The sequence below is a fragment of the Streptomyces sp. Sge12 genome (assembly GCF_002080455.1).
GTDB lineage: Bacteria > Actinomycetota > Actinomycetes > Streptomycetales > Streptomycetaceae > Streptomyces.
This window is the reverse complement of sequence record NZ_CP020555.1, coordinates 4,575,499-4,633,169: the sequence shown is the minus strand read 5'-3', so window position 1 is coordinate 4,633,169 and position 57,671 is coordinate 4,575,499. Positions and strand designations below refer to the sequence as shown.

General features: G+C 73.4%; 45 protein-coding genes and 1 tRNA gene (2 of these 46 only partly in view). 26 read left to right on the top strand and 20 right to left on the bottom strand.

All coding sequences use genetic code 11. The features are described from left to right. From B6R96_RS20765 to B6R96_RS20725, 9 genes are all read left to right on the top strand, one after another. On the top strand, positions 1 to 750 hold the 3' portion of the coding sequence (locus B6R96_RS20765; protein WP_081523199.1) for a beta-ketoacyl-[acyl-carrier-protein] synthase family protein. Its footprint begins 507 nt before the window's first position; 750 of the gene's 1,257 nt are visible here — the last part of the coding sequence; the start codon falls outside the window, past its left edge; the stop codon is at positions 748 to 750. A 26-nt stretch (positions 751 to 776) separates the two neighbouring features. After that, positions 777 to 1,766, top strand: a complete 990-nt coding sequence (locus tag B6R96_RS20760) for a beta-ketoacyl synthase N-terminal-like domain-containing protein (RefSeq protein ID WP_081523198.1) — start codon at positions 777 to 779, stop codon at positions 1,764 to 1,766. 9 nt (positions 1,767 to 1,775) lie between these two features. Beyond that, positions 1,776 to 2,606: an SDR family oxidoreductase gene (locus B6R96_RS20755; protein ID WP_081523197.1), complete on the top strand. Its 831-nt coding sequence runs from the start codon at positions 1,776 to 1,778 to the stop codon at positions 2,604 to 2,606. Positions 2,607 to 2,644: 38 nt separating this feature from the next. Beyond that, positions 2,645 to 2,914, top strand: a complete 270-nt coding sequence (locus tag B6R96_RS20750; protein ID WP_030386298.1) for an acyl carrier protein — start codon at positions 2,645 to 2,647, stop codon at positions 2,912 to 2,914. Next, positions 2,914 to 3,660, top strand: coding sequence for a 3-oxoacyl-ACP reductase FabG (fabG, locus tag B6R96_RS20745; protein WP_081523196.1), 747 nt, complete (start codon positions 2,914 to 2,916; stop codon positions 3,658 to 3,660). The genes B6R96_RS20750 and fabG overlap by 1 nt, the downstream gene beginning before the upstream one ends. A 12-nt stretch (positions 3,661 to 3,672) precedes the next feature. Beyond that, on the top strand, positions 3,673 to 4,929 hold the full coding sequence (locus tag B6R96_RS20740; protein WP_081523195.1) for a beta-ketoacyl-[acyl-carrier-protein] synthase family protein: 1,257 nt from the start codon (positions 3,673 to 3,675) through the stop codon (positions 4,927 to 4,929). Next, the gene (locus tag B6R96_RS20735; RefSeq protein WP_081523194.1) at positions 4,926 to 5,981 is read left to right on the top strand and encodes a beta-ketoacyl synthase N-terminal-like domain-containing protein; all 1,056 of its coding nucleotides are present in this window, start codon (positions 4,926 to 4,928) and stop codon (positions 5,979 to 5,981) included. Before B6R96_RS20740 ends, B6R96_RS20735 begins: the two co-directional genes overlap by 4 nt. 123 nt (positions 5,982 to 6,104) lie before the next feature. Further along, positions 6,105 to 12,374, top strand: coding sequence for a type I polyketide synthase (locus B6R96_RS20730; protein ID WP_107475554.1), 6,270 nt, complete (start codon positions 6,105 to 6,107; stop codon positions 12,372 to 12,374). 2 nt (positions 12,375 to 12,376) lie between these two features. Continuing rightward, positions 12,377 to 14,143, top strand: a complete 1,767-nt coding sequence (locus B6R96_RS20725) for a beta-ketoacyl [acyl carrier protein] synthase domain-containing protein (protein ID WP_261341248.1) — start codon at positions 12,377 to 12,379, stop codon at positions 14,141 to 14,143. 107 nt (positions 14,144 to 14,250) lie between these two features. On the opposite strand, the gene B6R96_RS20720 is transcribed toward B6R96_RS20725, so the two are convergent. Then, the gene (locus B6R96_RS20720; protein WP_159396352.1) at positions 14,251 to 14,502 is read right to left on the bottom strand and encodes an acyl carrier protein; all 252 of its coding nucleotides are present in this window, start codon (positions 14,500 to 14,502) and stop codon (positions 14,251 to 14,253) included. A gap of 190 nt (positions 14,503 to 14,692) precedes the next feature. On the opposite strand from B6R96_RS20720, the gene B6R96_RS20715 reads away from it, so the two are divergent. Next, a complete protein-coding gene (locus tag B6R96_RS20715) occupies positions 14,693 to 15,403 on the top strand; it encodes a lysophospholipid acyltransferase family protein (protein WP_081523192.1) in 711 nt (236 codons plus the stop codon). Between the two features lie 96 nt (positions 15,404 to 15,499). On the opposite strand, the gene B6R96_RS20710 is transcribed toward B6R96_RS20715, so the two are convergent. The 3 genes from B6R96_RS20710 to B6R96_RS20700 all read right to left on the bottom strand — a co-directional run bounded on the left by B6R96_RS20710 (position 15,500) and on the right by B6R96_RS20700 (position 18,092). After that, positions 15,500 to 16,258 (bottom strand): thioesterase II family protein, encoded by a 759-nt coding sequence (locus tag B6R96_RS20710; protein ID WP_159396351.1) that lies wholly within the window; start codon positions 16,256 to 16,258, stop codon positions 15,500 to 15,502. A 14-nt stretch (positions 16,259 to 16,272) separates the two neighbouring features. Continuing rightward, on the bottom strand, positions 16,273 to 17,211 hold the full coding sequence (locus tag B6R96_RS20705) for a beta-ketoacyl-ACP synthase III (protein WP_053701792.1): 939 nt from the start codon (positions 17,209 to 17,211) through the stop codon (positions 16,273 to 16,275). Positions 17,212 to 17,291: 80 nt separating this feature from the next. After that, entirely contained in the window at positions 17,292 to 18,092 is an 801-nt protein-coding gene (locus tag B6R96_RS20700) for an AfsR/SARP family transcriptional regulator (protein ID WP_063782652.1), read from the bottom strand. A 1,464-nt stretch (positions 18,093 to 19,556) separates the two neighbouring features. Between B6R96_RS20700 and cseB the strand changes: the two genes are divergently transcribed. The 4 genes from cseB to B6R96_RS20680 all read left to right on the top strand — a co-directional run bounded on the left by cseB (position 19,557) and on the right by B6R96_RS20680 (position 25,176). Beyond that, entirely contained in the window at positions 19,557 to 20,285 is a 729-nt protein-coding gene (cseB, locus tag B6R96_RS20695; protein WP_030386308.1) for a two-component system response regulator CseB, read from the top strand. Positions 20,286 to 20,290: 5 nt separating this feature from the next. After that, complete coding sequence (locus B6R96_RS20690; protein WP_335755544.1) at positions 20,291 to 21,619, top strand: sensor histidine kinase; 1,329 nt, start codon at positions 20,291 to 20,293, stop codon at positions 21,617 to 21,619. Positions 21,620 to 21,772: 153 nt separating this feature from the next. Then, on the top strand, positions 21,773 to 22,546 hold the full coding sequence (locus B6R96_RS20685; RefSeq protein ID WP_081525175.1) for an ABC transporter ATP-binding protein: 774 nt from the start codon (positions 21,773 to 21,775) through the stop codon (positions 22,544 to 22,546). Between the two features lie 56 nt (positions 22,547 to 22,602). Further along, positions 22,603 to 25,176, top strand: a complete 2,574-nt coding sequence (locus B6R96_RS20680) for an ABC transporter permease (RefSeq protein WP_081523189.1) — start codon at positions 22,603 to 22,605, stop codon at positions 25,174 to 25,176. A gap of 12 nt (positions 25,177 to 25,188) precedes the next feature. Here B6R96_RS20680 and B6R96_RS20675 read toward each other — a convergent pair whose 3' ends face one another. Continuing rightward, complete coding sequence (locus B6R96_RS20675) at positions 25,189 to 26,160, bottom strand: helix-turn-helix transcriptional regulator (protein WP_081523188.1); 972 nt, start codon at positions 26,158 to 26,160, stop codon at positions 25,189 to 25,191. Between the two features lie 97 nt (positions 26,161 to 26,257). Here B6R96_RS20675 and B6R96_RS20670 point away from each other — a divergent pair, with 97 nt between their 5' ends. The 3 genes from B6R96_RS20670 (at position 26,258) to B6R96_RS20660 (ending at position 28,297) form a co-directional block, all read left to right on the top strand. Next, positions 26,258 to 26,653 carry a RidA family protein gene (locus B6R96_RS20670; protein ID WP_081523187.1) on the top strand — a complete coding sequence of 132 codons (396 nt, stop codon included), beginning with the start codon at positions 26,258 to 26,260 and terminating at the stop codon, positions 26,651 to 26,653. 499 nt (positions 26,654 to 27,152) lie between these two features. After that, positions 27,153 to 27,225: transfer RNA gene (locus B6R96_RS20665), tRNA-Arg, on the top strand. Positions 27,226 to 27,457: 232 nt separating this feature from the next. Beyond that, positions 27,458 to 28,297 carry a nitroreductase/quinone reductase family protein gene (locus tag B6R96_RS20660; RefSeq protein WP_237291469.1) on the top strand — a complete coding sequence of 280 codons (840 nt, stop codon included), beginning with the start codon at positions 27,458 to 27,460 and terminating at the stop codon, positions 28,295 to 28,297. On the opposite strand, the gene B6R96_RS20655 is transcribed toward B6R96_RS20660, so the two are convergent. From B6R96_RS20655 to B6R96_RS20640, 4 genes are all read right to left on the bottom strand, one after another. Continuing rightward, positions 28,200 to 29,549, bottom strand: coding sequence for an ATP-binding protein (locus B6R96_RS20655; protein WP_081523185.1), 1,350 nt, complete (start codon positions 29,547 to 29,549; stop codon positions 28,200 to 28,202). The two genes, B6R96_RS20660 and B6R96_RS20655, sit on opposite strands and share 98 nt — an antisense overlap. 146 nt (positions 29,550 to 29,695) lie before the next feature. After that, complete coding sequence (locus tag B6R96_RS20650; RefSeq protein ID WP_221510144.1) at positions 29,696 to 29,899, bottom strand: hypothetical protein; 204 nt, start codon at positions 29,897 to 29,899, stop codon at positions 29,696 to 29,698. A 112-nt stretch (positions 29,900 to 30,011) separates the two neighbouring features. Further along, the gene (locus B6R96_RS20645; protein ID WP_443069933.1) at positions 30,012 to 31,988 is read right to left on the bottom strand and encodes an MFS transporter; all 1,977 of its coding nucleotides are present in this window, start codon (positions 31,986 to 31,988) and stop codon (positions 30,012 to 30,014) included. Between the two features lie 104 nt (positions 31,989 to 32,092). Continuing rightward, on the bottom strand, positions 32,093 to 34,702 hold the full coding sequence (locus tag B6R96_RS20640) for a D-alanyl-D-alanine carboxypeptidase (RefSeq protein ID WP_237291468.1): 2,610 nt from the start codon (positions 34,700 to 34,702) through the stop codon (positions 32,093 to 32,095). Between the two features lie 186 nt (positions 34,703 to 34,888). Here B6R96_RS20640 and B6R96_RS20635 point away from each other — a divergent pair, with 186 nt between their 5' ends. The 3 genes from B6R96_RS20635 to B6R96_RS20625 all read left to right on the top strand — a co-directional run bounded on the left by B6R96_RS20635 (position 34,889) and on the right by B6R96_RS20625 (position 37,209). Beyond that, complete coding sequence (locus B6R96_RS20635) at positions 34,889 to 35,623, top strand: GOLPH3/VPS74 family protein (protein ID WP_030390041.1); 735 nt, start codon at positions 34,889 to 34,891, stop codon at positions 35,621 to 35,623. A gap of 271 nt (positions 35,624 to 35,894) precedes the next feature. Continuing rightward, positions 35,895 to 36,779, top strand: a complete 885-nt coding sequence (locus B6R96_RS20630; RefSeq protein WP_081523183.1) for a helix-turn-helix domain-containing protein — start codon at positions 35,895 to 35,897, stop codon at positions 36,777 to 36,779. 220 nt (positions 36,780 to 36,999) lie between these two features. Continuing rightward, the gene (locus B6R96_RS20625) at positions 37,000 to 37,209 is read left to right on the top strand and encodes a DUF397 domain-containing protein (RefSeq protein WP_030390043.1); all 210 of its coding nucleotides are present in this window, start codon (positions 37,000 to 37,002) and stop codon (positions 37,207 to 37,209) included. A gap of 244 nt (positions 37,210 to 37,453) precedes the next feature. Here the strand turns inward: B6R96_RS20625 and B6R96_RS20620 are convergent, their stop codons facing one another. The 4 genes from B6R96_RS20620 to B6R96_RS20605 form a co-directional block, all read right to left on the bottom strand. After that, positions 37,454 to 38,311 (bottom strand): hypothetical protein, encoded by an 858-nt coding sequence (locus tag B6R96_RS20620; protein WP_081523182.1) that lies wholly within the window; start codon positions 38,309 to 38,311, stop codon positions 37,454 to 37,456. Between the two features lie 114 nt (positions 38,312 to 38,425). Then, positions 38,426 to 38,941, bottom strand: a complete 516-nt coding sequence (locus tag B6R96_RS20615) for a hypothetical protein (protein WP_081525174.1) — start codon at positions 38,939 to 38,941, stop codon at positions 38,426 to 38,428. After that, positions 38,938 to 39,174 (bottom strand): amphi-Trp domain-containing protein, encoded by a 237-nt coding sequence (locus B6R96_RS20610; protein ID WP_030390047.1) that lies wholly within the window; start codon positions 39,172 to 39,174, stop codon positions 38,938 to 38,940. The genes B6R96_RS20615 and B6R96_RS20610 overlap by 4 nt, the downstream gene beginning before the upstream one ends. Continuing rightward, entirely contained in the window at positions 39,171 to 40,640 is a 1,470-nt protein-coding gene (locus tag B6R96_RS20605) for a diacylglycerol/lipid kinase family protein (RefSeq protein WP_081523181.1), read from the bottom strand. The genes B6R96_RS20610 and B6R96_RS20605 overlap by 4 nt, the downstream gene beginning before the upstream one ends. A gap of 452 nt (positions 40,641 to 41,092) precedes the next feature. Here B6R96_RS20605 and B6R96_RS20600 point away from each other — a divergent pair, with 452 nt between their 5' ends. Continuing rightward, positions 41,093 to 41,875, top strand: a complete 783-nt coding sequence (locus B6R96_RS20600; RefSeq protein ID WP_081523180.1) for an SDR family oxidoreductase — start codon at positions 41,093 to 41,095, stop codon at positions 41,873 to 41,875. A 40-nt stretch (positions 41,876 to 41,915) separates the two neighbouring features. Then, the gene (locus B6R96_RS20595; RefSeq protein WP_053176833.1) at positions 41,916 to 44,492 is read left to right on the top strand and encodes a bifunctional FO biosynthesis protein CofGH; all 2,577 of its coding nucleotides are present in this window, start codon (positions 41,916 to 41,918) and stop codon (positions 44,490 to 44,492) included. Between the two features lie 69 nt (positions 44,493 to 44,561). Here B6R96_RS20595 and B6R96_RS20590 read toward each other — a convergent pair whose 3' ends face one another. After that, the gene (locus B6R96_RS20590) at positions 44,562 to 45,644 is read right to left on the bottom strand and encodes a tyrosine-protein phosphatase (RefSeq protein ID WP_081523179.1); all 1,083 of its coding nucleotides are present in this window, start codon (positions 45,642 to 45,644) and stop codon (positions 44,562 to 44,564) included. 1,079 nt (positions 45,645 to 46,723) lie between these two features. Between B6R96_RS20590 and B6R96_RS20585 the strand changes: the two genes are divergently transcribed. From B6R96_RS20585 to B6R96_RS20575, 3 genes are all read left to right on the top strand, one after another. Continuing rightward, on the top strand, positions 46,724 to 47,854 hold the full coding sequence (locus B6R96_RS20585; protein WP_237291681.1) for an ADP-ribosylglycohydrolase family protein: 1,131 nt from the start codon (positions 46,724 to 46,726) through the stop codon (positions 47,852 to 47,854). 89 nt (positions 47,855 to 47,943) lie between these two features. Then, on the top strand, positions 47,944 to 48,804 hold the full coding sequence (locus B6R96_RS20580; RefSeq protein ID WP_081523177.1) for a TIGR03619 family F420-dependent LLM class oxidoreductase: 861 nt from the start codon (positions 47,944 to 47,946) through the stop codon (positions 48,802 to 48,804). 63 nt (positions 48,805 to 48,867) lie between these two features. Then, a complete protein-coding gene (locus B6R96_RS20575) occupies positions 48,868 to 49,437 on the top strand; it encodes a hypothetical protein (protein WP_203351638.1) in 570 nt (189 codons plus the stop codon). A 75-nt stretch (positions 49,438 to 49,512) separates the two neighbouring features. On the opposite strand, the gene B6R96_RS38195 is transcribed toward B6R96_RS20575, so the two are convergent. Beyond that, the gene (locus B6R96_RS38195; protein ID WP_159396350.1) at positions 49,513 to 53,505 is read right to left on the bottom strand and encodes a hypothetical protein; all 3,993 of its coding nucleotides are present in this window, start codon (positions 53,503 to 53,505) and stop codon (positions 49,513 to 49,515) included. Between the two features lie 308 nt (positions 53,506 to 53,813). On the opposite strand from B6R96_RS38195, the gene B6R96_RS20565 reads away from it, so the two are divergent. Further along, positions 53,814 to 54,056 (top strand): hypothetical protein, encoded by a 243-nt coding sequence (locus tag B6R96_RS20565; RefSeq protein WP_051779820.1) that lies wholly within the window; start codon positions 53,814 to 53,816, stop codon positions 54,054 to 54,056. A gap of 57 nt (positions 54,057 to 54,113) precedes the next feature. Here B6R96_RS20565 and B6R96_RS20560 read toward each other — a convergent pair whose 3' ends face one another. The 5 genes from B6R96_RS20560 to B6R96_RS20540 form a co-directional block, all read right to left on the bottom strand. Further along, positions 54,114 to 54,644: a hypothetical protein gene (locus B6R96_RS20560; RefSeq protein WP_081523175.1), complete on the bottom strand. Its 531-nt coding sequence runs from the start codon at positions 54,642 to 54,644 to the stop codon at positions 54,114 to 54,116. A gap of 373 nt (positions 54,645 to 55,017) precedes the next feature. Further along, complete coding sequence (locus tag B6R96_RS37305; RefSeq protein WP_081523174.1) at positions 55,018 to 55,287, bottom strand: hypothetical protein; 270 nt, start codon at positions 55,285 to 55,287, stop codon at positions 55,018 to 55,020. 121 nt (positions 55,288 to 55,408) lie between these two features. Next, complete coding sequence (locus B6R96_RS20550) at positions 55,409 to 56,203, bottom strand: bestrophin-like domain (RefSeq protein ID WP_081523173.1); 795 nt, start codon at positions 56,201 to 56,203, stop codon at positions 55,409 to 55,411. Positions 56,204 to 56,276: 73 nt separating this feature from the next. Further along, complete coding sequence (locus B6R96_RS20545) at positions 56,277 to 56,564, bottom strand: hypothetical protein (protein WP_053701777.1); 288 nt, start codon at positions 56,562 to 56,564, stop codon at positions 56,277 to 56,279. A 148-nt stretch (positions 56,565 to 56,712) separates the two neighbouring features. Further along, positions 56,713 to 57,671: the 3' portion of an APC family permease gene (locus tag B6R96_RS20540; RefSeq protein WP_081523172.1), read on the bottom strand. 601 nt of this gene lie beyond the right edge of the window; the window shows 959 of its 1,560 coding nt (coding positions 602-1,560); the start codon falls outside the window, past its right edge; the stop codon is at positions 56,713 to 56,715.

Here is a 57,671-nt window from a genome sequence, read left to right as displayed (position 1 = left end):
AACATCAGCGTCAGCAACGCCTGCGCCGCCAGCGGGTACGCGCTGTCCGTCGCCGTGGACCTGATCCGCCGCGGCGAGGCGGACACCGTCCTGCTGGGCGGCGCCGAGGGCATCTCCTGGGTACCGCTCGCGAGCTTCAGCCGCCTCGGCGCCGCCGACCCCGAGACCTGCCGTCCCTTCGACGCCGAACGCCGGGGAACCGTCTTCGGCGAGGGAGCCGCCGTGCTGGTCCTCCAGTCGGCGCGGGCCGCGGCCGGCCGCCGTACGTACGGCAGGGTGCTCGGCACCGCCTGGAGCTGCGACGCCCACCACCCCACCGCACCCGATCCGGGCGGCGAGCAGCTGGTACGGGTCGCCCGCGCGGCCCTGGACGAGGCGGCGCGCGGACCCGGCGACATCGGCTGCGTCATCCCGCACGGCACCGGCACCCGGCAGAACGACGTGATCGAGCACCAGGTGCTGCACGAGGTCCTCGGCGAACACGCCGCGCGGACCCCGCTGTTCAGCCTGAAGGCCTTCATCGGGCACACCGCCGGGGCCGCCGCCGCCTTCGCCGCCGTGTCCGCCGCCCTGATGGCCCGGCACGGGGAGATCCCGGCGAACGTCCCGCTGGCCCACCCGGACCCCGGGTGCCCGGTCCTCCTGCCGCAGGACGGACCGACCGCACTGGAGCGGCCGAACGTGCTGGTCAACGCGTACGCGTTCGGCGGGAGCAACTTCACGATGGTGTTCGGGGGCGAGGCACGGTGACGGCGAGCGCGGCGAGGACGACGAGCGTGCCGGTGCCGGTGCCGCCGCCGCTGCCGCTGCCGGTCGCGGTGGCCGAGGCCGTCGTGCACGGCGCGGGCCTGGTGCTGCCGCCGGACGGGACCGACCCCGGGGCACCCTGGTTCGACCACCGCGCACGGCTGGGCCGGGGTCACAAGTACCTGCCGCCCGCCTGCCAGTACCTGCTCGCGGCCGCCCGCACCGCGCTGGCCGGCTCCGGTGCGGAGGCGGACCGGCACGCCCCCGAGCTCCGCGGCGCCGTCGTCGGGACCAACAGCGCCGTGGCGGCCCTGCACGCCGACATCGAGGAGACGGTCCGCCGGGAGGGGGCCGGCGCGCTGAGCCCCATGGGCGTGCCGTACTTCTCGGTGAACCTCGTCGCCGCCCGCCTGTCGACCGAGCACCTGCTCAAGGGCTTCAACCTGACGGTGACCTCACCGCGGGTGGCCGGGATCGAGGCCCTGCACCTGGCCGCCCTCGAACTGGCCGCGGGCCGCGGCGCCGTGGCCCTGGCCGGGGCCGCCGAGGCCCCCGACCCGCGGGCCGGTGACGCCGCGCCGGAGGCGGGTGCCGCGCTGCTCGTGCTGCGCCCGGGCGGCGGCCCCGTACCGGCCGACGGGGCGGTGCTGCGGACCGTACTGCGCTTCGTCCCGCCGCCCGCGCTGGCCGCGGCGCAGGGCCGCGCGCTCGCGGAGGACTCCGTACGGCAGGCGCTGGACGCCCTCTGCGCGTCCGGTCCCGGCCCCCACGAGGTCGAGTTGCTGGCCGACCCCTCCCCCGTCGGCGATGCCGTCGCCCGTGCCCTGCGCGCCTGGTGCGCCGGGCGCGCGCCGGTCTCGACGGAGCACTCCGGGGCGCGTGCCGGGGCGCTCGCCCCGGTGGGCCGGCTGGCGGCGCGCCCCCTCCCGGCGGCCGGCGGCACCCGGCTGGTCGTCGCCGCATCCCGCGCGGGCACCGTGGCGCTGGCCTCGGTCCACACCCACCGACACACCAACTGAGAGGTACACATGCTGACTTCCGTCAAGGGCTCCTGGTGCCTGATCCTGGGCGCCTCCAGCGGCATGGGCCGGGCCACCGCCCTGGCCATGGCCAAAGAGGGCGCGAACGTCTTCGGCGTCCACTTCGGCACGGCGGCCCAGCAGGAGGAGGCCGACGAGCTGGTGGAGGAGCTGCGCGCCACGGGGGTGCAGGTGTCCTTCCACAACGCCAACGCCGCGAGCAAGCAGACCCGCGCCGAGCTGGTACCCCTGCTGAAGGAGCTGGCCGGGCCCGACGGCGTACGGGTGCTGCTGCACTCCCTCGCCTTCGGCAGCCTGCTGCCCTTCCTCCCGCAGGAGGGCCAGGAGGGCCAGGAGGGTCAGCCGGGTCAGCCCGGTCGGGACGACGTGATCACCCCGCGCCAGATGGACATGACCGTCGACGTCATGGGCCACAGCCTCGTGTACTGGGTGCGCGACCTGTGGGTGGCCGGGCTGCTGCCGCGCGGCGCCAAGGTGTTCGCGCTCACCAGCCGCGGCGACGGCCGGGTGATGCCGAGCTACGGCGCGGTCTCCGCCGCCAAGTCCGCCCTGGCCTCGCACGTGCGCCAACTGGCCGTCGAACTGGCCCCCTCCGGAGTCTCGGTGAACGCCCTGCGCGCCGGCCTGACCCTCACCCCGGCGCTGCTGCGCATCCCGGGCAGCGACGGACTGGCCCGGCACGCCTCGGAGTCGAACCCGCACGGCCGCCTCACCGTCCCCGAGGACGTCGCCGAGGCCGTCGTCATGCTCTCGGCCACCGATTCGTCGTGGATGACCGGCAACGTCATCGACGTCGACGGCGGCGAAGGCCTCGTCTGATCCCCGCACCGCCCACCCGACACCAGGAGAGAACGATCATGCCCGAGCAGACCAGCACCACCGCCGCCGACCTGGACATCGAGGACCTCCGCAGCACCATCGCGGAGATCCTGGACGTCGACGCCTCCGAGGTGACCGACACCGCCGACTTCAAGGAGGACCTCGACGTCGACTCCCTGCTGGCGCTGGAGATCCTCGTCACCCTGGAGCGCAAGTACCACGTGAAGATGGAGGAGTCGAACCTCCAGCTGATGCGCTCCCTGAAGGTCGTGCACGACCTGCTGGCAGAGAAGCTCGGTACCGCCTGATGCCGCAGGACAGCCGTCCGGTCGCGGTGGTCAGCGGCGGATCGCGCGGCATCGGCCGGGCCGTCGTGGAGCGGTTCCTCACCGACGGCTACGACGTCGGCTACTGCTACCGTTCCCGCCCCGCCGACGCCGACGCGATCGAGCGCCTCGCCGCCGAGCACGGCGGCCGGGTCTTCGGCGCGTCCGTGGACGTGACGGACCCGGACGCCGTACGCGGCTTCCTGGAGGGCACGCAGGAGCGGCTCGGGGCGATCGACGCGATCGTCACCAGCGCGGGCATCGTCCAGGACGGCCCGCTGGTGACGATGGGCCAGGAGGCCTGGACCAGCGTCATCGACACCAACCTGACCGGCACCTACAACGTGTGCCGGGCCGCGGTCTTCGCCCTCATGAAGCAGGGCCGCGGCAGCATCGTCACCCTGTCGTCCGTGGCGGGGGTGTGCGGCAGCGCCACACAGGCCAACTACGCGGCCTCCAAGGCCGGGATCATCGGCTTCACCCGGTCGCTGGCGAAGGAAGTGGCCCGGTTCGGCATCCGCGCCAATGTCGTGGCGCCCGGTCTGATCGCGACGGACATGACCGACGGGATGAAGGCCAAGGCCCGTGAGGCCGTCCTCGCCCAGATCCCGCTCGGCCGGATCGGCACCGCGGCGGAGGTGGCCGACACCGTGGCGTTCCTGGCGTCGGACCGCGCCTCCTACATCACGGGACAAGTGATCCGGATCGATGGCGGCATCGGCAACTGAGGGAGCGCGTTGATGGCAGCAACAGCAGCGGCGCACGCGGGGTCCACGGCGGTCGTCGTGACCGGCCTCGGTGTGCTCACCCCGATCGGTACGACCGTGGAGGGCTTCTGGGACGCGGCGGTACGCGGGGTCGTCGGCACGGCGCCGCTGACCCGTCCCGACGCGGCCGACTTCCCGGCCCGGCTGGCCGGCGAGGTCACCGGCTTCGACGCGCCGCGCGCCCGCGGTGACCGCAGCCTGCGGCTCGCCTCGGCCGCGGTGGAGGCCGCGGCCGCCGACGCCGGGATCCTCCGGTGGAGCGGGGACCCGTACCGGGCGGGGATCTGCCTGGGCACCCTGCTGGGCAGCCGCGCCGGGATGGAGCCGGCCGTCACCGGCTTCCACCGCGGTACGGACTTCCCCGCGGGGCGGCGCTCGGCGGCGGACCTCGTGGACGCGGTGGCCCGCGAACGGGGCTTCCTCGGCCCGGGCACGGCGGTCGCCACGGCCTGCGCCTCGGGCAACAGTGCGCTGGCCCACGCCGCGGACACCATCCGGGCGGGCCGCGCGGACGTGATGATCGCCGGCGGGGTGGACGAGCTGTCCAGCGGCATCATGATGATGTTCGCCAGCCTGCGCTCGCTGGCCCCCGACTGCCTGCGGCCGTTCGACCGGGGCCGCGCCGGGCTGGTGGTCTCCGAGGGCGCCGCGGCACTGGTCCTGGAGTCGTACGAGCACGCCCGCCGCCGCGGCGCGCACATCCACGCCGTACTCGCCGGCTGGGCCTCGGCGTCCGACGCCCACCACATGACGGCCCCGCACCCGCAGGGCAGCGGCGCCCGCCGCTCGATGCTGCGGGCACTGGGGATGGCCGGCATCTCGCCCGACCGGGTCGACCACGTCAGCGCGCACGGCACCGGCACCCCCTCCAACGACCGGGTCGAGGCGCAGGCGCTGCGGGAGGTCTTCGGCCCGCGGACCCCCGCGGTGACCTCGCTGAAGGGGGCCCTCGGGCACACCCAGGGCGCGGCGAGCGCGATCGAGGCCGTGGCGTGCGTGCTGGCGCTGCGCGACGGGGTGATCCCGCCGACGGCCAACCTGGTCGACCTCGACCCGGAGTGCGATGTGGACGTCGTACGGGGGCGGGCGCGGGAGACCCCGGTGCGGGTGGCGGTCAACAACGCCTTCGGTTTCGGGGGCAACACCGCCTGCACCGTCTTCACCCGCCCGGGCACCGCCGCGGGCGCCCGCCCCGGCACCGTCACGAGCACAGCAGGGAGCGCCCTATGAGCCCCACCGCCGCCGTCACCGGCATCGCCCTGGCCACCGCGCTCGGCCCGGACCTCGACACCACCTGGGAGGCGCTCGAGGCCGGCCGGAGCTGCTTCACGCCGACGGCCGCCACCGACGGCCTGTACCCGGGCGAGGTCAAGGCCCCGGCCGGCGCGCTGGCCGACGACCTGCCCGACGTACCGGCCTTCGGCCGCCGCCGGCTGCGGGCGCTGAGCCGCGAGTCCCTGCTCGTCTCCCGGCTCGGCGCGCTCGCCTGGCAGGACGCCGGGTTCGGGGCCGACACCGCACCGGACCCGCAGGAGACGGCCGTGGTCCTGGGCACCGCCGCCGCCGGCCTGTCCGGCTACCTCCGGGTGCTGCGCGACGGTCTGACCCTCGGACCCGAACTCGTCAGCCCGTACGCCGGTCCGCAGGGCAGCCTGAACGCCGCGGCCTCGGACCTGTCCATCGCCGCGGGCGCGCAGGGCAGCATCGTCACGGTCACCGCCGGACGCTGCTCGGGGGCGCACGCGCTGACCGTCGCGGCCGACTACGTGGCCACCGGGCAGGCGCAGGCCGTGCTCGTGGCGGCGGTGGACGTCCTGGATCCGCTGCGGCTCGCCGCGGGCGACGGCGGTACGCCGCCCGGTGAGGCCGCGGTGGTGTTCGTCGTCGAGGACGCCGGCCGGGCCCGCGCCCGCGGCGCCCGGGTGCACGCGGAGTTCGCGGGACCGACCGTCCTGCGCGGCGCGGTCGACGGCGGGAGCGCCGCCGGTCCCGCGATCGGCGCGGCGCTGGCCGTGGCCGGCGTGGCGGCCGGGGAGCTGTCCCTCGTCTGCTCCTCCGCCACTTCCGACACCGCCGACATCGCGGACGGCACGGACGGCACGGACGTGCCCGTCCTCGGCCCCTTCGGCGCCCTCGGGGACTGCGCGGGCGCCACCACCCTGCTCCAGGTCGCACTGACCGCACGAGCCCTGGCCGGACGGGGGCCCGGCGCCGGACCCGCGCTGGTCCTGACGACCGACGGGAACGGGCAGGCCGCGGCCGTCGTCGTGCGCGTCCCGTAGCGGCCCTGCACCGGCCGAAAGCCGGAACCCGGACCCAGAACCCGGCCCGGAACTCCAGACCCAGAACTCATGAACGCACCAGGGAGCACCGGACCTCCGGCCCCTGCCGTACGGAGGTAGGAAGTGAATCACGACCCGGCTGAGCTGATCGCCATCGTGGGGATGGCAGGGCGATTCCCTGACGCTCCCGACACGGACCGGTTCTGGGACCTGCTCATGGACCGCGGCGACGCGATCCGCCCCGTTCCCGCGGCCCGTTGGAGCACCGATCAGCCCCTGGACCCGGAGAAGGAGATCCAGGGCCACGGCGGATTCCTGGAAGGCATCGACGAGTTCGACGCCGCGTTCTTCGGGGTCTCCCCGCGCGAGGCCGAAGTCCTCGACCCGCAGCAGCGGCTGATGCTGGAGACCAGCTGGCTGGCCCTGGAGGACGCGGGCATACCCACCGCGAGCCTGGGCGGCACCCGCACCGGCGTCTACTTCGGCGGACTGTGGCAGGACTACGAGCGGCTGCGCGAGGACCGCGGCGCCCGCCCGACCCAGCACTCCATCTCCGGCAACGCGCTCGACATGCTGTCCGCGCGGATCTCCTACTTCCTCGGCCTCACGGGTCCCAGCCTCACCCTGGAGACCGGCTGCTCCTCCTCCCTGGTCGCCCTGCACCTGGCCTGCCAGGCGATCCGCTCCGGCGATGTGGACGGCGCCCTGGTCGGCGCGGCCAACCTGATGCTGACCCCGGACGTGACCATCGGGCTCACCCACTTCGGCGGTCTCTCCCCCAAGGGCCGGTGCAGCGCCTTCGGTGCCGGGGCCGACGGGTTCGTCCGCGGCGAGGGCGTCGCCGCGGTCTACCTCAAGTCGCTGGCGCAGGCCCGCCGGGACGGCGACCGGGTGCACGCGGTGATCGTGCGAACCGCCTCGAACAACGACGGCGGCGGCACCAGCCTGGTGACGCCCAGTGCGGCGGGCCAGGAGGACCTGCTGCGCCGCGTCTACGCGGACTCCGGCATCCCGCTCGACCGGGTCGCGTACGTGGAGGCGCACGGCACCGGCACCCGGGCCGGCGACCCCGTCGAGGCGACGGCCCTCGGCAGGGTGCTGGGCCGGGCCCCCGAGCGCTCGGGCCGGCCGCTCGGCATCGGTTCGGTGAAGACGAACATCGGGCACTTGGAGCCGGTGGCCGCCCTCGCCGGACTCTTCAAGGCGGTGCTCTCGCTGAAGCACGGCGTCGTACCGCCCAGCCTGCACTCCGCCGAGCTGAACCCCGACATCCCCTTCGACGAACTGGGCCTGCGGGTCGTCCGGGAGCCGCTGCCGCTGCCCACGGACGGCCCGGTCTACCTCGGCGTCAGCTCCTTCGGCTGGGGCGGCACCAACGCCCACGCCGTGATCACCGCCGCACCGCCGGCCGCCGACATCGACGCCGACACCGACACCGACACCGGCGACGCCGCCGACACCACCACCGAGCCGGCCGACGCGAAGGACACCACCGGCGGCGACACGCCGTTCGTCCTGCCGCTCAGCGCCCACAGCCGGGCGGCGCTCGTACAGCGCGCCCGCGATGTCCGCACCGCCCTGGACCGGCCCGGCGCCGACCCCCGGGAGATCGCCGCCGCCCTGGGCTGGCAGCGCGACCGGTTCCCCTTCCGGGCGGGCCTCGTCGCCACCGACGGCGACGGGCTGCGCGCCGCGCTCGACGCGTACGCGGCCGAACCGGAGGCCACCTCGTCGGGCACCGTCACCGGGCGGGCCCGCGAACGCGGCCGCACCGCCTTCGTCTTCCCCGGCCAGGGATCGCAGTGGGCCGCCATGGGCGCCCGGCTGTACGCCGAGGACCCCGCCTTCGCCGCCGTCATCGACCGCTGCGGCCGGGCGCTCGCCCCGCACACCGAGTGGTCGCTGGCCGAGGTGCTCACCGGCCGCGCCGGTGACGCCTGGATGGCGCGCGTCGACATCGTCCAACCCGTGCTGTGGGCGGTCTCGGTGGCGCTGGCCGCCGCCTGGCGCGCCGCCGGTGTCGAGCCGGACGTGGTCGTCGGCCACAGCCAGGGCGAGATCGCCGCCGCCACCGTGGCGGGCATCCTCTCCCTGGAGGACGCGGCCCTGGTCGTGGCCCGGCGCAGCGCCGTCCTGCTGCGCACCGCCGCGGGCACGGGCCGGATGCTCGCCGTGGACCTCGACGTGGACGCGGCCACCGCCGCCCTGGAGGGGTTCGAGGACTGTGTGGCGCTCGCCGTGCACAACGGCCCCAGCTCCTGCGTGCTGTCCGGCGACGCCGACTCGGTACTGCTGCTGAAGGAGCTCCTGGAGGCGGACGGCACGTACTGCCGGCTGATCAACGTGGACTACGCCTCCCACAGCCCGCTCATGCTCGAACTGACCGACGAGCTGCACGAGGTACTGGCCCCGGTGCGGCCCGGCAAGGCGGAGATCCCGCTCATGTCCACGGTGCGCACCGCCGTCCTGGACGGTCCGGAGATGGACGGCGCGTACTGGGTGGAGAACCTGTGCCGCCCGGTGATGTTCGCCGGGACCGTGGACGCGCTCCTGGACGAGGGCGTCACCCATGTCGTGGAGGTCAGCGCCCATCCGGTCCTGGTGCCGGCGCTGGAGCGGATCGGCGCGCTGCGCAAGGAGCCGCCGGCCGTCCTGGGCACCCTGCACCGGGACCGGGGCGCCCCGGAGGACCTCGCGGAGAGCTTCGCGGAGGGCCATGTGGCGGGGCTGACCCCCTACGGCCCGCGTCCGGCCTCGCGCGACGCGGGAGTGCCCGCGTACCCGTGGCAGCGCGAGAGCTACTGGGTCGGTGCGGCGCAGCGCGGTACGGGCCGTTCGGCGGCGTTCGCGTTCCCGCTGGTACCGCTGCCGACCGAGGCCGGTACCTGGCACGGCACCGCCGAGATCGGCACCGGCTCCCACCCCTGGCTCGCCGACCACCGGGTGCACGACGCCGTCGTCGTGCCCGCAGCGGCCTCCGTCGAGCTGTGCCTGGGCACCGCGGCGGCCCGTACCGGCGGGGTGCCGCAGTCGCTGCGCGGGCTGTCCTTCCTGAGCGACATGACGCTCACCGACGCCGGGCTGCAGCTGGGCGGTGTCTGGCGGGAGGACGCCGGCGAGGGCGCCGGGCTGGAGGTGCTGTCGCTGGCCGACGGGGCCGACGGCTGGACGCGGCACATGACCGCGCAGGCCTCGTACCGCGCCGAGCAGGTGGCCGTACCGGACTTCCCGACGGCCCTGCTGCTGGAACAGGCCGTCGAGGCGGCCGAGTTCTACCGGGCCTGCACCGCGCGCGGACTCCAGTACGGGCCCGCCTTCCAGGGCGTGCGCGAACTGCGCGTGCGCGGCGAGGAGGCACTCGGCCGGGTCGTCCTCGCCGAGCAGTGCCGGCCCGGCGCCCGCCGGTTCGTGCTGCACCCCGCGCTGTGGGACGGGGCGTTCCAGCTCTCCCTCGCGCTCGTCGGGGACGAGGGCACCGTGGTGCCGGTGGCGATCGACCGCCTCTCGCTCCTGCCGGGACGGCCCTCGGACCTCACCGAGCTGTGGGTGCACGCGCTGCGCCGGCCCGACGGCCTCTTCGACCTGACCCTGTACGGACCCGACCGCCAGCCGGTCGCCCGGGTGGCCGGGCTGGAACTGCGCCGCCTGCTGACGGGCGAACGGTCCGGGCCGGCCCCCGAACGCGTGCACCGCTTCGGCTTCCACGAGCGGGAGTACACCGGGCCGGACGGGGCGCAGGAGCGGGGCCCCTGGCTGGTGTGCGGCCCGGAGTCGGCCGCGGCCGCCGCCGGGGAGCTGGCCGCGGCGCTGGGCGGCACCGCGGTGACGCTGCCGCCGGCCGGCGCGGACCTGGCCGGGGTGCTGCGCGCGGCCGACGGCGGCGAGGTGGTGTTCGTCGCCCCCGACCGTGCGGCGGGTACGTCGGAGCAGCGGGCGGGCCTGGGCGCCCTGGCCGCGCTGGCCGGTGCCTGCGCCGACCGGCCCGTCGCGCCGCGGCTGACCGTGCTGACCACCGGGGCGCAGGCCGCCTCGGCCACCGAGGCTCCCGACCCCGGGTCGGCCCTGTACTGGGGTTTCGTACGGGTGCTGCAGGGCGAGCACCCGGGCCTCGCGGCCCGGCTGGTGGACACCCTGCGCGAGGCCGGCTGGCCGGCGGACGTCGTACGCGAACTGCTGGACGCCGAGCGCGAGGACCAGGTCCTGCAGCGCGCGGGACGGCGGCTCGCCGGCCGCCTGGAGCGCGGCGGGCGCCGGCCGGACGACACCGGTGAGGTCCTGCCGTACACGGTCCGCCAGCCCTTCCGGCTGCACCCCGGCCCGCGGCCGGGCCTGTGGGAGTCGCTGCGCTACCTGCCGCTGGCACGGCGCGCGCCCGGACCGGGCGAGATCGAGATCGAGGTGGACGCGGCCTCCCTCAACTTCATCGACGTGATGAAGGCCGTGGGCACCTACCCCGACGAGGCGGGCGGCAAGGAGCTGCTCGGCGGCGACTGTTCGGGCCGCGTCGTCTCGGTGGGCCCGGGCACGACCGGGTTCCGTATCGGCGACCGGGTGGTGGCGTGCATCTTCGGCGCGATCGTCTCGCACGTGACCGTCCGCGCCGACCACGCGCGGCCGGTGCCCGGGGAGATGACGCAGGAGGACGCCGCCGCGCTGCCCCTGGTACTGGCCACCGCCTGGTACGCGCTGCACGACCTGGCCCGGATCGAGCCCGGCGAGACCGTACTGGTCCACTCCGCGGCCGGCGGCCTGGGCCTGGCCGCGGTGCAGGTGGCCCGGATGCTGGGCGCCGAGGTCATCGCGACGGCGGGCAGCGCGGCCAAGCGCGCCTACTTGCGGGAGCTGGGCATCGAGCACGTCTTCGACTCGCGCGAGCCGTCCTGGGCGGACGCGGTGCGCACCCGCACCGGCGGCCGCGGGGTGGACGTGGTCCTCAACTCGCTGACCGGGGCGGCCCTCACGCGCGGCCTGGAGGTGCTCGCGGAGGACGGCCGGTTCGTGGAGGTCGGCAAGAAGGACATCCACGGCGAGCGCACGCTGGGGCTCGCGCCGTTCCGCAAGGGCGTCAGCTTCGCGGCCGTGGACCTGGAGGGGCTCGTCATGCGGCGTCCCGACCGGTTCGCCCGGCTGTTCCGCGCCGTGTGGGACGAGGTGGAGGCGGGCCGGCTCAGCGCGCTGCCCGTCACCCAGTACACCTTCGACCGGGCGGCGGAGGCGCTGCGCGCCATGTCGCACGGCGACCACATCGGCAAGTTCGTCCTGCACGCGCCGCAGTCCGTGGAGCGGGTGGTGGCGGATCCGCTGCCGCACGGCCGGTTCCGCGCCGACGGCAGCTACCTGATCACCGGCGGTCTGGGCGACCTCGGCCTCTCGCTCGCCGAGCACCTGGTGGCGCGCGGGGCGACGGCCCTGGCCCTGCTGGGGCGTTCGGAGCCGAGCGGGCGGGCCGCGGAGCGCATCGCGGTGCTCCGGAAGGCCGGCGCGCGGGTGTCGGTGGTGCACGCGGACGTTGCCGACGCCACTTCCCTGGGCCTGGCGCTCGCCCGGATCCGGGCCGAACTGCCGGCGCTGCGCGGGGTGTTCCATGCGGCGGGCGTCCTCTCCGATGCGGTGGTGCGCAACCTCGACGAGGCGGGCGTGGCCCGGGTGCTTGCGCCCAAGCTGGACGGCGCGGCCGAGCTGGACCGGCTGACGGCGAACGACCCGCTGGACCTGTTCGTGCTGTTCTCCTCGGCGGCCGGGCTCGTCGGCAACGTCGGCCAGTCCGCCTACGCGGCGGCGAACACCGCCATGGACGCGCTGGCCACGGCCCGGCGCGCGGCCGGGCGCCCCGCGCTCAGCGTCCAGTGGGGCACCTTCGACGGCATCGGCCTCGCGGCCCGGTCCGCCGCACGCGGCGACCGGCTCGCCGACCGCGGCATGGACGGGTTCGAGGCCGCCGAGGCCTGGCAGGCGCTGGAGTCCTTCCTCGCGGACGGCGAGAGCGTCGTGGGCTATGTCGCGCTGGATCCGCGCCGCTGGTTCGAGACGTACCCGGCGGCTGCGGGCCTGCCCAGTTGGAGCCTGCTGCGCACCACGAAGGAGCCGGGGGCCGCGTCGGGCGGCGACTTCCGCCGGCTGCTGGACGGGTGCGCCGCCGCGGAGCGGCCCGCCGTGGCCGAGGAACGCGTACGGCAGCTCGCCGGCCGGGTGCTGCGGATCCCCGCGGAATCCATCGACCGGGAGACCCCGCTCAAGTCCCTCGGACTGGACTCGCTGATGAGTCTGGAGCTGCGCAACCGGCTGGAGGCCGACTTCGGACTCCGGCTGTCACCCACCCTGCTGTGGACGTACGGCGCCCTGCGGCCGCTGGCCGGCGCCCTCGTCGAGCGGCTCGCGGAACAGGAGGCCTGAGCGTGCAGGACGACGACACGAAGGCGGCGGGGGCCGCCCGCGCCACCCCGGTCAGCCGGGCCATGGAGACGATCCGGGCCCTGCGCGAGGAACTGGCGGCCCTCAAGGGCGCGCAGCCGATCGCCGTGGTCGGGGTGGGTCTGCGGGCCCCCGGCGGCATCACCGACCTCGACGGCTACTGGTCGGCGCTGGTGTCGGGGACGGACGCGGTGCGCCCGATCCCCGAGTCCCGGCGCCACCCCTTCGGCGCGGCCTGGGACGAGGTGCCGCACCGGGGCGGATTCCTCGACGAGGTCCTGGAGTTCGACGCCCCGTTCTTCGGGGTCGCGCCCCGCGAGGGGCGCGCCCTCGACCCGCAGCACCGGATGCTGCTCGAAGTGGTCCAGGAGGCCCTGGACGACGCCGGGATCCCCGCCGCCCGGGCGGCGGCCGACGACGCCACCGGCCTGTACGTGGGGATCACGGGCCAGGACTACCGGGAGTGGATGCGCGAGGGCCCCGACTCGTACTGGGCCACCGGCAACGGGCACTGCTTCTCCGCGGGCCGGCTCGCCCACACGCTGGGCCTGACCGGCCCGGCCATGGCCGTGGACACGGCCTGCTCCTCCTCGCTGGTGACGGTCCATCTGGCGCGGCAGGCGCTGCGCAGCGGGGAGTGCGACATCGCCGTGGCCGGCGGGGTGAACCTGCTGCTGTCACCGCACGGGACCGCCCTGGCCGCGCGTACGGGAGCCCTCTCCCCCGACGGGGTGTGCCGGCCCTTCGACGCGCGGGCCAACGGGTTCACGCGTTCGGAGGGCTGCGGGATCGTGGTCCTCAAGCGGCTGTCGGACGCGGTGCGCGACGGCGACCGGGTGCACGCCGTGATCCACGGCTCGGCGGTCAACCACGACGGCCGCGCCTCGGGGTTCACCGCGCCCAACGTGCTGGCCCAGACCCGGCTCGTCGAGCGGGCGCTGGCGGAGGCCGGTCTCGGCCCGGCCGACATCGGCCATGTGGAGGCCCACGGCACCGGTACCGCGCTGGGCGATCCGATCGAGGTGGAGGCCCTGGCGGCGGCGCTCGGCGGACGGACGGGCACCGCGACCCCGGTGCTGCTCGGCTCCGCCAAGGCGAACCTGGGCCACACCGAGTCGGCGGCGGGCGTACTCGGCCTGATCAAGGCGATGCTGAGCCTGCGGCACCGGGCGGTCCCGCCGCTGCCGCACTTCACCACGCTCAATCCGCGCATCGACCTCTCGGGCACGGGCCTGCGCCTCCCCACCGAACTGGAGCCCTGGCCGGCCGGCGCCGGCGCCTACGCGGGAGTCAGCTCCTTCGGCATGAGCGGCACCAACGCGCACGTCGTGCTCGGCGCTCCCGAGGAACGGCCGCCGGGCGCCCCGGCCGGTACGGCGACCCCGGTCGCGGTCACCGGGTTCGAGGTGTCGGCGCGCACCCCGGCCGCGCTACGGGCCTACGCGGCCCTGCTGGCGGGCCGGCTGGCCGGGACCAAGGACGAGGAGTACGCCGCCTTCGCCTACACCGTCACGCACGGCCGCTCGGCGCTGGCCACCCGGATCCGGGTGACGGCGGGCGACCGGCACCGGGCGGCGGCCGTGCTGGGCGCGGTCGCCGAGGGCCTCCTGCCGCCCGAGGTGGAGGAGGTCGCGGCGGGCGCGCCGCCCGGTTTCGGCGAGCTGCCGCGCCGGGTGCTGGACCTGCCCGCCTACCCGTGGGAGCGGCGGCGCTACGCCCCGCGGGACGCGGAGCCCGCGCCCGCGGGGTGATCCACCGCCCGGGGCGTGCGGGGCAAGCGGAAGGGCCGGTCCGGGGCGACCCCGGTCCGGCCCGCTGCCCGCTCGGGGCGGCAGGTCCCTTCGGCAGCGGCGCCCGGTCAGGCTGCTGCCGCCCCCTGGATCAGGGCGATCACCCCGGCGACGGTGACGTCCTTCGTCAGCGCCTCCAGGGGGACGTCGACGCCGAACTCGCGCTTGATGGACGCGGTGAGTTCGACGACGCCGAGGGAGTCGATCTCCAGCTCCTCCAGCCTGGCCCCGTCCACGACCTTGTCGGACTCCGCCCCGAAGTCGACGAGCTCGCGCACGACGAAGGAACGGACGGAATCAAGATCGGCGCTCTGGAGCACAACACATCCTCGTCTCTGAAATCCGGACACGGAAACGCGCAGCAGCCTAACAACAGGCGCACAAGGCCCCGCTAAAGCGACCCTTTCATCCGGATGACGGCTCGGCTAAACCAGTCTTGCCCGCCCTTCGGGGCACTCCTATATTCCCCGTGAATGCTCGGACAAGACGTTCAGATATGGAGACCTGCACATGCTCCGGATGCTGCTGAGGCGGCTTCTCCTCATTCCGCTGAGGCTCGTCCTGCGGCCCCGCGTCACCGGCCTCGAGAACCTGCCGGCATCGGGCCCGTTCATCATCGCGGCCAACCACCTGTCCTTCTTCGACTCCATCTTCATCGCCCTGCTCACCCCCCGGCACCTGTACTTCATCGGGAAGCAGGGGTGGCTGACGATGCCCGGCCTCAAGGGCCGCCTCCAGGGCGTGTTCTTCCGCGCCGTCGGCATGATCTCCGTGGACAGCACCAGCGGCTCCGCGACCATGGCGGGCCTGGAGACCTCGCTGCGCATCCTGCGGGAGGGCCACGGAGTCGGGGTGCACATCGAGGGCACGCGCTCGCCCGACGGCCGGCTGTACAAGGGGAACACCGGCACGGCGTGGATCGCGCTGAGCAGCGGGGCGCCGGTGGTGCCCTGCGGGCTCGTCGGCACGGAGCGGGTGCACCCGGCCGGTGCGAAACGGCTCCACGTCGCACGCTTCGAGGCGCATTTCGGCGCCCCCATGGCATTCCCCGAGCACATCGGACGCGCATCCGACCGGCGGGCGCGCCGCGCGGTGACGAGCATGATCACCCAGGAGATATCCGCCCTGTCCGGCCAGGAATACGTGGACACCTATGCCGCGACCGTGAAGAGCCGGGCGGAATCGGCGGCGCGCGGACGGGCGGCGGAATCCGGGGCGTGAATTCCCCGACCCGCACGAGGTGAAAAGCGGCCGCCGCCGCGGAATGTGCTCCGCGGCGGCGGCCGGTGGGCCGCGGCGGCCGTCAGCCGTCCGCCGTCAGCCGTCCGCGACCGCCCGGCGCAGGACCTCCGCGACCGCGGGGCGGTGCTCGGCGGCCAGCAGGAAGAAGTGGTCGCCGTCGAAGCGCAGCACCCGGCAGGGCCCGGTCGTGTGGTCGGCCCAGCCGTCCAGCGGCTCGTGCGGGACCAGCGGGTCCGCCGTGCCGCCCAGCACGTGCAGGGGCACGTCGAGCCGTACGTCCTCGAACCCCGCCGCCGCCTCCCGGCTGAGTTCGATGTCGGCCCGCAGGACGCGCGTCACATGGGCCAGCATCTCCGGATCGTGCAGCACCCACTCCGGGGTGCCGCCGCCGTCCCGCAGCAGCCGGACGGCGTCCTCCTCGGTGGTGGTCGCGTGCGCCCGCCGCGGGGTCCGGCCGGGCACCTGCCCGCTGACCACGGCCGCCCGGCAGTGCGGGCCGAGCAGCCGTGCGGCACGGGTGGCCAGGAGCGCGCCGAGGCTGTGCCCGAAGACGACCGTGGGCAGCGGGTCCCGGGCGAGCACCTCGTCGGAGACGGAGTCCAGGACCTGGTCGAGCCGGCAGCCGGGCGGTTCGCCGAACCGGCGCTCGCGCCCGGGCAGCGAGAGCCCGAGCACCTCCACGTGGTCGGGCAGCGACTCGACCACGGGGAAGAGGGTGTTGGGGCCGGCCCCGGAGTGCGGGAACACCAGCAGCCGCGCCCGGGGCGCGGTCACCGGCTCCCGCAGCCGCAGCTGCGGCCACCACGGCACGGCGGAGGATCGTATCGTCGTCACGCCGAAGGCCCCCGTCACGGGCAGTTGATGATCTGGCCGGCGTAGGACAGGCCCCCGCCGAACGCGAAGAGCAGCACGGGCGACCCCTTCTCGATCTCACCCCGTTCGACGAGCTTGGACAGCGCCAGCGGGATGCTCGCGGCCGAGGTGTTGCCCGACTCGACGACGTCCTTGGCTATGACGGCGTTGACCGCCCCGATCTTGCGGGCGAGGGGCTCGATGATCCGCAGGTTGGCCTGGTGCAGCACGACGCCGCCCAGCTCCTCCGGCTTCACACCGGCCCGCTCGCAGACCTCCAGCGCGACCTTCGGCAGCGCGGTGGTGGCCCACCGGTACACCGACTGCCCTTCCTGCGCAAAGGTGTTGGACGGCGCCTCGATGCGGACCGCCCGCCCCATCTCGGGTACGGACCCCCACACGACGGGGCTGATCTCCGGCTCCTCGGAGGCGACCACGACGGCCGCCCCCGCACCGTCACCGACCAGCACGCAGGTGGTGCGGTCGGTCCAGTCGGCGAAATCGGTGAGCTTCTCCACCCCGATGACCAGGGCCTTCGTCGCGGAACCCGTCCGTATGCTCTGGTCGGCCAGGGCCATGGCGTGCGGGAATCCGGAGCAGGCCGTGTTCACGTCGATGGCCGCGGGCGCCTGCGCCCCGACCGCGGCGGCCACCCGGGCCGCCGTGTTGGGGGAGCGGTCGAGCGCCGTGCAGGTGGCCACGATGACGAAGTCGATGTCCGCGCCCGTGAGTCCGGCCTTGGCCAGGGCGTGCTCGGCGGCCTTCGTGGCCATGTCCGAAACCGACTCGTCCTCGGCCGCCACACGGCGCGTCCTGATACCGACCCGGCTCTGGATCCACTCGTCGCTGGTGTCGACCATCTCTTCAAGGTCCGCATTGGTCAGGACCCTTGACGGCTGGTAGTGCCCGAGGGCAAGGACGCGCGACCCGACCATCAGTGTTTCTCCTCGCTCCGTGGACCCGCTGCGGGTCCGGATTGACCAATGGTCAGCGTATGCAGGATGACCGCTGTTCCTCACGCGGCCAGCACGCCGACCAACTGATCCGCGCCACAGTCGTCCAGGGCCGGTGCGTGGGTGAGGATCGCGTGCTGGAGCCGCTGGAGACGCGGCGCGGGCTCGATCCCGTGATCCTCGACGAGGTTGCGCCGGACCCTGCTGTACGTCGCGAGGGCCTCGGCCGTCCGTCCGCTCCGGTACAGCGCCACCATCAGGTAGGCGTACAGGTTCTCCCAGGTGGAGCGGTCGTCGAGCAGGGAGTAGATCTCACCGACGAGGGCCTTGTGGTTGCCGAGTTCGAGCTCCAGCTCGAAGCGCTGCTCGTGCGCGAAGGAGCGGCGCTCGTCCAGGCGGCGGCCCAGGGACTCGAAGGCGGGTATGCCGCGCAGGTCCTCGAGCGCCTGTCCGCGCCACAGGGAGATGGCCCGGTCCAAAGTTTGGGAAGCTTTTTCCCTGTCGCCCGCCTGACGGCACTCCCGGGCGGCGCCCAGCAGGCGGTCGAACTCGTAGACGTCGAGGTCGCATCCGACGAGGCGCAGCCGGTAGCCGGGCGGCTGCGTCGTGATGAGCGCGGCGGCGTCGAGGTCCAGGGCGGAGAGGTGCTTGCGCAGCTTGGAGACGTAGACGTGGAGGGCGGTGGAGGCGGTCTGGGGAGGAGTCCCCGACCAGAGGGCCTCGATGAGCCGGCCGGAGGACACGGCCTCACCGTGGTGCGTACAGAGGTAGGCCAGCAGGGAGCGGAGCTTGAGCGCTCTCGGCGATACCTGGGTCCCGTCCTCTGTCTCTATCTCAACCGGTCCGAGAACTTGAAACTTCACGTGTATTTCCCCCTGGTAGATCTTCGCCACGAAGGGGACGCAAACGATCGGTCTGCAAGCATGCAGCCCCCCTCCGCACCCATAGATCTTCATTGGGGACCTAGATCGAGTCAAGCCGGTCAAGTCTCATCTGAGGAACACTTGAGGTGGGGAGAGGGCTTCGCAGGATTGTGTGCGGCACTCACGAAACAGCCACATCTCCCCCCTCGCGGATGGATTGACTCCACTTTTCGAAGCGCCTTCAACCGGCTATTTCGAGCCAGCACAACCGGTTATTCCGGCCAACTTCGAACGGCGTGAAACCCCTCCCGACGGCCGGGAGCATGCGCCCGAACCGGCCATCCCGCGGCGCGGCCCGGTCGGGCCCGGGCCGGGGCGACCCCGCAGGCCCCGGCATGCATCGACGTACCGGCCGGGCGGCCCGGGCCGGACGCGCACCACCGCAGGACGGCAGCACAGCGGGCGCGTACCCGTCCGACCCACATTGCCCACGGCCCCTCTTCCCATTCGGCGTGATCATTCCGTCCCGGCGGGCAGCCGATTTCCCCATGTGTTCCGATTCGACGCCATTCCCCTCACCCACCAGAGAATTCAACGGGGCGGACGAACACGTGAAATTCAGGTTTCTCACGCACCGAGGAACACGGAAAAGGCAAATGCAGCCGTCCCGATGACAGCGGCGTCCACGACGGGAGGACAGAAATCCACAGCGGAGGGGTCCGCGCGCACGTTTTCCCCGCTCGCCCATGGAGAAATCCGGGCCGATCGGGAGCGCTCCCCCGGCAGGGTTTCAGCCGCCCGCAGCCGCCTCGGACAGCGCGGTCACCCCACCCGACGGTCCGCCGGCGCCGCACGCCGACGGGGTCATGACCCTCCGCCGGGACCCGGCCGGCCTGCGTTCGCGACGGACGCATATGCAAATTCTTTGCCCCACCCCGATCGCGGCCGGTCGGCCACCGCATTCCGGGGCACCCATTCGCCACGATGCACAATCCGGTGCCGTACGCCCCACCCCGCCGAACCCTCGACCCACAGCCGCCCGGCGGCCCAACATCCCTGTACCTAGGGCGATACGGGCCCGCCGAATCGGCAGGGCCGGAACCGGAATTCCCTGCCCCGCAGGAGCTGGATTCTCCGCAATCGAAGCCCGCCGCCCGCCAATCCGCCGAGACGGTCCTTCAACCGGTTCCGTTTGCACTCCGTCACATGAGTAACCGCCCGGCAGTCCGCCGGGTCGGACGCTGCCGCCGCGGTTCCGGCAGGCGAGCCACCCGGACGGCCGGGGCTTTTGTATCCGTCGCGTATCACCCGGCGCTCGGCTTCCGATCGAACCGCGCACCCGGCCCCCGACCGCACCCGCCGTGCCCGGTGCCTCCCGTATCGTTCCTTTCGGGTCGCCGGCCGCGTGGGGGTTCACGCCCGGAGCGGCATGTCGCCCGGCCCGTACGAACAGGAGTCCCGCCCGTGTCCTCGTCCGCCCCGGCCCCGGAATCTCAGCCTCCGGTCCGTGTGCTGCTGGTCGAGGACGACGACCTGATGCGCCGGTCCTTCGCCGTCGCCCTGGAGCGCTACGGCTACCGGGTCACGGCCGCGGCCGACGGCCTCACCGGACTGGAGCACTTCCGCGACGACGAGGGCTTCGACCTGCTGATCCTGGACGTGATGCTGCCCGGCCTCGACGGGATCGGCCTGTGCCGCAGGGTCCGGGAGAGCAGCCTGGTGCCGGTCCTGATGATGTCCGCCCGCGGCGACGGCCTCGATGTCGTTGCCGGCCTGGAGGCCGGCGCCGACGACTACGTGGTCAAGCCCGTGGAGACGAACGTCCTCGTGGCACGCATCCGCTCGCTGCTGCGCCGGGCGTCCTACGCGCCCGCCGCGGGCGGCGAGAGCGCCGCCGGCCGCGAGGACGGCGTACTGGTCTTCGGGGACCTGACCGTCGACACCGCCGGGATGGAGGTGTCGGTCTGCGGCAGCCCGGTGGCGCTCACGCCCACCGAGCTGAAGCTGCTGCTGGAGTTCGCGGCCCACCCGGGCATCGTGCTGGAGCGGCACACCCTGCTGCGCAACGTCTGGGAGTACGGCTGGGACGGCGACAGCCGGGTCGTGGACCTGGCCGTGCAGCGGCTGCGCAGAAAACTGGGCCGGGAGCGGATCGAGACGGTCCGCGGCTTCGGCTACAAGCTCAGGCGCTGAGCACGGTGCGCCTGCTGCCCCGGCCGTGGTGGCCGGCCCGTGTCCCCCTGCGCTGGAAGATCGCCGCGCTGGCGGCGGCCACGGCCTGCCTGGTCGCCCTGACGGTGGGCGTACTCGTCCACCTCTGGACCGCCGGGGACATCCGCGACCGCGCCGAGATGGAGGCCACCAACTCGGTGTACTCCGCCATGGACGTCTACCGGCGCACCGGAACCCTGGCGGGCGGCGCCGAGCTCGATCCGGCCGAGCTGCCGGCCGTCCTGCGCCACCCGTCCGACGGCGACCGCCGGGTGGCCTACGACGGGCACGTCGAAGGGAACCTGGGGCCGAGCGTCTGGGGCGCCCAGCGGGTCGACGGGCCGGGCAGCCCGATGCTGGCCGTGCGGATCAACATGAGCCCGCAACTCCACGACCTGCGAAGGCTCGACGCGAGCATGGCGGTGGCCTCCCTCGTCTCGCTCGCGGCGGCCCTGCCCCTGGCGGTCTACGGGGCCGGGCTGGTCGCCCGCCGGCTGCGCCGGGTCGCCGAGACCGCGGCCCGGATCTCCGGCGGGGACCTGGACGCCCGCACCGGCGCCCGCACCGACGGGGGCGAGGATCACGCCCGCGGCCGCGACGAGGTGACCGACATCGCCGCCACCGTCGACCTCATGGCCGACAGCCTGGGCCGACGCCTGCGCATCGAGCGGCAGTTCACCGCGGACGTGGCCCACGAGCTGCGCACCCCGGTCGGCGGTCTGCTGGCCGCCGCCGACCTGCTGCCGCCCGGCGAGACGGAGGACCTGCTGCGGGCCCGCGTCCGCGATCTGCGCGGCCTCGTCGAGGACCTGCTGGAGATCTCCCGGCTGGACGCGGGCGCCGAGGCGCCGGTACCCGCCCGGGTCCCGCTCGCCGCGGTGGTCCGCGAGGCGGTGGCCCGTACCGGCCTCAACACGGAGGTGGAGACCGGGGAACGGGGTGGACCCGGGGAGTCCGAAGGATCCGGGGACTTCGGGGGATCCGGGGAGTCCGGGGACCCCGTGGAGACCGACCCGCGCCGCCTGGAGCGGATCGTCGGCAATCTGGTCGTCAACGCCCACCGGCACGGACGGACCCCGGTGCGCGTCACCGTGGCGGGCCGGACCGTCGTCGTCCGCGACCACGGCCCCGGCTTTCCCGCCGACCTGCTGCTGGACGGCCCGCGGCGCTTCCGTACCGGCGCCACCGAGCGCGGCACGGGGCACGGCCTCGGCCTGACCATCGCCCTGGGACAGGCCCGGGTGCTCGGCGCCGAACTGCGCCTGGACAACGCCCCGGACGGCGGCGCCGTCGCCACCCTGCGTCTGCCGCTCTGACCGACCGGCGCCGGCAGCCCCCGTACACAACTGCTGCGCAACGGCGCGCAGTCCGATACACGGCGGCCCGGGCCCGGATACGTCCGCCCGACAGCCTTCGGCGTGCACCCCTTTCGCACCGCACCCGAAGTGGAGTCCCCCGTGACCGTGAACGTGAGCGCCGACCCGTTCCCCGCACACCCGGCGCCCGGCATCGCCGCGTCCACCACCGACCTGTCGAAGGTCTACGGCAGCGGCGACACCCGGGTGGTGGCGCTGGAGCGCGTCAGCGTCTCCTTCCGGGAGGCCGAGTTCACCGCGATCATGGGCCCTTCCGGCTGCGGCAAGTCCACCCTCATGCACTGCGCCGCGGGCCTCGACTCCGTAAGCTCCGGCTCCGTCCGCATCGGCACCACCGAGCTGGGCGGCCTGGGCGACCGGCAGCTGACCGAGCTGCGCCGGGACCGGGTGGGCTTCATCTTCCAGGCCTTCAACCTGCTGCCCACGCTGACCGCGCTGGAGAACATCACCCTGCCGCTGTCCATCGCCGGACGCCGCCCCGACCGGCAGTGGCTCGAGCGCGTGGTGTCCATGGTCGGCCTCTCCGAGCGCCTGGACCACCGGCCCGGACAGCTCTCCGGCGGGCAGCAGCAGCGCGTCGCGGTGGCCCGGGCCCTGGTCACCCGGCCCGCGATCGTCTTCGGTGACGAACCCACCGGGAACCTCGACTCCCGGGCCGGGGCGGAGGTACTCGGCTTCCTCCGCGACTCCGTGCGCGAGCTGGGTCAGACGGTGGTCATGGTGACGCACGACCCGGTCGCCGCCGGCTTCGCCGACCGTGTCGTGTTCCTCTCCGACGGCCGCCTGGTCGACGAGATGGTGCGCCCCACCCCGGACCGGGTCCTGGACCGGATGAAGCAGTTCGACACCCGCGCACGCACGAGCTGACGCACAACGCAGCGCGCCGTCCCGCCCCCTCCCGCCCTCCCGAAAGCCGTCCACCCATGCTGAAAACAGCCCTGCGCAACGTCCTGGCGCACAAGGCCCGGCTGCTGATGACGGTGCTCGCCGTCACCCTCGGCGTCGCCTTCGTCTGCGGCACCCTCGTCTTCGCGGACTCCTCCACCGCCGCCCACCGGGCCGCCGTGTCGAAGAACTACGCCGACATCGCCGTCTCCGTGACCCCGAAGGACCTGCCGCCCGGCGCTGCCGGGTCCCCCGCCGCCGCCCCCGACGAACACGCCACCGTGCTCGACGACGCACTGGCCCGCACGCTGGCCGCCCTGCCCGGCGTCGCCGCCGTACGGCCCTCCGCCGACGGCCTGGCCACCCTGAACGCCTCGGACGGCTCCCCGCTGCGCACCGGCAGGATCTGGGCGCACCGGGCGGCCGCGTACGTCCCCGGACCCGACGGCAAGGACGGCCGCCACCCGCTGACCGAGGGCCGCGCCCCCCGCACCGGCGACGAGGTCGCCGTGGACAGCGGCACCGCCGCCGACGGCGGCTTCCACATCGGCGACCGGATCACCCTGGCCACCGACGGCCCGACCATGACGAAGCGGCTCGTCGGCATCGTCACCACCGCGGACACCCGGGTGACCGCCGGCGGCACGCTCACCCTGTTCGACCGGGCCACCGCACAGCAGCTGTTCGCCTCCCCGGGCCGCTACACCTCCATCGACCTGTCCGCCGTACCCGGCACCGACGCGGCCGAACTCTCCCGGCGGGTCGCCGCCGTGCTCCCCGCCGACCGGGCCGAGGCCACCACCGGCAGCGCCCTGGCCGCCCAGCAGTCCGTCTTCGTCGACACGATCACCCGCGGCAACGAGAAGCTGTCGCTGGTCTTCGCCGGGGTCGCCCTGTTCATCGGGTCTTTCCTCATCGTCAACACCTTCACCATGCTCGTCGCCCGGCGCACCCGCGAGATCGCCCTGCTGCGCGCGATCGGTGCCACGCGCCGCCAGGTCGTCCGCTCCCTCCTCTGGGAGGCCGCCCTGCTCGGCCTCTTCGCGTCGGCCCTCGGCTTCGTGCTCGGTCTCGGGATCGCCTCCGCACTGCCGGAGTTGCTGAGCACCACCCAGGAGGAACTGCCCCGCGGCCCCCTGGTGATCGGCCCGCTCCCCGTGGTGGCCGCGCTCGCCGTCGGGGTGGGCGTCACCGTGCTCGCCGCGTGGCTGCCGTCCCGCAGGGCGGCGCGGATCGCCCCGGTCGAGGCCATGCGCACGGCCGGACAGCCGCCCACGGCCACCGCGTCCCGGGTCCGCGGCGCGGCCGGGGGTCTCCTGCTCGTGCTGGGCGCCGGGCTGCTGCTGTCGCTCTCGGGGGCGAAGGACGCCTCCGAGGGGAACCTGCAGAGCGCGATGTTCGGCTGCGCCCTGCTCGTCGTCGCCGTGATCGTGCTGGCGCCGCTGCTCGCCGTCCCCGTGATCGGGCTGAGCGGGCGGCTGACCGGCCTCCTCGGCATCGCCGGCCGCCTGGCCCACCGCAACGCGCTGCGCGACCCGCGGCGCACCGCCGCCACCGCCTCCGCGCTGATGGTCAGCACCGCTCTGGTCGCCGGGCTCGCCGTGATCGGCCACTCCACCGGCCGGGCCCTCGACCGGCAGGCCGCGGCCGGGCTCAGCGCCGACTACGTGATCAGCACCCACACCTCGACCACCGGCATCGACCCGGCCGCCGTGCAGCGGGTGGCCGAGACCCCCGGGGTGCGGACGGCCACCGCCGTCAGCGACTCCACGCTCTTCATCGGCGGGGGCGTCCGCCAGATCTCCGGCGTCGACCCCGCCGCGGCCGCGTCCGTCATGAAGCTCGACTTCGTCAGCGGCTCCCTGAAGGACCTCGGCCCCGGCCGCATCGCCCTCTCCCGCACCCTCGCCCGCGAGAGCGGCGTGAGCACCGGCGGGTACGTCAACGCCCGTACCGGCGGCCCCGGCCAGGACCTCACCCCGTACACGGTCGTCGGCGTCTACGAGGACAACCCCACCGCCCGGGACGCCCTGGGAGTGCGCGCCGAGGTCGGGCGGAGCGGCTTCGACCCCGGTTCCGTCCAGCGCGTCCTCGTCCGCGCCGACAGCGCCGCCACCAAGGACCGGCTGCGCACCGCGACGGGCAACAATCCGCTGCTCGAGGTGCAGGACCGGGACGAGTTGGTCCAGGAGGCCGCCGGCTCCCTGAGCACCCTGCTGACCCTGACGTACGGCCTGCTCGCCCTCGGCGGTGTGATCGCCGTCCTCGGCATCATGAACACCCTGGCCATGTCCGTCTCGGACCGCACCCGCGAGATCGGTGTGCTGCGCTCCATCGGCATGGACCGCGCCGGCATCCGCCGGATGATTCGCCTGGAGTCCCTGACCGTGGCCGCCTTCGGCACCCTCCTGGGCCTGGCGGCGGGCCTGTTCGGGGCCTGGACGGTCGGCGCCCTGACCAACGGGGCGCTGAAGGACTACTCCCTGGCCCTCCCCTGGGACACCCTCCTCCTGCTCCTCCTGGTCTCCCTCACCACGGGCACGGTGGCCGCCGCCCTCCCGGCCCGCCACGCGGCGGCCCTGAGCCCCCTGGAGGCGGTGGCCGAGCAGTGACCACCTCGCCTCTCAGGGCGGGTCCTCGTAGAGGGCGGCCATCGCGGCGGCGCGGCGGCGCAGGGCGGTGCGCAGGGACCGCGGGGCGACGGCTTCCGCGTCGGCGCCGAGCTGCCACAGGGCCCATTCCGCGTGGCGTGCGTCCTGGAAGGTCAGCTCCAGCCGCAGCCGGCCGTCCCCGTCGGCCTCCTCGGCGCGGACGGCCACGGCCGTGTCCAGCAGGTCCTCCCGCCGCGCCGGGTCCACCCGTACCAGCACCGTGATGTGGTCCTCGCCGAGGAACCGCGCGGAGCGTTCCCGCCAGATCCGGTCCAGGTCGACCCGGCCGGGCCGCTGCGCCGGTTCGGGGAGTTCCTCGGCGGCCAGCACCCGCGACAGCCGGTAGGTGCGGTCGGCGCCGTCCCGCGTCGCCAGCAAGTAGCCCCGGTCGCGTACGGTGACCAGCCCGATCGGGTCCACCGTGCGCCACTGCGGTGCCCGGTCCGCGGCCGCGTAGTGGATGCGCAGCCGGTGTCCGGCGAGCACCGCGCGCCGGATCTCGCTCATCGCGGCGCCGGGTACCTCGTCGGTGGCCGTTCGGCGTGCGAGCAGGTCGGTCTCGGGGTCGACGAGGAACCGCCCGGCCGCGTCGCTCGCGGTGGCCCGGTGACTCTCGGGGAGCGCGTCGACCACCTTCCGCAGGGCCGAGGCCAGCGCCGGGCCGAGGCCGAACACCTGCTCGCCGCGGACCGGTCCGGCGGCCAGCAGGGCGAGGGCCTCGTCGTGGTTCAGGCCGGTGAGCTCGGTCCGGAAGCCGGGCATCAGCGCGAACCCGCCGTGCCGGCCGCGTTCGGCGTAGACCGGGACGCCGGCCGTGGACAGCGCGTCGATGTCGCGCAGCACGGTACGGGTGGACACCCCCAGCTCGCGGGCGAGCGTGTCCGCGGTCAGCCGACCGTGCCGGCGCAGCAGGAGCACCAGCGAAACCAGCCGGTCGGCGCGCATGCGCGAACTTTATCGAAATACACGACAGAGGGTGTCGTGAATCGTTGGGAGGCTCACCACCACGACGTCCGACGAAACGAACGGAGCTGATGGGGCGATGGAGCGAACGGCGGTCAACCCGGTGAAGTGGTCGGTGGAGCTGGGGTTCAACCAGGGCGAACTGGTCTCCGGGGACACCCGGACCCTGTACGTCTCGGGCCAGACCGCGATGGGCCCCGACGGCACGCCACGGCACGAGGGGAACATGGCGGCCCAGTTGGCGCTCAGCATCGACAACCTGGAGGCCGTACTCGGCGAGGCCGACATGTCCCTGGCGAACCTGGTCCGCCTCAACGTGTACACGACCGACGTGGATCTGCTCTTCCGGCACTACGGCGACCTGGCGGCCCGCCTGGGCGCCGCCCGGGTGGCCCCGGCCACCACGATGCTCGGGGTGACCCGCCTGGCCATCCCCGGCCAGCTGGTCGAACTGGAGGCCACCGCCGTCGCCTGAGGCCGGATCGTGGCCGACCGGAGTCCTGGTGATCGCAGGACTGCTGACCAACGCCGTGAACGGCTGATCCAACAGCAGCAACGCGGCGGCGCAGCACAGAGGACCAGCCCAATGTGACGCCAACTCAAGAGCCGTACACCACGGCACATTTCAAGGGGCCGGAACAGATCAGGGGCCACAACTCGAGGTCGACCCTCCCCGATCAGGCCGGCCTCGCGGGGCCCCCGCAGGAGCTCGCGCCGACCCGACGACGGTCGCACCCGCCCCCGGGCGCGACCGTCGCCCCGTTCCCCTCCCCCACAGAGGGCGAGCGAAGAACACGAACGTCCCCACCGCCCCCTCGCCCCCAGACCTCCAGAACCCCAGGTCACGGGCATGCCCTCGCGCCGGACCCGCTCCTGCGGCAATCCGTGCGGCCTCTCCCAGCACGATCCGCTAGGCTGTCAGCGGTCAGTCGGCTACCGCGGCATTTGCCGGGACGGTGTCCGGCAAGCCCCCCGCCTTCGTAGCTCAGGGGATAGAGCACGGCTCTCCTAAAGCCGGTGTCGCAGGTTCGAATCCTGCCGAGGGCACGGACGAGGCCCCGCGGTCGGTATATCGACCGCGGGGCCTCTTCGCGTTGTGGTTTCATGGCGGGTGTGTCGCGTGGCGCCGCCTACTGAGATGTGGGCCGGGCGGTTGCTGGGCAGGCACCTGTCGTTGAAGGACCGGGCCCATGGGCATGTACGCCACCGGCTACGGGTGATCTCCCTCGGTTGTTTCGCTGCCGTCGCACGCACACACACCGTGAGGAATCCACACTCCGTGTCATCGTTCAATCACACCGTCATCGAAGAGTTCAGGGCGAACGCCGGCCACGTCGGCGGGCCCTTCGCAGGGTCCGAGCTGATCCTGCTCACCACCACCGGAGCCAGGTCCGGGAAGCCGCACACCGTCCCGCTCGGGTTCGTCCGCGAGGACGGCCGGCTGCTCGTCGTCGCGTCCGCCGCCGGGGCCGATCGGCATCCCGCCTGGTACCACAACCTGCTCGCGCGGCCCCTGGTACAGGTCGAGACCGGCGCCGAGGAGTACGAGGCCGTCGCCGTCCCCGCCGAAGGGGCACGGCGTGACGAGCTGTTCGCGCACGTCGTCCGCGCGGAGCCCGGGTACGGGGAGTACCAGGAGCGCACCCGCCGGGTGCTTCCCGTCGTCGAGCTCCGCCGCACGCACGAGGTGCCCTCCGGGGAGGGCGGGATCGCCGGGAAGCTGCTCGACGTGCACGGCTGGCTGCGGGCGCAGCTGGCCCTCGTACGGGACCTCGCGCGCGAGGAGCCGCAGGGCGGCGGCGGGAGGGCCTCGCTCGGGCTGCAACTGCGGCAGCACTGCCTGGCGTTCTGCCACTCGCTGGAGTTCCACCACCGCAGCGAGGACGCCGGTCTCTTCCCCTACCTGGAACAACAGCACCCGCACATGGGGGAGTTCTTCCGCCGGATCGGCGCCGAGCACGCCGCGATCGCCCGGCTCCAGGACGAGCTGGTACGCGCCCTGGACGCGCCCGGCACCGGTTTCAGCGAGCGGGTGGAGCGGATGAGCCGGGAGCTGGAGGCGCATCTCGACGGTGAGGAGGCGCAGTTGCTCCCGGTGCTGCGGGCCCTGGGAGCGTGACGCGGGCCTCGGCGCCGCCCGCCTCCCGGTTGCGGAAGGTGAGGGTGGCGCCGAGGATCCGCGCCTGGCCGGCGGCGATGGTCAGGCCCAGCCCGTGGCCCTTGCCGGTGCCCTCCGTACGGAACCGCTGCGGGCCGGTGGTCAGCAGGTACTCGGGATAGCCGGGGCCCGAGTCCGTCACGGTCAGGGTCCGGCCGTCGACCGTGAGCGCGACCGGGGGCGCGCCGTGCCGGTGCGCGTTGGCCACGAGGTTGCCCAGGATCCGCTCCAGGCGGCGGTGGTCGGTGTCCACCCGCAGGGAGCCGCGCGAACCCCGCACTTCCAGGGCCGTGTCGGTGCCGGAGGCGCGGATCGTGCGCGACGCCAGGTCGGCCAGGTCGTGCGAGTCCAGCTCGACGCGCTCGCTGCGGGTCTCCAGCCGGGAGATCTCCAGCAGGTCCTCGGTCAGCGAGCGCATCGCCCGCACCCGGTCCCGTACGAGCTCGGCCGGGCGGCCCGGCGGCAGCAGCTCGGCGGCCGCGTTCAGGCCGGTCAGCGGGGTGCGCAGCTCGTGGGCCACGTCCGCCGTGAACCGCTGCTCGGCTTCGAGCTTGCCCTGCAACGACGCGGCCATGGTGTCCAGGGCCCGGGAGACGGCCGCCACCTCGTCCTTGCTGCGCGTGCTGTCGGCCACCCGCGCGTCCAGGTCGCCGGCGCTGATCCGGCGGGCCACCTGCGCGGTCAGGTGCAGCCGCCGGGTGATCCGGGTGACGACGAACGCGCCGATGAGGAGGGTGCCGCCGATGGCGAGCCCGGAGGAGCCGAGGATGGCCCGGTCCAGTTCGTCGATGGTCCGCTCGCTGGCGCGGAAGTCCACGGAGACGGCTATCGCCGTGCCCTGGGCGGCCGGGCCCGCCGCCCACATCACGGGGCGGCCGCGGTGCCGGCCGACGGCGGTGCCGCGCTTGCCGCCGAGGGCCAGGGCGCGCAGCTCCGGGGGCAGGCCCGGCGGGTCGACGCCCTCGCCGCGCGGCATGCGCGCGCCGGCCTCGTACGCCTCGATGGTCCGTTCCAGCCTGGTCAGTGCCTTTTCGCGGGCCGTGCCCACGGTCTGGCGGGTCATGGCGCCGTGCACGAGGCAGCCCAGCAGTGCCGCGAGGCCGCAGCACATGAGGGTGATGAAGACCGTCGCCTTCCAGGTCAGGGTAGAGGTCCAGGCGGGCAGCAGCCGCCGGCGCGGCCGCAGCCGCTCGCCGCGCTGCATGGTGTTCATGGTCAGCTCACGGTAATGCGCCCGCCCCGCCCGGTGACCGGCGGGATCCGGCCGGATCGCACGGGATCCGGCCAGATTGCGCCCGCGGCGGGGTCACGGCGCACGAAGCCCTTCCGGCCACGGCCGGAAGGGCTGCGCCATCACGGTCAGCTCAGGCCACTGGTGCGTTCGCCGATACGGTCGCCCTGCGGAGTCCCGGCCCGCTTGAGAGCGGCCTTCGTGTGCATTCCGCCCTTGACCTTGCTCCGTACCGGACCGTCGAAGCCGTGACCCGCAGAGCGTGGCGGTTGCGCCTGCTCCTGCGCCTTCGCGAGGGCGGCCCGGACATCCCGCTTCTGCTCTTTGTTCATCCCGTCGTCAACTCCTTCGGGAAGCACCCAATCGGACTACTGGGATCGTATGCATATATACGGAGCAACGCACCCGGACCGGTGTGCAAAGAATTCCGATCATGGGACCGGATCAAGGACGCGGCGGGGCCGGACGGTTCGGCTGGCCCAGCGTCTGGTGCACCAGGTCCTCCGGGCAGGGCGTCCCCCGCGGCAGCTGGTACTTCGCCGCCACCCGGTACTCCCCCGGCGCCGGCGCCAGCAGCTCCGTCCACACGTCCCCGGTGTCGTCCGGAGCGGCCTTGAACAGGCATCCCGCCGTGTTCGCGTACTGCCTGCGCAGCGCGCCGCCGTCCCCGCTGTCGCCCCGCGCCTTCGAGGCGAAGGTCTCCTGCGGCGGCGGCACCGGCTTGCCCGCCGCGTCCACCAGCCCCAGCCACGGTGAGTGCGGGATCCGCACCAGTACGCGTCCGGGCTGCTTCACGTCGACGACCAGCCGGTCGGCGCTCGCCCGCACCACCGTCGCCGGCCCCGACACCAGGTCGGTGGGATCGAGGACCTTGAAGAGCTGCCAGTTCGCGTCGCCCCACACCTGCTGGAGGTACGGCACGCCCGCGCGCACCAGCTTCGCCTCGTCCTCGCCGCCCGAGTCGGGTTTGTCGGCGGGCAGCACCACGTAGTGCACGGCCCAGCGCTCCAGCCAGGCCCGGTAGCTGTCGGCGGTGAGGGTGTCGTCGTAGAAGAGCGGATTGCGCTCCAGGTCGGCCTGCCGGTTCCAGCCGCGCGCGAGGTTCACGTACGAGGGGAAGGCGGAGGACTCGCGGTGGCTGCTGGCCGGGACCACCTCGACCCGGCCGCGGTCGGCGCCCGCCTTCTGCAACTGGTCGACGAGGGGGGCCAGCTCGCGGCTCCAGGCCGCCAGGGGTGTGGTGCGGACGATGTCGGTGATGCTGTTCGCGGTGATCCAGGCGTTCAGGCCGACGAGGGCGAGCAGCACGCCGTACCAGCGCCGCGTGCGCGGGACCTCGTACGCGAGGGCCGCGAGGAGCACGGCACCGCCGAAGAGCATCACCATCCGCGTGACGTTCGAGCCGACCTGGGAGTCGATCGCCCAGGTCAGGAAGACGCCGAGGGCGTAGACGGCCGAGGCGATGCGTACGGTCCTCCAGCGCCGCGGTACGAGGAACAGGATCAGCAGCGCGAACACGAACGGCAGCCCGGCCGAGCCGATCTTCATCGGCTGGGTCCCGGAGAACGGGAACAGCCAGGCCGACAGCCCGACCACGGCCACCGGGGCCAGCCCGAGCGCGTACGCACCCGGGCGCCGCCCGCTCAGGAACAGCGCGGCCGCGATCACCCCGAGGAAGAGGCCGGCGACGGGGCTGGCGGCGGTCGCGAGCCCGGCCAGCGGGGCCGCCACCGCAGCCTTGGCCCAGCGCCGCTCCGCCCACTTGCGGGGCCAGCAGAAGACGGCGGCGACGGCGCCGAGCGCGAACATCACGCCGAGGCCGAAGGTGACGCGGCCCGAGAGGGCGTTGCAGAGCAGGCCGTAGACCCCGGCCAGGGCGGGCCACAGCGGCTCGCGCACGGCCCCGCGGCAGCGGGTCAGGATCAGCGCGAGCAGCCCGGCCGAGACGGTGCCGGCGATCATCATCGTGGTCCGGACGCCGAGCATGTGCATGAGGTACGGCGAGACCACGCTGTACGAGACCGGGTGCATGCCGCCGTACCAGGCGAGGTTGTACGCCGAGTCGGGATGGCGGCCCACGAACTCGGCCCAGGCGTCCTGCGCGGCGAGGTCGCCGCCGCTGTTGGCGAAGCTGAAGAACCAGGCGACGTGCAGCAGCCCGGCGAGCACGGTGACCACGGCCACCGGGTGGCGCCGGGCCCGGTCCAGGACCGCCCCGACAGGGCCGCGGGTGGGCCGTATGCCGCCGGGCGGAACGGCCCCGGCGGCCCCGGCGGCCGCGGTCGCCGGGGCCGCCGGCGCGGTCGCTGCGGCAGCCGTGGTGCGGACGGCATGGCCGGGACGGGCGGACACGCCGAGGGCACCGCCGTCGGCCGACGGTGCGGCCTGCTCGCGCCGGCCCTGCTGCTCAGCGGTGGTCACTGCCGCACTCCCCAACACACACGAGTCCACACTTCCCGGCAGCCAAGACGCGGCCCGGCGCCCCGGGGTTGCCCGGGGCGCCGGATCCACGCTCTCACCGGATGTCAGCCGACGCGCGTCAGCTTGCTGCCGATGCCCGGCGCGGCGAGGTCGCTCTTGAGGGCGACCGGCACCTTGACCTGGCTGGCTCCTTCGCCGACGGTCAGCAGACCGACCTCGGTACCGGCCTTCGCGGTCTGCGGCAGCTTGCCGCCGCCGTCCGCCAGCTTGACGTCGACGGTCAGCGAGGCCCAGCCGACCGCCTGCACGTCGTCGGTGGCGACGACCGGCGTACGGCCGCCGAGCCCGTCGTCGACGTAGCCCACGACAGCGCCCTTCTTCACGACCGTCGCACCCTCGAGGGACTTCTGCGTGGCGATCATGAGCTGCTTGCTCGCGGCGATGACGGTGTCGATGATCGGCGCCTTGTGCTGGCCGAGGACGGCCCCGACGATCAGCTGGTTGGTGTTGCCGACCTTCTTCTGCGCGGCGAAGAGCAGGTTTCCGCCGGCCTTCGTCGTCGTACCGGTCTTGATGCCGAGCGAGTCGTTGTACGGAACCAGGCGGTTCCAGTTCGGCCAGTTCTTGCCCGACGGGTCGACCCAGCTGGGCTTCTTGGTGATGTCGAGGAGCGTCTCCATCTCCACGAGCTTCAGACCCAGCTTCACCTGGTCCTCGGCGGTGCTGACCGTGGTCGCGTCCAGACCCGAGGGGTCCGTGTACGTCGTCCTGGTCATGCCGAGTTCCTTCGCGGTCTCGTTCATCTTCTTGACGAACGCTTCCTGCGAACCGGAGTCCCAGCGCGCGAGCAGCCGCGCGATGTTGTTGGCCGAGGGGATCATGAGGGCGGCGATCGCGTCGTACTCCGAGATCTTGTCGCCCTCCTTGACCGTGTCGAGGGTGGACTCGTTGTCGGTCGAGTTGTTCTTCTTGCCCTCGGTCTCGGCCGTCTTGTCGATGTCGATCATCGCGCCCTGATCACCCTTCTTGATGGGGTGGTCGCGCAGGATGATGTACGCCGTCATCGACTTGGTGACGCTCGCGATCGGCACGGGCTTCTGCTCGCCGGACTGGCCGAGCGTGCCGAGGCCGGCGGCCGCCATGTACGCCTGGCCCTCGGCGGGCCACGGCAGCTGGGGCGCGGCGCCGTCGAAGGTGTACGAGGCCTTCTCGGTCATCACGAGCTTCGGCTCGGGCAGCGGGCGCACCAGCTGCACGACGGCCAGGATGAGCGCCAGGAGCGCGACGAGCGGCGCGTAGATCTTGAACCGCCGGATCGCGGTGCGCATCGGGCTCGGCGGCGGGGGCGGGTTGTTCGTGAGGTCCGCCAGCATGTCCAGCGGCGGCTTGGGCGGCAGCGGCTGCTGGGTGGTCCGCTCGGCCCCGTCGATCCGGTCGAACCGGGAGGCGGGCGTGACCGGGGGCTTGGGCCGCTGCCCGGCCGCCGGAGCGGCGGGCGCGCCGCCCTCGGGGCGCAGCGGCACGAAGGTGCTGCCCTTGGGAGCCTCGGCTCCGGCGGGCTCGGCCTCGGCGGGCTTGGCGGCGGGCCTGGCCTCGGTCGGGGTGAACCTGGCCTCGGCAGGCTTGGCCAGGCTCGGCTTCGGGGCGGCGGGCCTGGCGGCGGGCTTCGGGGTCTCCGCCTTGACCGCGTCCACCTTGGGGACCCGGAAGACGGCGGTGCGCTCGCTGTCGGCGGGCTTGTCGGCCGCGGGCTTGTCGGTGGACGGCTTGTCAGCGGACGGCTTCGCCTCGTCGACCGGAGTCGAAGCGGAAGGCGGCTTCACCGCGCGGAACACAGCCGTGCGCTCGCTGTCCGCGGGCTCATCGGCGGCGGGGCCGGGCTTCGCCCGCTCCGGGGCGGAGGCCGAAGCGGAATCCATCTTCACGGCCCGGAACACGGCGGTGCGCTCGCTGTCGGCGGGCTTCGCCTCGGCAGCGGGAGCAGGCTCGGACGGCGGCTTCACCGCACGGAACACGGCGGTGCGCTCGCTGTCCACCGGCGCCTCGGCTGGAGCAGAAGCAGAAGCGGAATCAGACTCGGGCTTTTCGGTACGGGCCTCGGGCGCGTCGGAGCCGACACCCTCGGGCTCGCCCACGGGCGCCTCGGCATCCACCGAAGCGGAATCCCCGGCTGCACCCGGCGCGCGGTCCTCGTCCGCCTCGGCGGAGGCGTCCGCGCCGGCGTCGCCGGCGTCGGCCGAGGTACCCCCGGTCGAGGTGTCGTCGGCCGAGGCGACCCATGCCGCCACGGCGTCCCGCAGCGCATCCCGCCCGCCGGCTTCACCCTCGGCGTCGGCCTCGGGCCCGCCGTCGGAACCCGAACCCGAACCCGAACCGGAGCCGGAATCGGAACCAGATCCGGAATCGGCCCGAGCATCGGTCTCGGCGACATCCGCCTCGGGCCCGGCTTCTGCCTCGGTCCCGGCTTCGGGCCCGGCCCCGCGCTCGACCTCGGCCTCGGTCTCGGGTTCGGTCTCGGTCTCGGGTTCGGTCTCGGTCTCGGGTTCGGTGTCCAGATCGACACCCGCCCCCGTACCGCCACCGGCACGGGTGACCCCGCCGCCCTCGGGATCGCGCGGCCGGAACACCGACAGCCTCGGATCGCGCCCCGCGGACGACTCCGCCGCCCCCGGCGCTCCTTCATCTACCGACTTGTCGGGGGACTCGCCCGCCACCGTTCCTCCTCCATCGCCGCCATGTCCGGCTGTCCGAATGTCTAACAGTGTCCCGTCTCGGGAGCATCGCCCCCGTGCTGGACGAGAACGACATAACTGCGGGTTACCCCACAAAGCGGCCACGCGCTCTCGACAGATGAATGTGAGAGGCGTCACCCTGTCACTCATCCACGCGGGGAGGCATGGATGGGCAGGAGCCGCAGAACAATTCCGGAGGAGCTTCTGCTGCTCGCCTTGGACCCGGCCACGGGTACCACGGCGCAGCCGCAGTCGCTCGACCTCGGCCTGGCCGGGGCACAGCTAGTGGAGCTGGCTCTGGCAGGACGGATAGCCCCTGATGGGGATCGTATCGCCGTGGTGATGCCACGGCCGACAGGAGATCCGACTCTGGACTCCGCACTGGAACTGCTGCGCAGGCGCGGCAGCCCGGTACGGGCCGTCCACTGGATCGGCGGACCCCGACTGGGGCTCCGTCAGATTTACCTCGCTCATCTGGAGCGCTGCGGCATGGTGCATGCCGTCGCGGGACAGATGTGCGGAGTGTTGCCGACGACTCGCTACCAGGCGACGGACACGGAGATCAGCCGGGAGATCCGAGCCCGGCTCGACAGTGCGATCCGCACCGGCGTACCGCCGGACCCGCGGACCGCGGCGCTCGCCGCACTGGCCCACGCGGTCGGACTCGGCAAGCACCTGTACCCCGGCAACGAGGGGCGGTCGTCCAGGTCCCGGCTGCGGGACCTGATCCGGCACGACCCGATGGGCGGCCTCGTGGCGCATGCCGTGATGGACGTCCAGAACGGTGTGGCCGCACAGCCGCGCCGTGACCGCGCACCCGCACCGCCGGCCCGGGCCACGGCGAGCAGCGTTCCGCTGCAGCCGCGCCGGACGGGCGCCATGGCCCGCGCGGCCGCGCACTGATCCACCCGCTCCACGCAACACCACCGCACCACGCACGACCACGCACCACCACGCAACGCCACCGCCCGGACGGGTGTCCGCGAGGACCCGGCCGGTTCGGGAGCCGCCAGCGCGCGGGGTGGCGGGGCCGGTTCGCCGACCCCGCCACCCCGCGCGTCTGTGTTTCCGGGCCGTTCCCCAGCGGCGCCGCCCGCTTCGGTGGCAGTCTGCTCAACACCAGATACGCAGAGAGACAGCTGCAACGACAGAAGAAGGCGGAGGTGCCGTTCACGTGGCGTCCAATGTCAATCCCACCGTCCGACGCCGCCGACTGGGCATGGAGTTGCGCAAGCTCCGTGAGGACAAGGGCATGACGGCCGAACAGGTCGCCGAGCGCCTCCTCGTCTCCCAGTCGAAGATCAGCCGCCTGGAGAACGGCCGCCGCTCGATCAGCCAGCGGGACGTCCGCGACCTGTGCGACGTCTACGAGGTGGAGGACCGCCGCCTCATCGACTCGCTCATGCAGATGGCGAAGGACTCCCGCCAGCAGGGCTGGTGGCACGCCTTCGGCGACATCCCGTACAGCGTCTACATCGGCCTGGAGACGGACGCCGCCAGCCTGCGCACCTACGAGCCGCTGGTGATCCCGGGGCTGCTCCAGACCACCGAGTACGCCCAGTCCCTCGTCCGCGGCGCATGGCCGGAGACGGCTCCCGCCGACGTGGACAAGCGCGTCCAGGTCCGCATGCACCGCCAGAAGCGGCTCTCCGAGACGGAGAACAACAACCCGGACCTCGGGCCGCTGCGCCTGTGGGCCGTGATCGACGAGGCCGCGCTGCGCCGGCGGGTGGGCGACGCGCCGCTCATGGTCCGGCAGCTGGAGTACTTGATAGAGCAGTCGGAGCAGCCGCACGTCACGGTGCAGGTGATGCCCTTCGAGCTGGGCGCGCACCCGGGCGTCAACGGCCATTACGCGATCCTGGAGTTCCCGGACGCGTCCGACTCGACCGTCGTCTACATCGAGGGCGTGACGAGCGACCTGTACCTGGAGAAGGCCAACGACGTCCAGAAGTACAGCGTGATGTACGAGCACCTGCGTGCGCAGGCCCTCAACGTCGACCAGACCCGTGACTTCATCTCGGGGATCATCAACGAATATGCCGACAAGGGCGCATAGGGGCGGGATACGGCCGATATCCATCGGGCGGGCGGCAAGCGGGCCGGTACGGTACACCGTCACTCCCCGGCCACAGAAGGCCTGAATGGAATATGCCACCCGGTCGGGTGAATGGTCGCTTCACCCGTCAGGAGCTGCCGGTAGCGTCGATCAGGTCAGCCGGAAAAGTGGCCGACAGGACACCGGATCTACCGGCACTACTCGCTCACCGGAGAGAAACATGGCTATTCGCCAGGGCGCCACGACCAACTGGATCAAGTCCTCCTACTCCGCCAACGGCGCATGCGTCGAGGTCAAGTCCCCTGTCGTGGAGGCCATCGCCGTCCGTGACTCGAAGGTGCAGGACGGACCGTCCCTCACCTTCGCGCCCGGCTCGTGGACCTCTTTCGTCACCGACGTCACCGAGGGTCGGCTGGGACGCCTGGCCTGAACATCACGGCACGCGTCCCGACCGCCCCCGCCTGCCCTACCGTTCGGTCCCCGCATCCAGCACTGCCGGGACCGGCTGCTGAACCCCTCGCACGACCTGAATCATCTGCACCACCTGCACGACCCGCACCACCCGCACCACCTGCACCACTGACTGGGGCCCTCTCGACCGACCCGCCGTCTTGGCCGAGGGGGCTCGGCCATGCCCGCGGCCCCTGCCGGTGGCGGCCCCTGCCGGTGGCGCCTCAGCGCAACTGGTCGACGTAACGGTCGGTCCCCGGCACCGTGGGGATGAAGGGCGCCACCAACTCCACCCGCCCCAGACCCGCTTGCGCGACCTCCTCGTCCAGCCCCCGGAAACGGTCCCAGCAGGTCCGGGGGTCCTCCTGGAGGAACCACAGCAGCGTGAGGCGGGTGTCGACCCCCTCCACCTGCTTGACGTACGTCATCCGGTCGCCGGGCAGCGGAGTGGGCCGGAAGACCGTCACCATCGCGGCCGGACCGCCGTGCAGCCGCTTCGGCAGGGCGCGCGAGCGCAGCCACTCCAGCAACTCGGCCCGCTGCTCGCGCCCGTCGGCGTCGACGACCTGGACGACGAGGCCCTCGTACGGGTGGTCCAGGGCGTGGTGGTCCCGCGGGCCGGCGGCTCCGTCGCGGTAGACGGTGGCCACGTGGTCCTGGAACGACGTGAAGACGTGGGTGCGGTCCTGGTAGACACGCCCGTCGCGGTTCAGGCGCTTGTTGATGCCGACGGTCCACTTCATGTGTTCGTCGTAGCGGCCCTCGGTGACCCAGTACGTCGATATGTAGCAGCCCGCGGTGACGGGCTGGGCGACGGCCGACTTCTCGGGGTAGCGCAGTTCCTGCAGTGCGCGGGTGGCCACCCAGCGGCGGCCAGCGTACATCCAGGGCATGGCCATCGCGCCGGCGTAGTAGTGGTCGTCCTCGTACCAGCGGTTGTACGCGTACTCGTGGCCCGGGTGCGGTTCCACCATGGTGATCAGCGCATGGCCCGGGCGGACGCCGTAGGGGCCGACGGCCGCGAGCTCGGCGTAGTCGTCGACGCGGGTGTCCTGCTGCCTGTCCTGCTCTCCTGTCGTCATGGGAACGGTCTATCTGATGCGGCATCAGATGGGGAGGGGTCGGGCAGGTTCCACCCCGCGGCCGGGCGCGGCGCCGGCAGAGTACGGCGCCGCCGCGGACGGGGGTGGGAGGGGTCAGTGCTGGAGGCCGACCTTGAGCAGCACGATGAGGAGCCCGAGGAAGAGGTTGATCGCGCCGGCCATCAGCATCAGCCGGCGTGACGCGCCGGCCCGGCTGGCGGCCAGCGTGGCCCAGCCGACCTGCCCGACCAGGGCGACCAACAGCGCCAGCCAGGCCACGCCTTGGGGGCCCAGCCCGAACCACGGGCTGATGGCCGCGGCGATCGCGGGCGGGACGGCCGCCTCGATGATCGGGCGCTCCTCCCTGGCCTCACTGCGGATCACGGCCCAGCTCAGGCGGTTGACCATGCGGGCCCCGAAGAGGCGGGAGAAGACGTGCGCGGCCCAGAACACCACGCCGGTGGACAGGAGCAGCACGACGAGTTGCAGCCGCGGGTACGGGCCGAGGGTTCCGGCGCCGACCACGACGGAGGCGGCGAGCAGCGAGCCGTAGACGGCGCCGGTGTAGTCGCCGTGCCGTTCACGCCGTGCCGGAGCCCCCGCGGAGACGGTGACGCGGCCCCGGCTCAGCCGGTGGACGCGGTGGGCCACTTGAGTTCGATCTCCATCTCGATCTCCCCGTCGCCGACCTCGACCTCGATCTCGGTGCGGAGCTCGTCGGGGACCCGCAGGCTCATCTTCCCGGGGCCGAGTTCCAGTTCGGCGTTGCCGCCGTGGCGCAGGGCCTCCGCGAGTGCGGAGAGCTGATCGGCGGCCTCCAGGCGGGAGAGGGAACGCTTCTGCTCGAACTTGAGGTCCTTCACGGATGTCTCCAATCCGCTACGAACACCGGGTACGCCTCATTGTGACGCCGCACCGGCGGTCGGGCATCCCGGGCGGCGCCGGCCGGCCCGGACTCCGGCCCCGGCCCCGGCCCCGGCTCCGGTCCGGTCCCGGGCCCCGGCTCCGGCTCCGGCCGCCGTTTGAAGGCGAGCGCGAGCACCTCGCTCCACTGCATGGGCGGCGCGACCGGCGGCGCCCCGGGCCGCAGCCTGGGCACCCGTACGCGCAGGGCACCCGGGCGGACGGAGCAGGTCACCGGCGTGGGCAGGGTCAGGGCCTCGCCGTCCACGGCGACCGCGATGCGCTCCGCGGCCGACCCGACGACGACCTGGCGGGAGGTCAGGATGTGCAAGCCGGCCGCCCGGGCGCCGCGGAGCGCGACGTCGGCCGCCTGGGCGGCGTTGTTCACCCGGATCCCGACGACGCCGAGCACGCCGAGGTCGAGCCGGGACCTGCGGGCCCCCATCGGTTCGGGGGACGAGTACGGATTGTTGCTGATCAGCAGCGCCTGCTGGGCTTCCAGCCGCGTCCCGTCGGTGGCGGCGTCGAGGGTGGTGCCGGCGTAGCCGAGCAGCAGGTCGGGCAGCGCGGCCAGGGCCGAGTCCGCCTTGGCGTCCCGGTACTCCGGTCGCTGGACGATCTCCGCGTAGACGCCGAAGGAGGCGGTGTTGACGAAGGCGTGGCCGCCCACCGAACCCAGGTCGACCCTGAGTTCCTCCCCGTCGACCAGCGCGTCCAGGCACCGGGCGGGATCCTCGCGGTCCAGCCCGAGGTCCATCGCGAAGTGGTTCCTGGTCCCGGCGGAGATCACGAGGAACGGCAGGTCGTGCTCGGCCGCCACCTCGGCCACCAGGGCCTGGGTCCCGTCACCGCCGGCCACGCCGAGCAGGTCCGCTCCCTCGGCCACCGCCCGGCGGGCGAGGGCGGCGACGTCCGTCACGACCTCCGGGTCGAGCAGCACCACCCGGGCGCCGAGCGCCTCGCCCTTCTCGACCAGGCCGAACCGGCCGACTTTCCCGCCGCCGGACTTCGGGTTCATGATCAGCACCGGGTACCGGGGGGCGGCCCGTGCGGCCGCGCGCATGCCGTGGCTGCGGCGCGCCGAGCGCAGCGCGGTGCGCGCGCACGCCACGGCGGCCGCCCAGAGCGCGATGGCGACCAGCGCGGTGGGCCACAGGTCCGCCCGGGCGTAGATGAACAGGATGGCCACGGGCGCGCCCACCACCAGCAGGGTCCCCCACAGGCGTACGGCGCCGCGATGGGACACCACCCACCAGGTCCCCATGGCCGTGAGGGCCGCACCGGCCACCCCGAAGGCCAGGACGAGCAGCCCGCCGACGATGCCCTCGCCCACCAGGGTCAGCGCCGCGCACACCGCACAGACCACCGCGAGCAGGGCCCACCACCGGGCCCGCCGCGGCGGGCCGGAAGGATCCGGGAGCGACATGGTCCTCACGTCCTCGCCTCGTGCCGCGGGGTCATCTCCGATCATCTCCCGAACCCGCTCGACCGTCGACGCGGACGCGGGCCCGCGCAGGACCCGGCACCTTCCGCCGGGCGCGGCGGGGCGTCGTCTCCCGGCGGATCCTGCGCGCCGCCCCCTCGGGGCGGGCCGTGGCACACGCCGTGGCTGCGGCGCACCGCGCCGACGGGCCCGCCAGGGACGCACTGGCCGGCGCTGTCCGCACCCCGCCGGCGCCGCGCACGCGCACGGACACGCGCACGGGAGCGGACACGGGCGCGGGCGCGTGCACGCACACGCGCACGTACGGTCGCTGCTCGCCGATCGCAGCCGGCCCACCCCGACACCGCCCCGACGCCGTCCCGCCCCTTCACATGGGGGCGACCCTCCCCTAGCCTGACGGGCCGTCAGATACGTTGTCGCCCTGGAGGTCCGTCGTGCTGCTGCAAGGGAAGACCGTCATCGTCTCCGGCGTCGGGGCCGGGCTCGGGCATCAGGTGGCCGCCGCCGTCGTGCGGGACGGCGGGAACGCCGTACTCGGGGCGCGGACGGAGGCGAATCTCGCCAAATCCGCCGCCGAGATCGACCCCGACGGAGCGCACACCGCCTACCGCGCCACCGACATCGGGGACGAGCGGCAGTGCGAGGCCCTCGCCGAGCTCGCGCTCACGCGCTTCGGCCGGATCGACGCCGTCGTGCACGTGGCCGCCTGGGACTCGTACTTCGGCGGGCTGGAGGACGCCGACTTCGGGACCTGGCAGCAGATCATCGACGTCAACCTGCTGGGCACCCTGCGCATGACCCGGGCCTGCCTGCCCGGCCTCAAGGAGCGCGGCGGAGCCGTGGTGATCATCGGGACGCAGTCCGCGGTCGCCGCGCCCAACGAGGTGCAGCAGGCCGCCTACGCCGCCTCCAAGGGGGCGCTGACCTCCGCCATGTACTCCATGGCCCGCGAGCTCGGCCCGCACCGGATCCGCGTCAACACCGTGCTGCCCGGCTGGATGTGGGGCCCGCCCGTCCAGGCGTTCGTCACCTTCACCGCCCACACCGAGGGCATCCCCGAGGCCGAGGTGCACGCCCGCCTGACCCGGCGGATGGCGCTGCCGGATCTGGCCACCGACGGGGACGTCGCCGACTCCGCGGCCTTCCTCGCCTCCGACCGGGCCCGGGCCATAACCGGCCAGTCGCTGCTGGTCAACGCGGGTGAGCTGATGAGATGAGCCACACCACGGCCGGAACGTCGGATCGTATGCTCGGCCCATGACCACTCCGAGTGACGCTCCGACCGAAAACGCGATGCGCCGCGCGCTCCGGCGGGCCCGCGACGGCGTCGCGCTCGACGCGACCGAGGCGGCCGTACTCCTCCAGGCGCGCGGCGAGGACCTCAAGGACCTCGCCGCCTCCGCCGCACGGGTAAGGGACGCCGGGCTCGCCGCCGCCGGGCGCCCCGGTGTCATCACGTACTCCCGCAAGGTCTTCATCCCCCTCACCCGCCTGTGCCGCGACCGGTGCCACTACTGCACCTTCGTCACCGTCCCCGGGAAGCTGCGGGCGAGCGGCCACGGGATGTACCTCTCCCCCGACGAGGTACTCGACATCGCCCGCCAGGGTGCGGCGATGGGCTGCAAGGAAGCCCTCTTCACCCTCGGCGACCGGCCCGAGGACCGCTGGCCCGAGGCGCGCGAGTGGCTCGACGCGCACGGCTACGACGACACCCTCGCCTACGTACGCGCCATGGCCATCCGGGTCCTGGAGGAGACGGGCCTGCTCCCGCACCTCAACCCCGGCGTCATGTCGTGGTCCGACCTCCAGCGGCTCAAGCCGGTCGCCCCGAGCATGGGCATGATGCTGGAGACCACCGCCACCCGCCTGTGGTCCGAGCCGGGCGGCCCCCACCACGGCTCCCCCGACAAGGACCCGGCGCTGCGGCTGCGCGTCCTGGAGGACGCGGGCCGCTCCAACGTCCCCTTCACCACGGGTGTCCTCATCGGCATCGGCGAGTCCTACGGGGAGCGGGCCGAGGCCTTCTTCGAGCTGCGCCGCATCCAGCGCAGCTACCACGGCATCCAGGAGGTCATCGTCCAGAACTTCCGCGCCAAGCCGGACACCGCCATGCGCGGCATGCCGGACGCGGAGCTGGAGGAGCTGGCCGCCGCCATCGCCGTCGCCCGGCACATCCTGGGCCCGGGCGCACGGATCCAGGCCCCGCCGAACCTGGTGGACGCCGAGTACGCACTGCTCATCGGCGCGGGCATCGACGACTGGGGCGGGGTCTCGCCGCTCACCCCCGACCACGTCAATCCCGAGCGCCCCTGGCCGCACATCGAGGAGCTGGCGGAGCGGACCGCGGCGGCCGGCTTCGAGCTGCGCGAACGCCTCACCATCTACCCCGAGTTCCTCCAGCGGGGCGAGCCCTGGCTCGACCCCCGCCTGCTGCCGCACGTACGGGCGCTGGCCGATCCGCAGACCGGGCTGGCCGACGAGGGCGCGCCCGTCGAGGGCAGGCCGTGGCAGGAGCCGGATGAGGGCTTCGCCGCATACGGGCGCACGGACCTGCACGCCACCATCGACACCGAGGGACGCACCGGCGACCGGCGCGACGACTTCGACGACGTGTACGGCGACTGGGAGGCCCTGCGGGAGGCGGCGGCGCCCGGGATGGTCGCCGAGCGCATCGACACCGACGTACGGGGCGCCCTCGCGCAGGCCGCCGACGATCCGACGAAGCTGACGGACGCCCAGGCGCTGGCGCTGCTGCACGCGGACGGGCCGGCCCTGGACGCGCTGTGCCGGATCGCCGACGACCTGCGCAGGTCGGTCGTGGGGGACGAGGTCACCTACATCGTCACGCGGAACATCAACTTCACCAACGTCTGCTACACCGGCTGCCGGTTCTGCGCCTTCGCGCAGCGCCGCACGGACGCCGATGCCTACACCCTCTCCCTCGACCAGGTCGCCGACCGGGCCGCCCAGGCCTGGGACGTGGGCGCGGTCGAGGTGTGCATGCAGGGCGGCATCCACCCGGACCTGCCCGGGACGGCGTACTTCGACATCGCGCGCGCCGTGAAGCAGCGGGTCCCCGGTATGCACGTGCACGCCTTCTCGCCGATGGAAGTGGTCAACGGGGCGACGCGGACGGGGATGTCCGTACGGGACTGGCTGACGGCGGCCAAGGAGGCGGGCCTGGACTCGATCCCGGGTACGGCGGCGGAGATCCTGGACGACGAGGTGCGCTGGGTCCTGACGAAGGGCAAGCTGCCGACGGCGGACTGGATCGACGTCATCACCACCGCGCACGAGCTCGGGATCCGCTCCTCGTCCACGATGATGTACGGGCACGTGGACCAGCCGCGGCACTGGCTCGGGCACTTCCGCACGCTGTCGCGCATCCAACAGCAGACCGGTGGTTTCACGGAGTTCGTCACGCTCCCCTTCATCCACACCAACGCGCCCGTGTACCTGGCGGGCATCGCACGGCCGGGCCCGACGGTCCGCGACAACCGGGCGGTGACGGCGATGGCCCGCATCCTGCTGCACCCGCACATTCCCAACATCCAGACGAGCTGGGTGAAGCTGGGGGCGGACGGCGCGGCCGAGATGCTCCGGTCGGGGGCGAACGACCTGGGCGGGACGCTGATGGAGGAGACCATCTCGCGCATGGCCGGGTCGAGTTACGGCTCGTACAAGTCGGTCCGGGACCTGATTGCGGTCGCCGGGGCGGCCGGGCGGCCCGCGAAGGCCCGTACGACGCTGTACGGGGAGGTACCGCAGGAACGGCAGGAGGCGGCCCGCGCCTCGGACGGGCACCTGCCGGAGCTGCTTCCCGTACTGGACTGAGCCGGCGGGGCGTGAGCGGAGGGGAGCCGACGGCACGGCCCCCTCCGTGGCGGCGGGTGCGCGCCCGGGTCAGCCGACGAGCAGGTCCTTCTTGAGCTGCTTCAGCTCGCGGGAGTCGATGCCCAGCCCGTCCTCGAGGTAGCGGTCGAAGGAGCCGTACGTGGCCTTGACCTCGTCGTATCCCGCATTGAGGTACTCGGGGCGCACGTCGAGCATCGGCTTGTAGACGGCGGCCTGCTGGGCGGGCAGGTGGGCGAGGATCGCGTCGTTGGCGGCCTTGCGGTAGTCGTTGCTGGCCAGGTAGTCGGCCTCGACGGTCGCGCGCGGCACACCGAGGGCGGTGAGCAGGGCGGCATTGGCCCAGCCGGTGCGGTCCTTGCCGGCGGTGCAGTGGAAGAGGACGGAGCGGCTGCGGTCGCGCTCGATGCCTTCGAAGACCTGGGTGTACGCCTTCTTGCCGCCGGCGCCGGAGACCATCGCCCGCTCGGCGTCGACCATGGCCTTGACGGCCTCGTCGGGGGTGCGGGGCATGGCCCGGAAGGAACCGGATCCGGCGAAGACGTCGGCGACGACGTATGTGGCGCCTGCGGGGACCTTGTCGGCGTCCTTGGTGCGCTCGTCCTCCATGCGGAGGTCGAAGACCGTCTTGATGCGCAGGCGCTGGAGCTTGGCCAGGTCGTTCTCGGTCAGCTTGTCGAGGGCGTCGGAGCGGTAGACCTCGCCCATCCTGACCCACTGGCCGGTGCTGGTGCGGTAGCCGCCGGCGTCGCGGAAGTTGGCGGTGCCGTCGAGCCTGATCAGCCGGTCGGCGAGGCGCAGGCCCTGGCCGCGCTGCGGCGTGAAGTCGAACCACTGGCGGTCGGCGGCGGGCAGACCCGTGACCACGGCCCGGCCCTGGGCCCCGCCCTTGGCGACGACCTTGCCGTTCGCCCGGATCTCGACCCGGTCGGTGCCGCGGGCCTTCCACCGGAGGGTGAAGGAGCCGTCGGCTCCGGCGGTGACGGTGGCTTCGGTGAACGGGACGGCGGAACGGTCGCGGCCGTCGCGGCCGTCGCTGCCGTCGCGGCCGGAGGCCGAGGCGAGCGGGGCGGCGACGAGGGAAGCGGTGAGCGCGGAGGCGACGACGGTCGCGGCGAGGAGGGCCTTCTTCATGGCTCCGAGGCTGGGCGGCCGGGGAGAACGCCGAATGAACGAGGTGTGACCGAAAACGACCGGCTCGAAGGCGACTGGCAAAACGTGCCACCTTCCAGGTGGCGGCCGGAAGTGTTCGGATTCTGGCCGATCTCCGCTCACTTACAGGCCCCTTGGCCGACCGCTTCCGGATTCGACCGATCGTGTCCACTACAGTGCGGGTTCGCGTGCGCGGCGTGTACGGGTAGGGCGCCGGGCATCGAAGGGACGACCTGACGAGCCAGCGGGGGGCGGGCGAAGTGAACGGCACGAACCACATGGGCAACACCCCGGACCCGCCGGGCCCCACGCCCCCGGCGGCCGAAAGCCCGGCGAACCCCCACACGGGCGGCGTCACCGGTACGCCCCCGGTCGACACCCCGCTCCAGAGCCGAAGCCCGGCGGGCAGCACCCACGGCTCCGGCCCGGCCGGAAGCACGATGGCCAGCGGCCCCGCCGTCCCCGCGCACGTCCTCGGCCCCACCCCGGCGGGGGCCTCCGGCCCGGGCGGGAGCCCATTGGGCGGGCTCGCCGAAGGCGGCGCGGGCGCGGCCCCCGCGAACGTCCACGGCCAGGCAGGTGGGCACACACCCGGCTCGGGCGGAAGCCCGGCGGGTAGAGGCCCTGCCGCGCCTCTGCACAGCCCGGCGGGCAGCGCCCACGGCTCCGGCCCTGGCGGAAGCCCGGTGGGCGCGCACACCCCCGGCTCGGGCGGAAGCCCGGTGGGCGGCGGGCACGCCGCACCCCCGCACGGCCCCGCCGTCCCCGCCCCGGCAGGAGCCTCGGGCCCGGGCGCAAGCCCGATGGGCAGCGGCCTCGCCGCGCACGCTCCCGGCCCGGCAGGAGCCTCGGGCCCGGGCGCAAGCCCGGTGGGCGCGCACAGCCCGGCGGGCGGAGGCCCCGCCGCGCCTCTGCACAGCCCGGCGGGCAGCGCCCACGGCTCCGGCCCGGGCGGGAGCCCGGGGGGCGGGCATGCACCCGCGGGTAGCGCGGGACCGGGCGGCAGCTCGGTGGGCAGCGGCCCTGCACCCGCCGGGGCGAACCGTACGCTCGGCCGGGGCATCGCCACCGGCCTCTGGGGGCGCGTCGAGCAGCAGGACTTCCGCAGTCGTGTCCGCGGCACGCTCCTCGGTTCCGCCCTCGGCGACGCCCTCGGCGCGCCCGCCGCCGGCCTCACCCTCGGCGCCCTGCGCGAAGCCCACGGCCCGGACGGCCTGACCGCACCGGCCTCCGCCCTCGGACGCCGCGGCCGGGTCACCGCCGCCACCCAGCTCACCCTCTTCACCGTGGACGGGCTGATACGGGCCCACGTACGCCGCGACACCGGCGCCTGGCACCCGCCCACCGACCTCCACCACGCGTACCTGCGCTGGGCGGCCACCCAGCACGACTGGGGCCCCGACGAGCGCCGCAAGGACAACGGCTGGCTCGCGCAGGAGGAATGGCTCTACGCCCGCCGCGCCCCGCACCGCGCCTGCCTGACGGGTTTCGCCGACGACGTCATCGGCACCCTCGACCAGCCGAAGAACCCCACCGCCCGGGACGCGGCCGCCGCCACCCGCTCGGCTCCCTTCGGGCTGCTGGTCGGCTGGGAGCCGTCCCTCGTCCTCCAGCTGTCCGTCGAGTGCGCCGCGCAGAGCCACGGCCACCCCACCGCCGGGCTTTCCGCCGGAGCCGTCGCCGTCATCGTCCACGGCCTGATCCGGGGCGATTCCCTCGACTCCGCCGTCCAGCGCGCGCTGGGCCTGCTGGGCGCCCGGCCCGGCCACCAGCCCGTCACGGACGCCCTGCAGCGCGCCCTGGCCGCGGTCACCCACGGCGTCCCCGGGCCCGAGGCCGTCGAAGCCCTCTCGTCCGACGGCGGCGACGAGCCCGACGGGCCCGAGGACGCCGCCGCCACCCTCGCCGTCGCCGTGTACTGCGCCCTCGTCGCCGAGGACGTCCCGCAGGGCCTGCGCCTCGCCGTCAACCACGGCGGCGACTCCATCGCCGCCGGCGCCCTGTGCGGGGCCCTGCTCGGCGCCCTGCACGGCGAGACGGCCCTCCCGGCCGCCTGGCTCGCCGAGCTCGAAGGCCGGGCCGCCCTGCTGGAGATCTCCGACGACTTCGCCCTGGAGCTGACGCAGGGGCCGACCCTGCACAATCCGACGGCCTCCTCCCCGGGCTGGCTGGCCCGCTACCCGCGCGGCTGATCCGCGCCCCCGGCACCTGACGCCCCCTCAACATTCGGGGGGCCAGCCCGTACCGTGGCGGGTCCCACGTCTCGGAGGTGCCAGAGCCCATGCGGATCGCCACGACCATCTTCCTCACCGACCGCACCATCTCCCCCGTCCGGCTGGCCCACAGCCTGGAGGAGCGCGGCTTCTCCGGCCTCTACCTCCCCGAACACACCCACATCCCGGTCTCCCGCGACACCGCCGCCCCCATGGGCGGCGAACTCCCCGAGATGTACGGGCGCACCCTCGACCCGTTCGTCGCCCTCGGCCAGGCCGCCGCCGTCACCGAGCGGCTGCACCTCGGCACCGGCATCACCCTCGTCGCCCAGCACGACCCGATCGACCTCGCCAAGCAGGTCGCCACCCTGGACCACCTCTCCCACGGCCGTTTCACCCTCGGCATCGGCTACGGCTGGAACGTCGAAGAGGCCGCCGACCACGGTGTCGAGTGGCGCACCCGCCGCGACCTGGTCCGCGACCGGATGGCGCTGATGCGCGCCCTGTGGTCCCCCGAACCCACGGCGTACGTCGGCCAGTACTGCTCCGTCCAGGCCAGCACGGCCCACCCCAAGCCGGTCCAGGCCCCGCGCGAACTCGGCCCCGGCGCACCGCTGTACGGCCCGCGCACCTTGATCGGCGGTGCGGCCGGCCCGAAGCTCTTCGCCGCCATCGCCGACCACGCCGACGGCTGGCTGCCGATCGGCGGCGGCGGCCTCACGGAGTCCCTGCCGGTGCTGCGCCAGGTCTGGGAGACGGCCGGGCGGGACCCGAAGTCCCTCCAGGTGGTTCCGTACGCCGTGCAGCCCTCCCCCGGCAAGATGAGCCACTACGCCGATCTCGGCATCGAGGAGGTCGTCCTCCAACTGCCCTCTGCGTCGAAGCCCGAAGTCCTGCGCACCCTGGACCAGTTCGCCCAGTACCTCTGACCGGGCGGGGTCGGTCCCGAAAACCCCTCGACGGCGCGCCGCCACCCTGCCGATCATGACGCCATGACGAACCGAGGGGCGGGCGGCGGCGTGGACCGGAGCATCGAGGACCAGTGGGCGGCGCTGCCGGCGGGCATCCGCACGCAGGTCGACGGGTACGTCCTCCAGGACGGCTTCATGCAGGCGGTCAGGCTGGTGTGGGACGCCGGCCGCGCCCGGGGCGTCGGGCTCCACGCGGCGCAGCGGATCGTGCACCTGCGCTACGAGCACCACGGCGACCGGATGGCCCGTACGCCCGACTCGCCGCTCGACCTGGACTCGCTCGCCGCTCTCGCCCACGGTGTCCCGGGCCGGGTGGTGGCGATCGAGGCGGTCTGGGACGGGGACACCGTGCACGACTGGTTCGTGAACCTGCTGGCCCTCGCGGACGAGCCCGTCGGGCAGAAGTGCCTCGCCACGGTCTACCGGGGCACGGCGGTGCGCGCCCTGGACGGCGCGGACACCGGCGGCCTCCACCCCTCGGCGGCCGCTGCCACGCGCGCCGGCACCGCCCTGGCCGGGCACCTGGGCGTTCCGTTCCACTTCGCCAGCCCCGACAACCCGGACGACGAGGCACCCCGCTGGCGCCCCTGAACGGCGGCCGGCCGACGACGGAGGGGCCCGTCCGATCCATCGATCGGACGGGCCCCTCCGTCGTTCCGCCACGGGTCAGCCGGTGAACCAGCCGTTCAGATCCGCGATGACGTCGACGGGTCCGTACGGGCTGTGGAAGCTCACCCGGCCGTCGATGACGGGGACGATGACGAGGTTCGAAACGGTCTGCCCACCGCGGAAGTTGAGGTTCGACACGTGGGGTCGCGCCACTCCGTGCGGGTAGACGGTCAGGAAGCTGTCCGAGGCGGGTGCGGTGACGGTGACGTTGAGGACGACGGCCGTCACGCCGGTCGTCGGCACTCCCTCGACGCCGGCCACCTTGAGGTCGACGGTCTCTCCGCCGGCCGCCGGTGCGGGGTGCCCGCCGATGGGGGTGCGGGTGTCGAGGAGCCGTACCGGGGAGGCCGCGGAGAAGGTGGATCCGGTGGCCGAGTAGTAGCCGGTGACATCGGCGACGAGGTCCACGGCGCCGGCGTGGTTGCGCAGGTCGACCTTCCCGTTGACCACCGGGACGGTGACCAGGTTCGGGACGATCTGCCCGGCGGTGAAGTTGAGGTTCGAAACCCCGGGAACCGCTTGCCCGTTGGGGTAGACGGTGACGAACCCGGCCTCGGTCGGGCTGACGGCGGTGACGTTCATGACCACTGCCGTCACCCCGGTGGCCGGTACGCCCTTCACGCCCGCGACCTGGAGCGTGACCACTCCACCCGCCCCGACGCGGGCCTTCGGCGCCCCGAGACCCTCACGGGTGTCCAGGAACCTGGACGGCGAGAGGGGGGTCAGCGCGGATCCGGGGCCCTTGTCCGTGTAGTAGCCGGTGACGTCGGCGACCAGGTCGACGGAGCCCGCGTGGTTGCGCAGGTCGACCTTGCCGTTGACGACGGCGACGGTCACGAGGTTGGGCACGATCTGCCCGGCACTGAAGTTGATGTTCGACACGGTGGGCTGGGGCCGGCCGTTCGGATACACCATGACGTGCCCGGCCGCGGTGGGGCTGACGGCGGTGACGTTCATGACCACTGCCGTCACCCCGGTGGCCGGTACGCCCTTCACGCCCGCGACCTGGAGCGTGACCACTCCACCCGCCCCGACGCGTGCCTTCGGCGCCCCGAGACCCTCACGGGTGTCCAGGAACCGGGAGGGACCGATCGGCACGAACCTGCCCTTGCCCGTGGTGTCCTCGGGGGTGACCGTGTACGCCTTGGGGAGGTAGCCCTGGGAGGGCACTCCCGCCGTGTACCCGACGCCGTCGAGGACCACGTCGTACTGGCCCGCCTCCAGGCCTCCGGTGTCCACCTGGACGGTCAGCGCGGTGCGGTCCGCACTGACGGAGACGGGGGTCAGGACCGGCTGCTTGTCGCTCCCGTCACGGACCAGCTTCAACCGGGTGTTCATGGTGAGCGAGGCACCGCGGACGACGGCCTGGGTCTGCGTGTTCACCGCGCTGGTGTCGGGGCCGATCGAGGCCGGCGCCTCGATGTCCGGGGCGGAGCACCGGCCGCACACCGCCCGCACGCTGTAGACGGCCGGTGTCGGGGTCCGGCCGGCGCTCAGCATCAGGAGCGCCTGGGAGGGTTCGGCCTCGCGGTCCGCCCCGCATGCGGCACTGAACCGGTCCCACTGCTGTGTGCAGTTGTACCGGGGGTTCGCAGTGCCCCACTCGCGGCCGGTGTGCAGGCTCAGCACGGGCGCGGGCGCCCCCGTGTCGGCAGGATTCCTGATGCCGGTGACGTTGAAGGACTCGTCGGGCCGCATGTCGACGACGGCGCAATGGGCGGTCGACGTCTCGGAGAGCACCCCGTTGCGCAGCGCGAAGCCGTCGACGGAGATCGGGTTGGCCGTGCACTCGGGCGCCCAGCCGTTCGCCGTGCCCACCTTCCAGATGTCAACGCTGCTGCGGAGGGGCTGTCCGGCATGGTTGTGGGGCGTGAGGACCGCCGTGTACGAGGTGGATCCGGTCACCTTGCACGAGACGCTGCTCGCCTGCTGGCAGAGCAGCCTGCCCTCCGCATCGACGACCGTGAGCCAGGTGGAGGCGGCGTTCGTCAGGTACCGGCCGGGCATGCGGTCGCCCAGCCAGTACTTGTCGGTCGCGGCGCCGCCGATCCGCAGGCATCGGGCGTCCAGGGGCGAACCGAGCGCGACGGGAGTGGCCGGGCCACCGACCTTCGTCGAGGTCGTGGCCGTGCACGCAGCCGCGGACGAGACGTCACGCCGGGCCAGCTCGTAGGTGTACGTCTGACGGCTGCGCAGCATCGCGGTGTACGGGACACCGGGCGCGAGCCGGCAGCTGGGAAGTGCGTTCGCCGTGCACACCTCGGTGCCCGACGGGTCGACCAGCTGGATCTCGCCGTCCCGCCGGTGGTCGGCGTTGACGTAGTCGATCAGCTCGCTGGTGGAGTGCTGGTCGCCGGGGATGCTGAGGCAGGCCTGCCTCGCGGCGACGACCTGGACACCTGCGGCGCCGTCGAAACCGGTGCGCGGCCATGCGGTGCAGCCGGCGTGCTCGCCGGTGCGGTGGATGGTCAGATCGACGGACGTGGCCGGGCTACCGCTGAGCACCACCCGGAACGGGGCGGTGCCGGTCAGGCGGCAGGAGACGTACGTGCCGCCGGTCGGGCCGTCCAACTCGCACTGCTGGCTGCCCGCCGCGTCGTGGACCGCCGCGTGGAGCCCGTTCGTGGCATAGGGGTTGAGCAGGTACACGCCGTTGCCGGTGGCGGTCGGCAGGGTGAGGCAGAGCTGCTGCCCGGGACCGCCGAAGACGGCCTTGACGGGCCCGGCCGCCATGCCGTTGTCGTGGGTCGCCGTGCAGCCGCGAACCTCCTTGGCCGACTGGAACACCATGCCGAAGGGGGAGGCGTCCAGGACCTGGGTGGTGTTCGCCCAGGTGTAGTCGCCGGGTGTCAGGTCGCAGTACCCGCGCCAGCAGTCGTCGTGCTTCGAGGCCCCGCCGGAGGTGAGCAACTGCCCCAGGGGCGCGTAGCGGTCCTTGGGGACGACGGGACCGAAGGTGTACCGGGCGGACTCCGTGGCCCGCAGGACCCGGCAGGGCACCGTGGAGCTCAGGTCGGGGGCCGTGCCGAACGACTGGGGCTCCAGTACCGGGCACCCCTCCGGCTTGGAGAGCCGGGCGAAAGTGAGCCGGTGGGGGGCTGATACGCCGTTGGTCGCCGTGGTGACGACCCGGAAGGGCGCCACACCCGTGAGCCGGCAGTCCAGGTTGCTGCTGCCCTGTTGGTGGCAGAGCTTGTTCCCGGCGCCGTCATAGACGCCCGTGAACACGTGGACCGTGTCCGCGAAGGCGCGCAGCATGTCGTTCGGGGCCAGGGCCAGGGTGTAGCAGTCACCGGCCGAGGCGAGCGGTACCTGTCCCTGGAAGACCGTCGGGGCGCCGAGCCTGCTGTCGGCGGCGCCCACGGTCTTGCAGGTGGTGGCGGAGAGCAGCGCGAGGTACGAGACCGAGAGGTCGCTGGGCAGGTCTTCGAGGTTCGTGAACTGCAGCTTGTACGTCCCCGCCCGGCTCGTGGGGCAGTGGGGGACGCCGTCGACGGCCCGGCAGCCGACCTCGGTGCCGTCCGGCGCGAGCAGCTTGACGGTGACGCGCAGTTGGGTCGTGACGGCGTCGTAGCGGACCAGGTCCTGCTGCTGCGGCAGCGTGAGCGAGAAGGTGACGCTCTTGCCCGCGCCGACTCCGCAGCTGACGACCGCTTGCGGTGCCAGGTCGGTGGGGCAGGCGGCCGCGACCTTGCTCTGCTCCAGCGCGCGTACCCGGGCCTCGCGTTGGGCCTCGGCGCCCGTTTTCGGATCCGCCGCGGGCGGCGCCTGCGGCCCCGCGTTCGCGGCCGGCGCTGCGCTCGTCGCGGCTCCCTGCCGGGCCGGGGCGGCGGCGGACGGTTCGGACGGTTCGGACGGTGCAGCAAGTGCGGTACCGGCCGCCTGGCCGGTGAGCGAGGTCAGCAGGGCCAGCAACAGGGCCCCCGAGGCGAGGACTCTTCCTCCGCCACGTCTGATCTGCGGTCTTCTGCCCGACGGCAGCAATCTCATGAACCCCCCAGTCCACATGCGCCCGGGCCTTGTGACCGTCACAGCCATGCGGGCAGGCGGAGCTTATCTGCCGGTTACACGCGGCACATCGGGGGGACCGGCCCATCGGGTGCCGGCGGCCGCGAGCCGGCCGTCGGGTCACGGGCCGGGGGGGCGGCCGGGCTTCCGCAGGCTTCTGGCGCGCCACGCCCGGGTTACGGAGTGTGACCGCCATTGGGGTGAAGCACCGTTTCCCGTGAACTCTCCGTGATGTTGAGCCGGTCGCGTGCCGTCTGTCCGGCGCGTTGATCGAGACTTAGGAGAGTGTCATGCGTATTCGCTCTGCCCTGACGGCGTCTGTCCTGGCTGCCGGCATCCTGCTGGGCGGCGCCGGCGCGGCCCTGGCCAACGACGGTGTCGACATCGAATACTTCTCCGGCGGCCACAAGGCCTTCGCGTCGAACTGCTCGTCCTTCGCCGGCGTTCCGGCCAAGATCGGCCCCCTGTACGGCTCGAACTGCTCGGCCGAGGGCGAGAAGGAGTGGGCGGAGTACCACCACCTGGGCGCCTGACGACCGGCGCTCGCCGGCCGGGGCCCGCACACGGGCCCCGGCCGGCGGCTCGGCCGTCTAGCTCATCAGGGGCGAGCCGGTGAGCTGCCAGGTGATGGCCCCCTTGGCGTCGCCCTCGATGTCGTAGACGACCGTCGCGTCGCCGGACCACTGCTTGCTCGGGTCAAGGATGGCCGCAGGGGTCAGGCAGGTGAGACTGCCCTCGGCGTTCGCGTTGATCGTGGCCGTGAGGTCACACGTCTTGCTGTTGACGACGGCATCCGCGCCGCCCGGCGCCCGGCTCTCCAGCCGGGTGGTCACCTTGAACGAGGTGAAGCGCTTGCTGGTGAGGTCGGACTGACCGTCGTTGATGAACGCCCAGTTGACGGTCGCCTTCCCGCGGACCTTGCCCTCCGGGAGGGACTCGACGCAGACCGGCGCGTTCAGCTGCGCCTCCGGAATCGCCCCGGGCATCGACTGGATCCGGCCGTTGGATGTGGCGCCGGAGCAGGTCTGGGCCGCGGTGGCGGACTGCGAGACCGAGATGAGCGCGCAGAAGGCGATGGAGGCCGCGCCGACGGCGGATGCCCGCAGCAGGTTCTTGTGCATGACTGTGTTTCCCCCATGTACTTGCGGAACAAGAGCTGAACGGCCCGCGGAACCCGCACAGCCCTGCCGCTCCCCCCGTGCAAGCAACATGGGCCGACGGTCCGGAGCCGTTCAGCACAGTCGATCCTAGGCAGGGATCCTGCGCCCCGCGAAACGCATTTCCCCAGGTCAGCCCCTATTTGGCCGATACTCGTCCAGGGCCTGAATGCGGGGGAACCGTGGACGACCCCCCGTACCGCCCGGCCGGGACACGGACCCTCGGGCGAAGCGGAATCCGGACATCGGATCGACCCGGCCAATACCGGCCATGTCCTCCTCGCGCGTGTTCCGACCCGTACGGGGACGAGTGCTGCGTGGGCAGGACACCGCCCGGCTAGCCGCCGGTCGCCCACAGGTGCTTGAGCACCGACAGGAGGCGGTGGCCGGAGCCCCCGTCGTCGGCGTGCGCCGGGGCCGTGGTGGCGTGGGTGGTGTGCGGCTTCGCGGGGGCGGTGCGGGCGCCGTGGGTCAGGGTGGCGGCGGCTCCCACGAACAGCGCGGCCGAGGCGATCACCAGGACGAGACGCCAGGTACGGGTACGCGTGCCGACGGCGGGGCCGGTGGTGGCGGCGGCGGTGGCGGTGGCGGTGGCGGTGCGGTCCATGGGATGGCTCCTCGGGGAGAGCGGAAGGCGGGAATCCGTACTTCCAGTCAGCCGGAGGGAGCGGATCGCGTCACGTCGCTGAAGTTCGGGGCTTGACAGCCCGGACGTCGTCGGCGGGTCGTCAGCCGGCGGCCCAGAACTGCGCCAGGGCCGCTTCCTTGTACGGCGCCGGGGTCACGCTCAGGTCCCCCGCGAAGGGCCGGTCCAGCGCAACCACCAGGAGCAGGCTGAAGCCGATCAGCCCGGCCACCGCCGATACGAAGAGCAGCTGCATCTTCAGGCTGCGCAGCCCGAACAGGAAGGTGAGCGGGACGATCACGAGCGCGCCCCCGTACACCAGCACCTGGAGCAGGATCGGCAGCGAGGTCTGGGCCATCGTGATGCGGGCCCGGCGCTGCGCGGCGACGTCGTTGAGGCGGGTGACCGCCTCGGCGTAGAAGGTCTCGGCGCGGGCGCCCTGCGGCTCGTAGGCCTGGAGCGCCTGGTACAGGGCGTGGGTCTGCGGGCCGGTGGCGTCGTAGCTCGGCCGTCCCTCGCGCATCAGCGGCCACTGCACCTCGACGACGGCGTGCGCGTACGCGCCGACGGCCCGCTGCACCCGGTCGCGGTCGGCCGGCGGGAAGGCGTCGGCGCTGCGGACGACGAGGGCCAGGTCGGTGGCCTCGGTGGCGACGATGTTCTGGGTGTTCTCCAGCTGCGTCCACAGGGTGACGACGACGAAGGCGAGGATGATGCCGTAGATCGCGCCGAACATGCCGAGCGCGACCCCGACCATCTCGTTGTGATCGCCGTCGGCCAGGTGCGGGAAGCGGCGGCGGGCGGCCACGCTCCCGGCCACGGAGAGGCCGGTGAGGCCGCCGACCAGGAAGACGGCGATGACGAAGGTGCTGAGGTGGTTGAGCAGCCAGAGGATCATGCCCTGCTCAACGAGCGCCGCCGCCCGACAGCCCGGCCGGTGCGGGTCGCTCACCCGTACCGGCCGGGCCGGGTCACTTGACCTTCGGGGTGTCGGGGAGGCCGGCGCCCAGGGCCGCGCCGGTGCCCTTGAGGGAGGAGTCGGTGGCCCGGGTGGCGGATCCGGCCGCCGAGGCGGTCACGCCGACGGCGGTCTTGGTGTCCTGCACGGCCTGGCCCGGGTGGTCGACGATGTCGCCGACGCGCTCGACGATCGGGGGCCCCTGGACGGCCGGCTCGTCGGCGTGCGCGGCGACGGGGGCGAGTGCGAGGGCTCCACCGGAGACGACCAGGGCGGCGAGGGTGCGCTTCAAGGCGTTCATGCACCGTCCAACGACCCCGCCGCACCCCGGGTCACCGCCCGCGCCCGACTCGGTGCCGGGAATCGGCCCGCAACGCCCGCGGCCCCGGATCGGGGGAATCGATCCGGGGCCGTGGGCATGACTCAGCGGGTGGGGCGCAGGGGACGGGTCAGTCCTCGACCACCAGGGCCGGGGTGGACTTCGTCAGGACCTGGCCGCGGAAGAAGGCGGGGCTGCGGCGCTCGGTGACGAACATGATCACCAGGCCGAGGGCCAGCAGGCCGACGCCGATGATGAAGACGCTGCCGACGCCGAGGACGGTGGAGCCGGAGCCGTAGGCCGGGTCCAGCATGTCGTAGAGGGTCTTGAAGAAGACCGAGGCCAGCAGCAGTCCGCCCAGGACCGGGAAGACGCCCTTGAAGAAGAGGTCGCGCGAGGAGCGGCGCAGTTCGCCGCGGAAGTACCAGGCGCAGGCGAAGGCGGTCAGCGAGTAGTAGAAGCAGATCATCAGGCCGAGCGCGAAGATCGTGTCGGTCAGGACGTTCTCGCTGACCAGGGTCATCACCGTGTAGAAGACGCCGGTCGCGGCGCCCGCCATGACGGTGGCGCGGCCCGGGGTCTTGAAGCGGGGGTGGACCTTGGCGTAGGAGGGCGGCAGGGCCTCGTACGTCGACATGGCGAGGACCGTGCGGGCCACCGGGATGAAGGTGGTCTGCAGGGAGGCCGCGGCGGAGGCCAGGACGGCCACGAAGAGCAGGATGCCGAGGACCGGGCCCATGACCGGGCCGGCGAGGGCCGCGAAGACGTTGTCGGAGGTCTCCTCGTTGGCGAGGCCCAGGCCTTCGCCGCCGGAGCCGACGGCCATCTGGGCGGCGACGCCGGTGGCCAGGTAGGAGCCGACCAGGACGATCATCGCGATGAGCGAGGCGCGGCCCGGGGTCTTCGTGGAGCCGGTGGTCTCCTCGTTGGTGGCCAGGCACGCGTCCCAGCCCCAGTACATGAAGATCGAGAGCGAGAGTCCGGCGGTGAAGGCCGCCATGGACTCGACTGCGAAGGGGTTCATCCAGGACCAGGAGAAGTCCAGGCCGGTGTCGAAGGTGCCGGCGGAGGCCTTCTGGAAGGCCATGG

What these genes read in the sequence shown, in the direction of transcription:
- B6R96_RS20755 (WP_081523197.1), top strand. Translation starts at nt 1,776, where the DNA reads ATGCTGACTTCCGTCAAGGGCTCCTGGTGCCTGATCCTGGGCGCCTCC.
- B6R96_RS20750 (WP_030386298.1), top strand. Translation starts at nt 2,645, where the DNA reads ATGCCCGAGCAGACCAGCACCACCGCCGCCGACCTGGACATCGAGGAC.
- fabG (WP_081523196.1), top strand. Translation starts at nt 2,914, where the DNA reads ATGCCGCAGGACAGCCGTCCGGTCGCGGTGGTCAGCGGCGGATCGCGC.
- B6R96_RS20740 (WP_081523195.1), top strand. Translation starts at nt 3,673, where the DNA reads ATGGCAGCAACAGCAGCGGCGCACGCGGGGTCCACGGCGGTCGTCGTG.
- B6R96_RS20735 (WP_081523194.1), top strand. Translation starts at nt 4,926, where the DNA reads ATGAGCCCCACCGCCGCCGTCACCGGCATCGCCCTGGCCACCGCGCTC.
- B6R96_RS20715 (WP_081523192.1), top strand. Translation starts at nt 14,693, where the DNA reads ATGCTCCGGATGCTGCTGAGGCGGCTTCTCCTCATTCCGCTGAGGCTC.
- B6R96_RS20705 (WP_053701792.1), bottom strand. Translation starts at nt 17,211, where the DNA reads ATGGTCGGGTCGCGCGTCCTTGCCCTCGGGCACTACCAGCCGTCAAGG.
- B6R96_RS20680 (WP_081523189.1), top strand. Translation starts at nt 22,603, where the DNA reads ATGCTGAAAACAGCCCTGCGCAACGTCCTGGCGCACAAGGCCCGGCTG.
- B6R96_RS20675 (WP_081523188.1), bottom strand. Translation starts at nt 26,160, where the DNA reads ATGCGCGCCGACCGGCTGGTTTCGCTGGTGCTCCTGCTGCGCCGGCAC.
- B6R96_RS20670 (WP_081523187.1), top strand. Translation starts at nt 26,258, where the DNA reads ATGGAGCGAACGGCGGTCAACCCGGTGAAGTGGTCGGTGGAGCTGGGG.
- B6R96_RS20655 (WP_081523185.1), bottom strand. Translation starts at nt 29,549, where the DNA reads ATGAACACCATGCAGCGCGGCGAGCGGCTGCGGCCGCGCCGGCGGCTG.
- B6R96_RS20650 (WP_221510144.1), bottom strand. Translation starts at nt 29,899, where the DNA reads ATGAACAAAGAGCAGAAGCGGGATGTCCGGGCCGCCCTCGCGAAGGCG.
- B6R96_RS20635 (WP_030390041.1), top strand. Translation starts at nt 34,889, where the DNA reads ATGGGCAGGAGCCGCAGAACAATTCCGGAGGAGCTTCTGCTGCTCGCC.
- B6R96_RS20625 (WP_030390043.1), top strand. Translation starts at nt 37,000, where the DNA reads ATGGCTATTCGCCAGGGCGCCACGACCAACTGGATCAAGTCCTCCTAC.
- B6R96_RS20620 (WP_081523182.1), bottom strand. Translation starts at nt 38,311, where the DNA reads ATGACGACAGGAGAGCAGGACAGGCAGCAGGACACCCGCGTCGACGAC.
- B6R96_RS20605 (WP_081523181.1), bottom strand. Translation starts at nt 40,640, where the DNA reads ATGTCGCTCCCGGATCCTTCCGGCCCGCCGCGGCGGGCCCGGTGGTGG.
- B6R96_RS20595 (WP_053176833.1), top strand. Translation starts at nt 41,916, where the DNA reads ATGACCACTCCGAGTGACGCTCCGACCGAAAACGCGATGCGCCGCGCG.
- B6R96_RS20590 (WP_081523179.1), bottom strand. Translation starts at nt 45,644, where the DNA reads ATGAAGAAGGCCCTCCTCGCCGCGACCGTCGTCGCCTCCGCGCTCACC.
- B6R96_RS20580 (WP_081523177.1), top strand. Translation starts at nt 47,944, where the DNA reads ATGCGGATCGCCACGACCATCTTCCTCACCGACCGCACCATCTCCCCC.
- B6R96_RS20575 (WP_203351638.1), top strand. Translation starts at nt 48,868, where the DNA reads ATGACGAACCGAGGGGCGGGCGGCGGCGTGGACCGGAGCATCGAGGAC.
- B6R96_RS38195 (WP_159396350.1), bottom strand. Translation starts at nt 53,505, where the DNA reads ATGAGATTGCTGCCGTCGGGCAGAAGACCGCAGATCAGACGTGGCGGA.
- B6R96_RS20565 (WP_051779820.1), top strand. Translation starts at nt 53,814, where the DNA reads ATGCGTATTCGCTCTGCCCTGACGGCGTCTGTCCTGGCTGCCGGCATC.
- B6R96_RS20560 (WP_081523175.1), bottom strand. Translation starts at nt 54,644, where the DNA reads ATGCACAAGAACCTGCTGCGGGCATCCGCCGTCGGCGCGGCCTCCATC.
- B6R96_RS37305 (WP_081523174.1), bottom strand. Translation starts at nt 55,287, where the DNA reads ATGGACCGCACCGCCACCGCCACCGCCACCGCCGCCGCCACCACCGGC.
- B6R96_RS20550 (WP_081523173.1), bottom strand. Translation starts at nt 56,203, where the DNA reads ATGATCCTCTGGCTGCTCAACCACCTCAGCACCTTCGTCATCGCCGTC.
- B6R96_RS20545 (WP_053701777.1), bottom strand. Translation starts at nt 56,564, where the DNA reads ATGAACGCCTTGAAGCGCACCCTCGCCGCCCTGGTCGTCTCCGGTGGA.